The 54536-nt window shown below is 67.3% G+C and carries 61 protein-coding genes and 4 pseudogenes (2 of these 65 cut by a window edge); 11 read left to right on the top strand and 54 right to left on the bottom strand.

From position 1 onward, the window contains the following. Together DEIGR_RS17835 and DEIGR_RS17840 are read right to left on the bottom strand one after the other, a co-directional pair. A protein-coding gene (locus DEIGR_RS17835) for a UvrD-helicase domain-containing protein (RefSeq protein WP_236704963.1) crosses the window boundary here: on the bottom strand, positions 1-710 show its beginning. It extends 2095 nt beyond the left edge of the window; only the first 710 of its 2805 coding nucleotides appear in the window; the start codon lies at positions 708-710; the stop codon falls past the left edge of the window. 135 nt (positions 711-845) lie between these two features. Next, positions 846-1355, bottom strand: coding sequence for a single-stranded DNA-binding protein (locus DEIGR_RS17840; RefSeq protein WP_058979659.1), 510 nt, complete (start codon positions 1353-1355; stop codon positions 846-848). A 162-nt stretch (positions 1356-1517) separates the two neighbouring features. Here DEIGR_RS17840 and DEIGR_RS17845 point away from each other — a divergent pair, with 162 nt between their 5' ends. Continuing rightward, a complete protein-coding gene (locus DEIGR_RS17845) occupies positions 1518-2240 on the top strand; it encodes a hypothetical protein (protein ID WP_058979660.1) in 723 nt (240 codons plus the stop codon). Next, positions 2237-2494: a hypothetical protein gene (locus DEIGR_RS17850; protein ID WP_058979663.1), complete on the top strand. Its 258-nt coding sequence runs from the start codon at positions 2237-2239 to the stop codon at positions 2492-2494. Before DEIGR_RS17845 ends, DEIGR_RS17850 begins: the two co-directional genes overlap by 4 nt. 8 nt (positions 2495-2502) lie before the next feature. Here the strand turns inward: DEIGR_RS17850 and DEIGR_RS17855 are convergent, their stop codons facing one another. The 4 genes from DEIGR_RS17855 to DEIGR_RS19995 form a co-directional block, all read right to left on the bottom strand. Beyond that, the gene (locus tag DEIGR_RS17855; protein ID WP_160329965.1) at positions 2503-3027 is read right to left on the bottom strand and encodes a hypothetical protein; all 525 of its coding nucleotides are present in this window, start codon (positions 3025-3027) and stop codon (positions 2503-2505) included. A gap of 34 nt (positions 3028-3061) precedes the next feature. Next, the gene (locus DEIGR_RS20590; RefSeq protein WP_153013933.1) at positions 3062-3325 is read right to left on the bottom strand and encodes a hypothetical protein; all 264 of its coding nucleotides are present in this window, start codon (positions 3323-3325) and stop codon (positions 3062-3064) included. 61 nt (positions 3326-3386) lie between these two features. After that, on the bottom strand, positions 3387-3875 hold the full coding sequence (locus DEIGR_RS19990; protein ID WP_201785776.1) for a transposase: 489 nt from the start codon (positions 3873-3875) through the stop codon (positions 3387-3389). Between the two features lie 92 nt (positions 3876-3967). Beyond that, positions 3968-4522 (bottom strand): helix-turn-helix domain-containing protein, encoded by a 555-nt coding sequence (locus DEIGR_RS19995; RefSeq protein WP_153013925.1) that lies wholly within the window; start codon positions 4520-4522, stop codon positions 3968-3970. A gap of 102 nt (positions 4523-4624) precedes the next feature. On the opposite strand from DEIGR_RS19995, the gene DEIGR_RS21180 reads away from it, so the two are divergent. Then, positions 4625-5633, top strand: a protein-coding gene (locus DEIGR_RS21180) for an IS630 family transposase (protein WP_201785778.1) whose coding sequence is annotated in 2 segments (ribosomal slippage) — positions 4625-5092 and positions 5094-5633 — 1008 coding nt in all. Because the reading frame shifts where the segments join, the coding sequence is not laid out codon by codon here. A 9-nt stretch (positions 5634-5642) separates the two neighbouring features. On the opposite strand, the gene DEIGR_RS20005 is transcribed toward DEIGR_RS21180, so the two are convergent. After that, positions 5643-6445, bottom strand: a protein-coding gene (locus tag DEIGR_RS20005; protein ID WP_153013934.1) for an IS5 family transposase whose coding sequence is annotated in 2 segments (ribosomal slippage) — positions 5643-6103 and positions 6103-6445 — 804 coding nt in all. Because the reading frame shifts where the segments join, the coding sequence is not laid out codon by codon here. Between the two features lie 182 nt (positions 6446-6627). Further along, positions 6628-7164 (bottom strand): annotated as a pseudogene (locus DEIGR_RS17870) (transposase); the annotation flags it as partial. 74 nt (positions 7165-7238) lie between these two features. Here DEIGR_RS17870 and DEIGR_RS17875 point away from each other — a divergent pair. Continuing rightward, entirely contained in the window at positions 7239-8339 is a 1101-nt protein-coding gene (locus DEIGR_RS17875; protein WP_456151380.1) for an IS4 family transposase, read from the top strand. Positions 8340-8597: 258 nt separating this feature from the next. Further along, entirely contained in the window at positions 8598-10160 is a 1563-nt protein-coding gene (locus DEIGR_RS17880; protein WP_058979671.1) for a bifunctional metallophosphatase/5'-nucleotidase, read from the top strand. 185 nt (positions 10161-10345) lie between these two features. Here DEIGR_RS17880 and DEIGR_RS17885 read toward each other — a convergent pair whose 3' ends face one another. The 12 genes from DEIGR_RS17885 to DEIGR_RS17945 all read right to left on the bottom strand — a co-directional run bounded on the left by DEIGR_RS17885 (position 10346) and on the right by DEIGR_RS17945 (position 18960). Next, a complete protein-coding gene (locus DEIGR_RS17885; protein WP_153013935.1) occupies positions 10346-11146 on the bottom strand; it encodes a CopD family protein in 801 nt (266 codons plus the stop codon). Positions 11147-11155: 9 nt separating this feature from the next. Then, positions 11156-11563 (bottom strand): copper resistance protein CopC, encoded by a 408-nt coding sequence (locus tag DEIGR_RS17890; RefSeq protein WP_236704964.1) that lies wholly within the window; start codon positions 11561-11563, stop codon positions 11156-11158. Next, complete coding sequence (locus DEIGR_RS17895; protein ID WP_322787168.1) at positions 11560-11961, bottom strand: DUF1775 domain-containing protein; 402 nt, start codon at positions 11959-11961, stop codon at positions 11560-11562. Before DEIGR_RS17895 ends, DEIGR_RS17890 begins: the two co-directional genes overlap by 4 nt. A gap of 473 nt (positions 11962-12434) precedes the next feature. Then, the gene (locus DEIGR_RS17905) at positions 12435-12791 is read right to left on the bottom strand and encodes a hypothetical protein (protein WP_083524309.1); all 357 of its coding nucleotides are present in this window, start codon (positions 12789-12791) and stop codon (positions 12435-12437) included. A 73-nt stretch (positions 12792-12864) separates the two neighbouring features. Further along, positions 12865-13227, bottom strand: a complete 363-nt coding sequence (locus DEIGR_RS17910) for an ArsR/SmtB family transcription factor (protein WP_058979678.1) — start codon at positions 13225-13227, stop codon at positions 12865-12867. Positions 13228-13262: 35 nt separating this feature from the next. Continuing rightward, positions 13263-13910 (bottom strand): SCO family protein, encoded by a 648-nt coding sequence (locus DEIGR_RS17915; RefSeq protein WP_058979680.1) that lies wholly within the window; start codon positions 13908-13910, stop codon positions 13263-13265. 24 nt (positions 13911-13934) lie between these two features. Further along, on the bottom strand, positions 13935-14825 hold the full coding sequence (locus tag DEIGR_RS17920) for a cation diffusion facilitator family transporter (protein ID WP_058979682.1): 891 nt from the start codon (positions 14823-14825) through the stop codon (positions 13935-13937). Next, positions 14818-15447, bottom strand: coding sequence for a DUF305 domain-containing protein (locus DEIGR_RS17925; protein WP_083524294.1), 630 nt, complete (start codon positions 15445-15447; stop codon positions 14818-14820). The genes DEIGR_RS17920 and DEIGR_RS17925 overlap by 8 nt, the downstream gene beginning before the upstream one ends. Continuing rightward, on the bottom strand, positions 15417-15917 hold the full coding sequence (locus tag DEIGR_RS17930; RefSeq protein ID WP_058979684.1) for a DUF3105 domain-containing protein: 501 nt from the start codon (positions 15915-15917) through the stop codon (positions 15417-15419). Before DEIGR_RS17930 ends, DEIGR_RS17925 begins: the two co-directional genes overlap by 31 nt. A gap of 48 nt (positions 15918-15965) precedes the next feature. Further along, positions 15966-16472 carry a signal peptidase II gene (locus DEIGR_RS17935; protein WP_058979686.1) on the bottom strand — a complete coding sequence of 169 codons (507 nt, stop codon included), beginning with the start codon at positions 16470-16472 and terminating at the stop codon, positions 15966-15968. Further along, entirely contained in the window at positions 16469-16729 is a 261-nt protein-coding gene (locus tag DEIGR_RS17940; RefSeq protein ID WP_058979688.1) for a glutaredoxin family protein, read from the bottom strand. Before DEIGR_RS17940 ends, DEIGR_RS17935 begins: the two co-directional genes overlap by 4 nt. Next, complete coding sequence (locus DEIGR_RS17945) at positions 16726-18960, bottom strand: heavy metal translocating P-type ATPase (RefSeq protein ID WP_058979690.1); 2235 nt, start codon at positions 18958-18960, stop codon at positions 16726-16728. The genes DEIGR_RS17940 and DEIGR_RS17945 overlap by 4 nt, the downstream gene beginning before the upstream one ends. Positions 18961-19112: 152 nt before the next feature. Here DEIGR_RS17945 and DEIGR_RS20010 point away from each other — a divergent pair, with 152 nt between their 5' ends. After that, a complete protein-coding gene (locus tag DEIGR_RS20010) occupies positions 19113-19325 on the top strand; it encodes a DUF2171 domain-containing protein (RefSeq protein WP_236704973.1) in 213 nt (70 codons plus the stop codon). Here DEIGR_RS20010 and DEIGR_RS21650 read toward each other — a convergent pair. From DEIGR_RS21650 to DEIGR_RS17970, 6 genes and pseudogenes are all read right to left on the bottom strand, one after another. Continuing rightward, positions 19283-19720 (bottom strand): annotated as a pseudogene (locus DEIGR_RS21650) (cytochrome c-type biogenesis protein); the annotation flags it as partial. The gene DEIGR_RS20010 and the pseudogene DEIGR_RS21650 overlap by 43 nt on opposite strands. Positions 19721-19800: 80 nt before the next feature. Next, positions 19801-20351 (bottom strand): annotated as a pseudogene (locus DEIGR_RS20020) (redoxin domain-containing protein). 125 nt (positions 20352-20476) lie between these two features. Beyond that, positions 20477-21952, bottom strand: a complete 1476-nt coding sequence (gene lnt, locus DEIGR_RS17955; RefSeq protein ID WP_083524296.1) for an apolipoprotein N-acyltransferase — start codon at positions 21950-21952, stop codon at positions 20477-20479. 27 nt (positions 21953-21979) lie between these two features. Further along, a complete protein-coding gene (locus tag DEIGR_RS17960) occupies positions 21980-22576 on the bottom strand; it encodes a M23 family metallopeptidase (protein WP_236704965.1) in 597 nt (198 codons plus the stop codon). Between the two features lie 179 nt (positions 22577-22755). Then, a complete protein-coding gene (locus DEIGR_RS17965) occupies positions 22756-23418 on the bottom strand; it encodes a DsbA family protein (protein WP_058979697.1) in 663 nt (220 codons plus the stop codon). After that, complete coding sequence (locus DEIGR_RS17970) at positions 23415-23855, bottom strand: disulfide oxidoreductase (protein ID WP_236704966.1); 441 nt, start codon at positions 23853-23855, stop codon at positions 23415-23417. The genes DEIGR_RS17965 and DEIGR_RS17970 overlap by 4 nt, the downstream gene beginning before the upstream one ends. 116 nt (positions 23856-23971) lie before the next feature. On the opposite strand from DEIGR_RS17970, the pseudogene DEIGR_RS17975 reads away from it, so the two are divergent. Further along, positions 23972-26992 (top strand): annotated as a pseudogene (locus DEIGR_RS17975) (Tn3 family transposase). A 33-nt stretch (positions 26993-27025) separates the two neighbouring features. Here DEIGR_RS17975 and DEIGR_RS17985 read toward each other — a convergent pair. The 12 genes from DEIGR_RS17985 to DEIGR_RS18030 form a co-directional block, all read right to left on the bottom strand. Further along, positions 27026-27265, bottom strand: coding sequence for a hypothetical protein (locus tag DEIGR_RS17985; protein WP_058979702.1), 240 nt, complete (start codon positions 27263-27265; stop codon positions 27026-27028). After that, positions 27262-27624, bottom strand: coding sequence for a hypothetical protein (locus DEIGR_RS17990; protein ID WP_058979704.1), 363 nt, complete (start codon positions 27622-27624; stop codon positions 27262-27264). Before DEIGR_RS17990 ends, DEIGR_RS17985 begins: the two co-directional genes overlap by 4 nt. A gap of 56 nt (positions 27625-27680) precedes the next feature. Continuing rightward, on the bottom strand, positions 27681-28421 hold the full coding sequence (locus DEIGR_RS17995) for a ribonuclease H family protein (protein ID WP_153013936.1): 741 nt from the start codon (positions 28419-28421) through the stop codon (positions 27681-27683). Continuing rightward, a complete protein-coding gene (locus DEIGR_RS20595) occupies positions 28418-28924 on the bottom strand; it encodes a hypothetical protein (protein WP_153013937.1) in 507 nt (168 codons plus the stop codon). Before DEIGR_RS20595 ends, DEIGR_RS17995 begins: the two co-directional genes overlap by 4 nt. 202 nt (positions 28925-29126) lie before the next feature. Further along, complete coding sequence (locus DEIGR_RS20600; protein ID WP_153013938.1) at positions 29127-29666, bottom strand: HEAT repeat domain-containing protein; 540 nt, start codon at positions 29664-29666, stop codon at positions 29127-29129. A gap of 14 nt (positions 29667-29680) precedes the next feature. Then, on the bottom strand, positions 29681-30262 hold the full coding sequence (locus tag DEIGR_RS20605) for a hypothetical protein (protein WP_153013939.1): 582 nt from the start codon (positions 30260-30262) through the stop codon (positions 29681-29683). A 318-nt stretch (positions 30263-30580) separates the two neighbouring features. Next, positions 30581-32638 (bottom strand): DEAD/DEAH box helicase, encoded by a 2058-nt coding sequence (locus tag DEIGR_RS18005; protein ID WP_058979710.1) that lies wholly within the window; start codon positions 32636-32638, stop codon positions 30581-30583. After that, the gene (locus tag DEIGR_RS18010) at positions 32635-33465 is read right to left on the bottom strand and encodes a tRNA-guanine transglycosylase (RefSeq protein ID WP_058979712.1); all 831 of its coding nucleotides are present in this window, start codon (positions 33463-33465) and stop codon (positions 32635-32637) included. Before DEIGR_RS18010 ends, DEIGR_RS18005 begins: the two co-directional genes overlap by 4 nt. 45 nt (positions 33466-33510) lie before the next feature. After that, entirely contained in the window at positions 33511-34032 is a 522-nt protein-coding gene (locus tag DEIGR_RS18015) for a hypothetical protein (RefSeq protein ID WP_153013940.1), read from the bottom strand. 32 nt (positions 34033-34064) lie between these two features. Next, the gene (locus tag DEIGR_RS18020; RefSeq protein ID WP_153013941.1) at positions 34065-34439 is read right to left on the bottom strand and encodes a hypothetical protein; all 375 of its coding nucleotides are present in this window, start codon (positions 34437-34439) and stop codon (positions 34065-34067) included. A gap of 59 nt (positions 34440-34498) precedes the next feature. Beyond that, on the bottom strand, positions 34499-34936 hold the full coding sequence (locus tag DEIGR_RS18025) for a hypothetical protein (protein WP_058979717.1): 438 nt from the start codon (positions 34934-34936) through the stop codon (positions 34499-34501). 35 nt (positions 34937-34971) lie between these two features. Continuing rightward, positions 34972-35709 (bottom strand): PRTRC system protein B, encoded by a 738-nt coding sequence (locus tag DEIGR_RS18030; protein ID WP_058979719.1) that lies wholly within the window; start codon positions 35707-35709, stop codon positions 34972-34974. 113 nt (positions 35710-35822) lie between these two features. Between DEIGR_RS18030 and DEIGR_RS20030 the strand changes: the two genes are divergently transcribed. Together DEIGR_RS20030 and DEIGR_RS18035 are read left to right on the top strand one after the other, a co-directional pair. Further along, entirely contained in the window at positions 35823-36383 is a 561-nt protein-coding gene (locus tag DEIGR_RS20030; RefSeq protein WP_083524299.1) for a helix-turn-helix domain-containing protein, read from the top strand. 66 nt (positions 36384-36449) lie between these two features. After that, positions 36450-37388: a DMT family transporter gene (locus DEIGR_RS18035; RefSeq protein ID WP_058979721.1), complete on the top strand. Its 939-nt coding sequence runs from the start codon at positions 36450-36452 to the stop codon at positions 37386-37388. Here the strand turns inward: DEIGR_RS18035 and DEIGR_RS20610 are convergent. The 8 genes from DEIGR_RS20610 to DEIGR_RS18080 all read right to left on the bottom strand — a co-directional run bounded on the left by DEIGR_RS20610 (position 37376) and on the right by DEIGR_RS18080 (position 43041). Beyond that, positions 37376-37777, bottom strand: a complete 402-nt coding sequence (locus DEIGR_RS20610; RefSeq protein ID WP_058979723.1) for a hypothetical protein — start codon at positions 37775-37777, stop codon at positions 37376-37378. The two genes, DEIGR_RS18035 and DEIGR_RS20610, sit on opposite strands and share 13 nt — an antisense overlap. Positions 37778-37815: 38 nt before the next feature. After that, on the bottom strand, positions 37816-38823 hold the full coding sequence (locus DEIGR_RS18045; RefSeq protein ID WP_058979725.1) for a hypothetical protein: 1008 nt from the start codon (positions 38821-38823) through the stop codon (positions 37816-37818). 232 nt (positions 38824-39055) lie between these two features. Then, positions 39056-39844: a PRTRC system ThiF family protein gene (locus DEIGR_RS18055; protein WP_058979728.1), complete on the bottom strand. Its 789-nt coding sequence runs from the start codon at positions 39842-39844 to the stop codon at positions 39056-39058. A 43-nt stretch (positions 39845-39887) separates the two neighbouring features. Beyond that, on the bottom strand, positions 39888-40616 hold the full coding sequence (locus DEIGR_RS18060) for a PRTRC system protein B (protein WP_058979730.1): 729 nt from the start codon (positions 40614-40616) through the stop codon (positions 39888-39890). A 92-nt stretch (positions 40617-40708) separates the two neighbouring features. Further along, a complete protein-coding gene (locus DEIGR_RS18065) occupies positions 40709-41218 on the bottom strand; it encodes an RES family NAD+ phosphorylase (RefSeq protein ID WP_058979732.1) in 510 nt (169 codons plus the stop codon). Continuing rightward, the gene (parS, locus tag DEIGR_RS18070; RefSeq protein ID WP_058979734.1) at positions 41215-41661 is read right to left on the bottom strand and encodes a type II RES/Xre toxin-antitoxin system antitoxin; all 447 of its coding nucleotides are present in this window, start codon (positions 41659-41661) and stop codon (positions 41215-41217) included. The genes DEIGR_RS18065 and parS overlap by 4 nt, the downstream gene beginning before the upstream one ends. Positions 41662-41878: 217 nt before the next feature. Next, on the bottom strand, positions 41879-42826 hold the full coding sequence (locus DEIGR_RS18075; protein WP_058979736.1) for a hypothetical protein: 948 nt from the start codon (positions 42824-42826) through the stop codon (positions 41879-41881). Positions 42827-42852: 26 nt separating this feature from the next. After that, positions 42853-43041, bottom strand: a complete 189-nt coding sequence (locus DEIGR_RS18080; RefSeq protein ID WP_153013942.1) for a hypothetical protein — start codon at positions 43039-43041, stop codon at positions 42853-42855. Between the two features lie 94 nt (positions 43042-43135). On the opposite strand from DEIGR_RS18080, the gene DEIGR_RS18085 reads away from it, so the two are divergent. Both DEIGR_RS18085 and DEIGR_RS18090 read left to right on the top strand, forming a co-directional pair. Further along, positions 43136-44308 carry a type IV toxin-antitoxin system AbiEi family antitoxin gene (locus DEIGR_RS18085; protein WP_153013943.1) on the top strand — a complete coding sequence of 391 codons (1173 nt, stop codon included), beginning with the start codon at positions 43136-43138 and terminating at the stop codon, positions 44306-44308. Beyond that, the gene (locus DEIGR_RS18090; protein WP_058979741.1) at positions 44305-45201 is read left to right on the top strand and encodes a nucleotidyl transferase AbiEii/AbiGii toxin family protein; all 897 of its coding nucleotides are present in this window, start codon (positions 44305-44307) and stop codon (positions 45199-45201) included. The genes DEIGR_RS18085 and DEIGR_RS18090 overlap by 4 nt, the downstream gene beginning before the upstream one ends. A 6-nt stretch (positions 45202-45207) precedes the next feature. Here the strand turns inward: DEIGR_RS18090 and DEIGR_RS18095 are convergent, their stop codons facing one another. The 8 genes from DEIGR_RS18095 to DEIGR_RS18130 form a co-directional block, all read right to left on the bottom strand. Then, a complete protein-coding gene (locus tag DEIGR_RS18095; RefSeq protein WP_058979832.1) occupies positions 45208-45918 on the bottom strand; it encodes a PRTRC system protein B in 711 nt (236 codons plus the stop codon). Positions 45919-45956: 38 nt separating this feature from the next. Further along, the gene (locus DEIGR_RS18100; protein WP_153013945.1) at positions 45957-46919 is read right to left on the bottom strand and encodes a hypothetical protein; all 963 of its coding nucleotides are present in this window, start codon (positions 46917-46919) and stop codon (positions 45957-45959) included. Between the two features lie 204 nt (positions 46920-47123). After that, positions 47124-47354, bottom strand: coding sequence for a PRTRC system protein C (locus DEIGR_RS18105; protein ID WP_058979746.1), 231 nt, complete (start codon positions 47352-47354; stop codon positions 47124-47126). A gap of 36 nt (positions 47355-47390) precedes the next feature. Further along, positions 47391-47651, bottom strand: coding sequence for a hypothetical protein (locus tag DEIGR_RS18110; protein ID WP_058979748.1), 261 nt, complete (start codon positions 47649-47651; stop codon positions 47391-47393). 35 nt (positions 47652-47686) lie between these two features. Further along, a complete protein-coding gene (locus DEIGR_RS18115; protein ID WP_153013946.1) occupies positions 47687-48901 on the bottom strand; it encodes a hypothetical protein in 1215 nt (404 codons plus the stop codon). A gap of 43 nt (positions 48902-48944) precedes the next feature. After that, positions 48945-49154 (bottom strand): hypothetical protein, encoded by a 210-nt coding sequence (locus tag DEIGR_RS18120; protein ID WP_058979751.1) that lies wholly within the window; start codon positions 49152-49154, stop codon positions 48945-48947. Beyond that, positions 49154-49633, bottom strand: coding sequence for a hypothetical protein (locus tag DEIGR_RS18125; RefSeq protein ID WP_058979753.1), 480 nt, complete (start codon positions 49631-49633; stop codon positions 49154-49156). Before DEIGR_RS18125 ends, DEIGR_RS18120 begins: the two co-directional genes overlap by 1 nt. A 40-nt stretch (positions 49634-49673) precedes the next feature. Beyond that, positions 49674-54536 carry the 3' portion of an N-6 DNA methylase gene (locus DEIGR_RS18130; protein ID WP_083524311.1) on the bottom strand. Its footprint extends 321 nt past the window's final position, so only the last 4863 of its 5184 coding nucleotides appear in the window; the start codon falls outside the window, past its right edge; its stop codon occupies positions 49674-49676.

Below are 54536 nucleotides of genomic sequence, written 5' to 3' on the forward strand. Positions count from 1 at the left end.
ATGAACTGCCGCTGCTCGACCGTGAACTGCGCTGGAATAGACCGGGTCATACGCTCGCCTCCTGCCTTCACGGTATGCGGCGTAGGGGTGACCACGCTACGGCGATCACCCTCACCGTTCACCGGCGCCTCCACCACACTCGCCTCCAGGCGAACATGCCCGCCAGATGGCGGGCAAGCCTGGACCTCCTGCACGTGCACCTGATCCTGAGCATGCACCCGGAATGCGAACGTCGCCCCCACCGGACCGCCCTGCGCCAGGCCCAGCACCACCAGGGCCCGCATCACCCCCAGCGCCCCCGCCGAGTCCATGTCCAGCGCCCGCGCAAACATCCCCAGCAGCCCACTGCGCCCGGAGAGCTGCCGCGCGGCCGCCTCCACCTCCAGCAGACCCGCCGCAGGCACCCACGCCACGGGCGCGATGTACCCTGCCCGGCCCGTGCGCGTCTCCAGGCCCCCCGGCACCGCCACAGCCAGCCACGCCGCCGTGAGTTCCGCCAGCACTTCTCCTGCCCGCGCTTCCCCGACGAGTCTGGTCAGGGCCACCTGCGACAGCCGTCCATCCTGGGAGAGACGGTCGTACGCAAGTTGCGCGTCCGCGCTCAGGGTCGGCACGGCAAACCGGGCGTCCGGCGGCGTCAGTGGAGGGGTGAAGGGGATCGGGTCGGGGATTGAGGGGATCGGGCGGGCGCGTGGGGCAGTCTTGGGCATGATGGGGTCTCCTGAACGCCACGGCTGAGCACGTGGGGTTGCAGCGCGGCCTGGCCCCACCGATGCGGTGGGGCCACCCCTGAAGCGAAGGCATGCGGGAGGGGAAGAGGCACGGTCCTCTCCCCCACTCGCGGGTCAGTCGGCGGCGTTCTCCTGCGCGGGCCCCACCGCGTGCCGCTGCCGCTGCCCGCCCGGCAGGCTGAATTCCGGCATGGCCTTCCCGCCACCCCGAAACATGATCAGCGTCCGGTACTTGAACTCCCCGTTCGATTCCTCCACGAGGTGCTCCGGGTCGGTCTCCCGGGCCCCACGGCTGTACTTCAGGGCCTGAGGTAACTTCATCTTCCTGGAGTCCACGGCTTCGAGCTCCCTGAGCTTGTAGAAGCTGCCGTCGTGAATCACGCCCCGGTCTCCATCCGGGCTCGTCCACGGGGTCGCGCCGATCAGCGACCAGTCGAACGTGTCGTGCTGCGCGTACGGCAACTGGAGGCCGCCGCACGGGATCTCCCCCTCGGGGCGGTACCCTCGCCGTCCGTACTCGCGTTGCAGGGCGCGGAGTTCCTGCGGGGTGTTCGCGTACACGGTGATGCGGGTGCCGATGGCGTCGACCAGCACGAGGCTGCTGCGGTGCGGAATCTCGTTCATGGGGTGCTCCTGGAATGAGGACGAAACGGGCGTGATCGGCGTGCGACACGCGTGAACCCCTCTGCCCTGGCCTGCCCCCCGGGCAGGCCACCCCTGACCACTGGGTCCACTGGGACCGCATGTGTTTGCACTCGTCACCCCTACGCACGGGACGCTCTGGTCATGTCCCTGCCCCCACACCCCCACGATGGCGCGCCCGTTCCCGGCGTGTTCGCCCTCCTGCGCACCCACGACGCCCCCGGCGGCCCCGTCCACACCCCACTGCACGTCCTGCACTGCCCGGAAGCGAACGCCCTGCGGGTCGCGCACCTCCTGAACACCCAGGCCGGCCAGGTCCGCTACCACGTCCAGCCCCTGACGGCCCTGAATGAGCAGGATCTCGTCGAGGAGACCCTGCACGTCACCACCGTCCGCTTCACCCTGGCCACCAGTGGCGTCCGGTACAGCGTGAGCCAGACCCGCTTCCTCAGCGTCCAGGCCTTCCACCCACCCCTGGATACGCCCACCGCGCACGGTGGCGGTTTCGCCCCGCACCTCACAGTGACCACCCGTGACCCCCAGTCGGGTCTCCGCCTCGCCCGTCAAGTGCAGGGCGTCCGCTTGTGCGGCGTTCACCCGGCCCTCGCGGCGTGGGTGCGCCACTGGACGGCGTGTGCCATCACCGGCCGCATGGGGGCGTGGCCGCACGCCCGGGAGCTGGGCGGGCACGTCGTCTGGGCGCACCCCACCGGTATGCTCTTCGTCGTAAACGCGGACGGGCTCAGCGTGCCCGCGGCCTTCCTGCAGGAGCGCGCAGGTGAACTCGTCGGACCGGGCGTGGTCTTGCCCCTGGCGGCCCTGTTTGTGCAGAGTAGACCTATGACCCGTACTGGAGTGGCCTCGTGACGGCCGATCAGGAGACCTTCCTGATCGCGGCTGCACTTCTCGTGAACGTCCTGCTGGCCGTCCTGTTCCCCATCCCGCTCCTGCACTGGGCGGTCCTGCTGGCCTGTGGGTTCGTCGTGGCACTGGCCCTACTGAACGTGTGGACGCTTGGCTTTGTTCGGCCCGGCGAGCGGGTCACAGCGGCCCTCGGACGAATGCCCGTGTACCTCACTGGCGGTGTGGCTGCCGCAGGCCTCGTCACGCTGCTTCTCTGATCTCGACCTCAGTCCACGGGGTGCCAGGGGTTCACCTGGCCAAGCGCGGTCTTTCGTTGAATGCGCGCGTCGATGTCTGCCAGCTGCCGCAGTATCTGGGCGTGCTCTGGCCAGATCTCGTCCAGGATGACCAGGAGTGCGCCTTCGGGGAGCGCGCGGCGCAGCGCCGTGAGCCAGTGATCGCTCGTGTGCATCGCCCGCCGCAGGCTCGGCGCGAGCGCCCGCAGGCGGCGCAACTGACGCAGCGCAGCGGGATAGGTCTCTGGGCAGTGGGACTTCATTGAGCGGCGGAACTGCTCACCGCGCACGGCCGCTGCCGCCTCCAGCGCCCCGAGCCGCTCTCGCAGGTCCTCATTCAGCCGGACTTGATGATCAGGACGGCGGTCGCGCAGGACGCCAGTCCGGATCAGGTCACCCTCCAGCCCGGCGTCCATGAACAGAGGCAGGCGGGCACGCTGGCGGTCATTCCAGCGCTGGGCGTTGCGTTCACTGGCCTGCTCGGGCGTGCGTGGGGTGCGGGGCGTTCTCGGCATCCGTGAGACGTGGCCCCGGGGCGGGGCCAGGGCTTCACGCCACCTGGGCGTCCACGTGCTCGGGCGTCAGGGCGGTCCGCACATCCTGGGCCAGTTGCGCCGCTGGCAGCACCCAGCTCGCCCAGCGGTTGCGGTACTCGTACTCGTGCGCCCAGCGGTCCTGCCCCGCGAGCGGCTCCAGACGCCACATGATGCCCACGCCACTCGGGCTGGCCTGCCGAGGGGCCCACAACCCACAGGCGGACACTTCGATGAACACGCCCGTGTCCGCACCGTCCGGCGAAAGGTGGGCGGTCACCTCACCACTTACGGGGGTCACGCAAGAGTTGGAACGAAAATTCCCGCTAATGGTTCATCCGCTAAATACTGACTGAAACGGGTACAGCGGCATTTCCAAGGTGCGTGGGCTGGCGGTGACGTCTGCGGCGGCCCCAAATGAACGGATGTCGGTGATCATTCCAGTACTCAGTGGCGCGCTCAACAGCGCGTTCCACCTCTGCCCAGAGCTCAAAACGCCTCCCTTTCAACGCCAGTGATTTCAACGTCTTCCACCAGGGTTCAATCAGATTGAGGTAGGCACAGCGTTTTGGCTGGAACACGAATTCCCAGCGAGGGTGTGCCAGATTGAACAGCAACACGTCATACGCTGCGTGGCTGGTCAAGTTGTCCAGAACGACGTAGATCCTCTCAATGTCCTGGGCAATCCAGGCTTCAATCCGATCCAGGAAGTCCACGAACGTCGCAATGTTCCGCCGTTCGTACGTGTGGGTCAGGCATTCGCCCGTATGCGGCTGTAAGGCACCGAAGACGAAGCCCTCGGTGGGCCGCCGCCCGTAATCGAGTTCCATTTTGGCGCGCTCCGCCAGGAGGCCACCTACTGGATGAGGTCGAACGAGTGCTTGACCGTGATGGGTTCTGGCGCTCATGGGTCCCATTTCATCTACGCAGATGACGATGCTGTGGTCTGGCGGACGGGTGTAGAGGCTTTCGATAGCCCCCTTTTTTGGCCGAAGTCAGGATCGACTCGTACCCCCATCCAACCCTCGTGTTGACGCCATCGGAGCCCTTCGTTTCGGAAGATTTCACTGATCCGGCTGCGCCGGATCGGTATCCCTTTGACCTCCGTGAGGTAGGTGACGAGCCGATCCAACGTCCAGGATCCAAAGGGAAGCCCCAGGTCGTCTGGCTTGGTCAACGCGGTTTGAATGACGTCTCCAATGTTGGCTTCTGAGTAGACGTGCGGACGGCCTGGTCGTCCCAGTTCTTCCAGCCCGGGCAGTCCCAGCTCGTTGAAACGACCGACCCAACGACAGGAGGTGTGGTAACTCACGCCGAGCTTTTCAGCGATTTCTTGGTGGGTATACCCCTGATTGGACATCAGGACGATGTGGGCGCGCTTGACGCGCCCAGCGCACAAGGTGCGGCTCCTTGCCATCTTTTGGAGCGTCGTGAGTTCTTCGGCGGTCAGCGAACGGACGCGGACAAATGCACGCATACTCGCACCTCCAGAAATACCTATCCAGTGTGCGCCCTGCTGAAACTTAGCGGATGAACCACTATTGATAACGATGTAAATACGAGCTGGTATGCTGGAGGTGTGGCCGAATGGCATCCATCCAAATACTCCCGGGCGCAGCTGGAGGAACGTCGACTGGCGGCGACCCCCTGGCTTCAAGGGGGCCAGCATTCACAGCAGGCGATTGCCGATCACTTCGGCGTGTCCGTACACACCGTCAGTAACTGGAAGAAACGTCTGAAGCGCACCGGCAGTCTCCAGGCAACGGTGACGACAGGACGCCCCTCGCGACTCACCGCCGCCCAGCTTGAACAGGTCCGCACCCTCCTGCGGGAGGGTGCGCTGCACCATGGCTTCCCTGACCCGACCTGGAGCACCAGACGAGTCGCAGACCTGATCGGGCGGCACTTCGACGTGTGGTACCACCCCGATCACGTCCGGAGAATGCTTCGGCAGCTGGGGTTTACGCCCCAGATGCCGGATGGACGGGCAGCAGAACGCAATGAACTCCGGATCGCGTCCTGGAAAGAACAGGTGGCTCCGGAGTTGGGAAAAAAAGGTCGCGCAGGGCGCCACCCTGGTGTACCTGGATGAGGTTGGCTTCTCGCTGAAAGGCGTGCGAAGACGAACGTGGTCGACCAGGGGCGTGACGCCCCTGGTCATACTCCCGGCCAACTGGGAAAAACTCTCGACGATCGGGGCGATCACTTCGGACGGTCGATTCTTCCAGCACACGAAGCCTGGGGCGATCCGGAGTGGGGACGTCACCCGGTTCTTCCAGCATCTGTTGCGCCATGTGCAGGGGAAGATCGTGGTGGTGCTGGACAACGCGGGCATTCACCGAGCGAAGGCAACCCAGGCGTTCGTGGCGCTCCACGAACGCCTGTCGCTGGTGTTTTTGCCGCCGTACGCTCCGGAATTGAATCCGATCGAGCTGGTGTGGGCGTACGTGAAGCGGAATGTGCTGGGGAACTTCTGTGCCCGCTCAGTGGGCATGCTGAAAGCGAAGCTGACGACGGCTTGGCAACGGGTTCGGTACATCGACCTGCCTCAATATTTAATGGACTCAAACTTATGCCGTTATCAATAAGAGCGCCTATCAAAACCGGCGGTGCTGCTTGAAGGTGATCAGGCAACAGGCCAGCTGCGTGAATGCCAAGTGGATGTCCGCCCGCACCTCATACCTCACCCGCAGCCGACGGAACCGGCTGAACCACGCCAGGGTCCGCTCCACCACCCAGCGGTATCGGCCCAGCCGTTCACTGGACTCCCGACCCCGGCGTGCGATCCGCACCTTGATGCCGCGGTGATGGCACGCCCGCCGGCACCGGGGAATGTCATACGCCTTGTCCGCATGCAGCCGCTCCGGACGGCTGCGGGGCCGGCCCCGCAGCCCGTTATGAATGGGCGGCACCGCGTCCAGCAGGGGTTCGAACAGCATGCTGTCATGCCGATTGGCAGGCGAGATACGGACCGCCAATGGCGTCCCGCGGCCATCGACGATCACATGACGCTTGCTGCCAGGCCGGCCACGATCCGTGGGGTTCGGGCCCGTGTGGGCCCCCCCCGGGCCGCGGGGACGCTCGTACTGTCCACACATGCGCGGGTCCAGTCAAGTTGATGCGCCTGGGCCATCCGGTCAAGAAGCACGTGGTGTAGGCGGGTGAAGACACCCGCCGCGTGCCAGTCACGGAGACGTCGCCAGCAGGTCATGCCGCTGCCATACCCGAGCTGGTGTGGGAGGTGTTCCCAGCCGATGCCGGTCTTGAGGACGTACAAGATGCCTTCCAGTGCGGCTCGATCGGGCACCCGGGGTCGACCTCCTTTGGGCTTTGGGGGTTCAGGTGGGAGTAGCGGATGGATCAACTGCCACAGCTCGTCGCTGACCATAGACGTGGCCATGCTTCACCTTGCCCTCCCAATCTGAGGTTTTGATAGGCGCTCTAAGCATGCCGATCTGTCAAGTTGACGTTCAGACCTGCCCTGACAGGTGTCAGTTTTAGCCGAAACGGACTTCAACTGGACAGGGAAAAGCCGTGTTGATCGTAGGGTTCGTCCGTCCAGCTGGGGTATACCCCAGCCCCTCAGCACCTGACACTTCGGGAAACTGACGTGCTGGCGGTTGGGAACGGCATTCCGAGGAGCCGCAGACAGTCACAGAAGACCTCGCCGCCCCACCGTGCCGCTTGACTCAGAATCTGCCACCCGATCCGCGTCACGCTCACGACCGCTCGCCCACGCTTGTCCTGCCGAGGGGCGCAGGTTTCTGTCCGCTGCGCGCCGATCCGCGTCATCCAGGCCAGCGCGATACAGAGCAGGCCAAAGAGCCGAGAGATGCGCTCTGGAGCCGTCATGTGCGTGGCCTCCAGATTCAGCCCGCGAGCTTTCAACGCGGAGAACGCCGATTCAATCGCCCACCTGAGCCGATAGGTCCGTAATACGTCCAGCACGGGCAAATCTGAGGCCACGATCACCCTGTCCCCCGCAGGGGACAGGGTGATGACCACGTGCATCCAGCCCCCATAGACCCACGTCCGCTCGAACAGGGTGCGCACCTGTCCCGGTTGCAGCGTCGTGAACAGGTCTCGCACCAGTTCATCCTCGATTCTGGTGTTCTCCCGCTCAGCACCTGACACTTCACGAGAAATGGCGTCCTGAACGCAGTGCGACATGAAAAAGGGCGGTATCTGGGTCTGTGACGATCCCCGATACTGCCCGCTTCCATGCTGACACGTTGGCCACCTACCTGCACACTCGTTGGCCACACCGCCGTACGGACGCGCTCCGTCGTCTTGCCGAAGTGCTCCTGGCCGTGCTCCAGGCCGAGTCCACGCTTCACCGCAAGATCGCGCTTCATCTGCCCAGAGCAGCCACGCTGGAATCAAAAACCCGGACGGTGGCCCGCGTGTTTCACGACGCTCAGCTCACGCCGCAGGACGTCACAGACGTCCTGCTTCCCTTGCTGCCCGACGGCAAGCTCACCCTGATCATGGACCGCACCACCTGGCACTACGGCCAGACGCCGCTGAACATCCTCGTCCTGGGCGTCCTGCTCGGGGGCGCGGTGATTCCCCTCGTCTGGTCGATCCTGCCCCATCAAGGCAACAGTTGCACTGCTGCCCGGATCCTCCTGGTCGCCCGACTCCGGGGGGTGATACCAGCCCGCCGCTGGGCCGTGTTGATCGCGGACCGGGAGGTCGTGGGGCGCGAGTGGTGCTCGTTTCTGCGCTGGAAACGCATCCGGCAGTGCATCCGCATCCGGGAGAACACCAGAATCGAGGATGAACTGGTGCGAGACCTGTTCACGACGCTCCAACCGGGACAGGTGCGCACCCTGTTCGAGCGGACGTGGGTCTATGGGGGCTGGATGCACGTGGTCATCACCCTGTCCCCTGCGGGGGACAGGGTGATCGTGGCCTCAGATTTGCCCGTGCTGGACGTATTACGGACCTATCAGCTCAGGTGGGCGATTGAATCGGCGTTTTCCGCGATGAAAGCTCGCGGGCTGAATCTGGAGGCCACGCACATGACGGCTCCAGAGCGCATCTCTCGGCTCTTTGGCCTGTTGTGTATCGCGCTGGCCTGGATGACGCGGATCGGCGCGCAGCGGACAGAGACCTGCACCCCTCGGCAGGACAAGCGTGGGCGAGCGGTCGTGAGCGTGACGCGGATCGGGTGGCAGATCCTGAGTCAAGCGGCACGGTGGGGCGGCGAGGTCTTCTGTGACTGTCTGCGGCTCCTCGGAATGCCGTTCCCAACCGCCAGCACGTCAGTTTCCCGAAGTGTCAGGTGCTGAGCGTCAGAGGGCTAGGCCATTGCGCCAAGCGACAAGGTGCGATGTGCCTTGTCCATCCCACGTCCCTGGACGGAGGACAGGTGCATCAACTGGCCCTCCGCCTGCGCGCTGGATCATGACCAGCCACCCCGGGAGGGCCACCAGGAGTGCTGGACTGGGCCACTGTCAATACGCTGTTCGCCCTTTGAATTGGTATGTGGGCCGCCGAGCAGGTCGCGCTGCGCAGCGCCTGACGCCAGATCCTTATACTGGTGGCCCATGACCCGCTTCTCACTGGCCCTTTTGACCACAGCCCTTCTGAGCAGCGCGCAGGCCGCGCCGCTGACGGTGACCGTGCTGCACACCGACGACCTGCACGGGCGCCTGGAGCCCACCAAGATCGGTGACAACCTGTACGGCGGCTATGCCCGGCAGGCCACACTGGTGAAGCAGTTCAGCGCACAGGATCCAAACCCCCTGGTCCTGTCGGGCGGCGACACCTTCCAGGGCACACTGTTCTACAACGTGTACAAGGGTCTGGCCGACGTTCTGTTCATGAACCTGATGGGCTACGACGCCATGGCGGTGGGCAACCATGAGTTCGACGATGGTCCAGAGGCGCTGGCCAAGTTCGCGGAGCGGGCCACCTTTCCGCTGCTGGCCGCGAACCTGGACGTCACGGCCGAGCCCCTGCTCAAAGACCGGATTAGACCCTATGCCGTGATGACCGTCGGCGGGCAGCAGGTGGGCGTGATCGGCGCCGTGACGCCGGACCTGCCGCAGATCAGTTCGCCTGGCCCGAACGTGAAAATGCTCGAATTGATGGCGAGCCTGCGCAACAGTGTCAGCGCACTGCAGGCCCAGGGCGTCAACAAGATCTTTCTGGTCTCACACCTGGGGTACACCCTGGAGCAGGAGGTGGCGCGGACCGTCTCCGGCATTGACGTGATTGTTGGTGGGCACTCGCACACCCTGCTGGGCACCTTCACCAACAAGGACTTCCCGGCCAGCGAGGGGCCGTACCCAACCATTCTGCCGAACCCGGACGGCAACCGGACCCTGCTGGTGGCAGCGTGGGAGTGGGGCAAAGTGCTGGGGCGCCTGAAAGTGACCTTCAATGACAGCGGTGCGGTCGAAAGCTGGGAGGGGAACCCCGTGCCCGTCACCGCTGACATCGCTGAAGACCCCACCGCCAAGCGCATGGTGGAGACGCTGACCGTGCCGATTGCGAACCTGCGCCAACGGGTGATCGGGCAAACCACGCGCGGCCTGAACGGCAACCGGGAGATCGTGCGCCGGCGCGAGAGCACCATGGCGAACGTGCTGGCCGACGCCGCGCTGGCCGCCGCGCAGAATGCTGGCGCACAACTCGCGTTCGTGAATGGCGGTGGCGTGCGGGCCAGCATCAACGCTGGCCCGATTACCTTTGACGAGGCCATCACGGTGCAGCCATTCGGCAACACCCTGACGGTTCTGACCCTGACGGGGACCCAGATCAAGGCGGCACTGGAACACGGCGTGGCCACCTGGAGTGAGAACAAGGGGCAGTTCCTGCATGTCAGCCGCGGCGTGAGTTACACCTTTGACCTGGGGCGCCCAGCGGGCAGCCGCGTGACGGCCGTGACCCTGAACGGCCAGCCGCTCGTCGACGCCCAAGCCTACAAGGTGGCCATGAACAACTTCACGGCGGGTGGAGGGGACGGGTTCACGATGTTTCAGGGTGCGCCCCGCCTGGACACGGGGACGCTGGACGTGGACATCCTGGTGCGTTACCTGCAGGGGCAGCCTGCGGTGGACGCTGAGCCAGAAGGCCGTATCGTGATTCTCAACGAGCCCAAGTGAACAGGACAAACGGCGCCCCCAATGGGCGCCGCCGCATGAAAGCCTGACCCATGTCAGGCTTCTTCAGTGTACAGGTGAGGTGAACGACGGCCACGCCACCCCCAGTGTGGTCGGCACAACGGGTCGCCTGCAGTCCGCACCGGCAGCAGAGGCCAGGGGAAGACTCCTTTGGCCTCTGCTGCTGTTCAGGTCAACAGGGGGCCGAAGGGGACGCTTCCGTGGGTGGGCGTCGGCGTGACGGACAGACTGGCGGTGACCGCCAGGATGAGGCTCAACAGCGCCACTTCCAGTGACAGCAGGGCGTCCACGCGGCCCTGATACGCCAGGCGTCGCCGGAGCAGGCCCGCCACCCCCAGCGTCACGCCAACGAACACCAGTTTCAGCAGCAGCAGCCGGCCGTAACGGCTGTCCAGCGTGGGCACGCCGCCAGCATGTTCCCAGGTGGCCACCATGCCCGTCACACCCAGCACCAGCACACAGGCCGTGGCCACCGGTGCGAAGCGGGTCAGGGCTGCCAGACGGCCGTCCGGCCAGGCCACCAACGTGAGCACGCCGCCAAGCCAGACGGCCATTGCGCCGCCATGCGCCGCGTGGAGAAGCCGAACGCTGGGACCATGGCCAGCACCGTGCCCCAGTCCGCCCAGCCCCCAGAGCAGCGCGCCGGCGGCCGCCAGGCTGATCCAGGCTGGCCAGCGCACCAACGCGCCGGCCAGGAGTAGCGCCGTTCCGAGCAGGAGCGTGAGCACGGCCCGGCCCGGCACGGTCTGCTGAAGGTAGGCGGGCACATCGGTCGGGGTCAGGTAGCCCAGGGCGGCCAGTGGCAGGGCGACCTGGGCGGCGCTCGCCATCAGGAGCAGGCCAGCACCCAGGGCCAGCGGGCGCACGCCAGGCTGTCCGTCAGGTCGCCACGCCCGCGCGGCGACGCCGCCAAGCAGCAACGCCGTGCCCACATAAATCAGCCATTTGGCCAGAATCAGGAGAGACACCCGTCAGCCCTACCGGACGGTGAAGGTGCGGAAGTCGGTCACCGGATGGCTGTCATCCGACAGAATTTTCCAAGTCACCACGTAAAGTCCACGGGGCAGGGCCGCTTTCAGGGGCAGCCGAATGATGGCCGCGGTGGCGGGCAAGGTCACCGCTTTGCTCGCCAAGGAAGGGGCGTCCGCCCGCAGGGTCAGTGCTTGACCTGCCGCCTTCTGTGGGCTCGTCCCGGCTGGCACTTTCATCACGCGGAAGGTGGAAAATCGGGTGGTTAGGGGCTCACTGAACTGCAGAGTGACGGTCGCAGGCGCCGCCACCGTCGTGCCAGCAGCTGGGGTGATGCGGGTCAGGTCCGCGTGCGCCAGGGCGGCGCCGGACACCAGCAGGGCCAGGGCCAGCAGCCGAGGAAACAGCCCCCTCACTTGACGGTCACCACACTGGCGGGACCCTTCTCCGGATCCTGGCCGTCCCAGGCGGCCACCGAGCCGTCACTGTAGGTCTGATAGATCTTCCAGGTCAGGTCACCCGCGGCGGCTGGATTGCGGGCCTGGAAGAAAAAACGCGCGTACTCCATAGGGGCCACGCGGCCCTTCCAGACCACTTCGGTGACCAGGCCATCGGCATTCCTGGTGACCGTGCGGGTGAAGCCAGGGGTGACCTCAAAGCGGGTGATGCTCAGCCCCGCTGGCACGACCAGGCGAATCTGGGTGGTCCTGATTTCTTTTTCGGTGGGGACATTGACGCGGTACGTCTCGGTGACGCCCACCTTGCTTTCACTCAGGCCGCTCTCGGTGCGGACGGTGGCGTGGGCGGCGGCCACAGACAGCAAGGTGGCGGTGAGCAGGGCTGCAACGGAACGAATCATGGCACTCCTCAATGAACAGTGAGTCGGGCGGCTGAACGGGCGGCAGGGCCCGTCACCGGGCCTGTGCGGCGGGTCAATCCGCAGCCGGGTGGTGCGCGGGCTTGCACGCGCCACCCCGGGCGCAGGGCCAGTTGGCCGGGTGGCCGCACCACCAGACGCGGCTGGAGAAGCGCGCGCCCCCGGCCCGGCTCAGGGTCGGGCACCAGCGCAAACGCCGCCGAGAAACAGAACACGCAGTGGGCGCCGTGCCCCTCGGCCGGCTCGGCCGGCCCGCTGGGTCCAGAATGCCCCGCATGCGCGGCTGCGCCTGGGTGGCCAGGGCCAGAGGCTCGCGGCCCAGGTACACGAAGGCGCCGAGGACACTCAGGACACTCAGCAGCCAGCGCATCTGGGCCTGGGCCATCTGTTGCGCCTTCACCTGGACCAGCTCACCTTGGGCCCCCGCTGATGGTGATCAGGGTGTTGGAACCCTTCTGCACGGCCGTGTAGTGCAACTCGGCCGGCACGGTGCGGCCCATGAAGGCCGAGTAGTGGGTGGCCTCCCGCAGTTCGTCGTCCAGCAGCACAAAGCCTTTGTCTCTCAGAACCTGGGCCGCAATCAGCGGTTGCCAGCCGGACACCAGATACTGCTCGACCCGGCTCTCTCCAGCCTGGACTTCCCGGCGGTAACTCTGGCTGTCCGGACAGGTGGGGCTCAGGCCCGCGGGGAGCGGCGCCAGACCGTTCCACAGCGTCCCCGGCGTCTCAATGCAGTACAGCGGCGAGCGCCAGCGCAGGCTGTCCACTAGCCACCACCCGACCGGCATGCTCACCACTGCGCCGCCCAGCAGGGCAATCGTTAGCGTCCGCCGTTGACCATTACTCGGTCGCATGATCCAGGGCATTGCGGATGGTGGTCGTGACGTGGTGGTCAAGCAGGCGGTAATACGCAATGCGGCCTTCCTTGCGGAAGGTGACGATTCGGCCGGTGCGTAGCAGGCGCAGTTGGTGACTGACGGCACTCTCGCTGATGCCCACCACCGCCGCCAGATCACAGACGCACAGTTCGGTGGTCTTCAGCGCACTTAGAATCCTGAGCCGAGTGGGGTCCGCCATCAGTTTCAAGAAGGCGGCGGCGTCCTCGATGCAGACGTCCTCAGGCTGATGGGTGCGCGCCAGTTGGACGGCCTCCGGATGCAGGCAGGTCACTTCACACACGTCGTCCTGAGAGGTGGTTCTCATTACGTCAGTGTAGACGCTGGTTGCTAAACTCGCCGTCACTGCATCACCGTCCTCACGTCTGCAGCGATCCGGTCCGTGAGGTTCAATTGCGTGTAGTCCCAGACCACCCGCCGGTTGCCCTCACGGTCCACCAGGTACACGCCGGTCGTGTGGTTGACGTCGTAGCGGTCGGGCGCCGTGATATTCGAATACTCAAACCCGACGCCCCAGGCGGCCGCCGCCTGACGCAGCGGCACCTTGGGAATAACGAGGCCGCGGGCGTCCGGGCTGAAATAGCGCACGTACGAGCGCAGCTTCGCCGGCGTGTCCCGCCCAGGATCAACCGTTACCAGCAGACTCACAAAGTCCTTGCGGCGCCGCTCTGGAAGCGTCTGGCGTACCCGTTCCAGGGCCGCCAGGGTGGTGGGACAGATATTGGGGCAATTTAGAAAGCCGAAAAAGACGGCGACAGTTTTGCCCCTGAAATCAGCCAGCGCCAGGGGCCGGCCGTCGTCGCCGGTACCGGCCAGGGGCGGGGCCACCGTGCCAGGCGGGTAGGCTGTGCCGAGCAGGCCCTGCGGGTTGCGCAGGCGGCTGTAGAGCAGGGTGAGGGACAGCAGGGCCGCCACGGCCAGCAGCGCCAAGGTGAGCGAGCGCTGCCAGGACCGGGGGGCCTGTGCGAGGGGCAGGGAGTCAGACGTCATGGTGTGTCCTTCAACAGGGGGGAATTAAGGGTGAAGATGGGTGTTGGCCGTGCGGTGGGCACCGGGCGCCTCAAGCTGCACTGTGACGTGCTCAATCCCGTGCCGGCTGGCCACTTCGCTGATCCGGGCGTGCAGGTCGGCAGGTGGGGCCGGACTGACCAGATGCGCCGTGAGGCTGAGCTGGCGACTGCTGACGCTCCACACATGCAGATCGTGTACATCTGTCACGCCCGGCAGGGCGGCGAGCTCAGACCTCAGCGCGCTGAGGTCCAGAGCGTCCGGCACCCCTTCCATCAGGACATTGACGCTCGCCTTGAGCAGCTGCCAGGTTCTCGGCAACACCCACAGGCCGATCAACGCGCCCAGCACCGGATCAATCCAGGTCTGGCCGGTGAAGCGGATCAGGAGCGCGCCCACAATGACGGCCACTGACCCCAGCAGGTCACCCATGACCTCCAGGTAGGCCGACTTCATGTTCAGGCTGTCCCCGCTGCCCTGCACCAGCAGGCGCGCACTGATGAGGTTCACCACAAGCCCTAAGGTGGCCACGATCAGCATAGGGGCGGTCTGCACCTCGACCGGGGCCCGAAGCCGTCCATACGCCTCGACGAGAATGTACAGCCCGATGGCGAACAGGGCCGCCGCGTTCACCGTGGCCGCCAGAATCTCCGCGCGGCGGTACCCGAAGGTGCGGCGGCGATCAGCGGTCCGCTGGCCGATCTTCAGCGCGAACAGCGACAGAGCCAGGGCCATCACGTCGGTGAGCATGTGGCCTGCATCTGAGAGCAGGGCCAGGCTGCCGGAGAGCAGGCCATAGATGACCTCAACGACCAGGAAACTGCCGGTCAGGAGCAGCGCCAGCGTGAGTTGGCGGGCATTGGCAGCGGCGCCGTGGCTGTGGCCGTGGTCACTCATGGTCCATCGTGTCCATTGAGTGGGACGGGGCGGTTGACGGAACGGTGACCTTGCGGGCCCCAAGCAACGCGTCGATGGCCTGGATTTCCGTGGTCTGAGCGCTTACCACCCGCTGCGCAAACGCCCGCACCTCCGGGCGGCGCACCGCGTTCAGAGCCGACGTGGCCATGGTCACGCCCCCCTGATGGTGCCGGCGCATGAGCAGCAGAAAGCGGGTCTCAGCGGTGGTCACCGGCAAGGTGTTCAGCGCGGCCTCTTCACTTGCTGGCGCCATGCCCATGGCCACACGGTCCATGCCCTTCATGGGCGCCTCCCGCCCGGCCAGCGGACGGCCCCAGGCCATCAGCCAGCCCTGCATCTGCCCGATCTGCGCCTGCTGGGTCAGCAGAATGTCCTGGGCCAGCAGGCGCACTTCGGGGTCGGCCGCGCGCCTCAGGAGGGTGACACTCATGTTCACGGCCTGGGCGTGGTGAGCGGCCATATCGCGGGCGAAGGTCACGTCCGCACTGGGCTCGCGGGGCGGCGCCGGCCAGACGACGGCCAGACCGGCACCCAGGGCGGCGGTGGCCAGCGCCGCGCCTCCCCAGCGAATCAGACCGTGTCGTCGTACGCGCCGCTGCATGAGGCTCCAATCTCGGGTGCTTCACCGCCCTGCTCATAGGTCTGGACGAACGCTTTGATCCGGGGGTCCGAAGCGTCTTGCACCTCCAACTGCTTGTTCCACGCGCTGAGCACGATGGGCGCCTTTTGCGTCTCGTGGGGCGAGAGCAGGGTGTAGGTCCGGCCGTCCAAGACCTCGCGGAGTTGTAACACCTGACTGGTCGCCACATCCGGCCTGTAGGACACCCAGACTGCCCCGTGCTCCAGGCTGTGCACCGCGTACTCGTCGTAGATGGGCCGTTCGTACACGCCGCAGTTTTGCCAGGCAGAGTTGTGTTCCCCGCCCGCCGGTGGGCGCTGCGCGTACTCCAGGCGGCCGGGCTTATGGGCGCCGCCCTCGAACTTGAAACTCTTGACGCCCTCAATCTCACCCCCGGTCTGATTACAGGCAGCGAGAAAGGCGGTGAGGGCCAGCAGCAACAGTCGTTTCATAGGGTCTCCAGACGATGACAGGAAGCGGGAATAGGGGCGTGGGGGCCATCAGGACAGAGGCTGCTTCCGCGCGTGGGCGGAGCGTCGATCCTGACGCCAGGAGAGGATGAGCAAGGCGCCTGTCCCGGCACACACCAGCACGTCGGACAGGTTGAAGACAGGAAATGGCTCTCTGGATACCGCTCTGGACACGGTGTCCAGGAGCGGTGACGTGAGGTAGTCCACCACGGCGCCCCGCATCAGACCGTCCAGTCCATTGCCCAGCGCGCCCGCCGCGATCAGGGCCAGCGGCCAGATCCAGCGGCGGGGCACGCGGCCCAGGCCCAGGGCGCCCACGAGGCCGAGACCGACGAGCACCCGCAGCATGGCCAGAGGCGCGGCAAAGCCGCCCAGCAGGCCCCACGCCATGCCCGGATTCAGGGTGAAGCCCAGGTGAAGGACACCTGGAAACAGTGGGCGATTCACCCCTGACTCAAGGGTGGTAACGGCCCAGGCTTTCAGGAGGCCTTCGGCGACCAGGAGCGCCAGGACCAGGAGCAGGGGGCGCCACTTCATGCGGTGCCCTTGAGCGCGGCGAGCAGGCCCGGGCGCTGCTGGTCCACCGTGCCGAAAAAGACCTGCTCGCCCACCACGGTGACGGGGGCGACCCGCACGTCGGTGACCTGGCGCAGCGCCGCCAGGGCGCCTGGGTCCTGGCGCAGATCTCGTTCGGTGTACGCGGCGCCGCAGCGGCTGAGCAGCCGCGCGACGGCGTGGCAGTCCGGGCAGTTGGGCACGGTGTAGAGGGTGATGGGCGCCTTTGCGGCCGTCACGCGGGCACCGCAGCGTCCGTGTGGGGAGCGGGAGTGGTCGGGGCGTCCTGGCCTTTCCAGCGCAGCAGCCGCAGGGCGTTGGCGGTGACCAGGGCAGTGGCGCCGGTGTCGGCCAGAATGGCCATCCAGAGGTTGGTGTAGCCGAGCAGGGTGGTGACGAGGAAAATGGCCTTGAGGCCCAGGGCGAAGGCAATATTGACCTTGATGTTGCCCATGGTGGCGCGCGACAGGGCCACCAGGTCGGCCACACCCGAGACCCGCTCACGTAAGAGGGCCGCGTCGGCGGTTTCCAGGGCCACGTCGGTGCCGCCCCCCATGGCGATGCCCACATCACTCTGGGCCAGGGCGGGCGCGTCGTTGATGCCGTCCCCGACCATCGCCACGCCGCCCTGCGCTTTGTAACTGGCGATGAGGCGCAGTTTGTCTTCGGGCAGCAACTCGGCCTGCACGTCCAGCCCCAGGTCCCGGCCGATGGCCTGCCCGGTGCGGGTGTTGTCGCCGGTGAGCATCACCGTTTGAATGCCCAGGTCCTTCAGGCGGGCCAGCGCGGCGCGGGCGTCGGGGCGGGGTTCGTCGCGGATGGCCAGAACGCCCAGAGGCGTGGCACCTTCCAGCAGCACGACGGCGGTGCGGCCCTGTTCCTCGAAGGCGGTGATGGTGCTGAGGAGCGCCGGACTCAGGGGGGCGAGTTCTGCCGCGTGACGGGGGGAACTCACGCTCAGGGCGCGCCCCTCCACCGTGGCGCTCGCCCCTTTGCCCGGCAGGGCCTGCGCGCCCTGAGCGGCGGGGATGGTCACGCCCTCCTGCTGCGCGGCTGCGGTGATGGCCTTGGCCAGCGGGTGACTGCTGCCGGACTCCACCGCCGCCGCCAGGCGCAGGACCTCGGCCCGGCCCACCTGGTCGCCCACAATGTCAGTGACCCGGGGCCGGCCGGCGGTCAGGGTGCCCGTTTTGTCAAAGGCGATGGTCCTCACCGAACCGATGGTCTCCAGCGCGCCGCCGCCCTTGATCAGCAGGCCGCGCCGGGTCCCAGCGCTGATGGCGCTGGTGATGGACGCGGGTACGCTCAGCACCAGCGCACAGGGGCAGCCGATCAGCAGCAGGCTGATGCCCTTGTAGAGCCAGTCATGCCAGAGTCCACCGAAGAACAGCGGCGGGACCAGAGCGACCAGGGCAGAGACCAGGACCACCACAGGGGTGTAGTACCGGCTGAAGCGGTCAATGAAGCGCGCGGTGGGGGCTTTACTGCCTTCGGCTTCTTCCACCATGTGGATGATGCGCGCGATGGTGTTGTCGGCCGCCGCCTTGTCCACCCGGAGGTGCAGGGTGCCGTCCGTGTTGATGCTGCCGGCGTAGACGGCGTCGCCGGGGCCTTTGACCACGGGCACACTTTCGCCGGTCACGGGGCTGTCGTCGAGACTGGAGGTGCCGGTCAGGATGGTGCCGTCGGCGGGCACGCGCGCGCCGGGGTTGACCTGCACCGTCTGACCAACCTGCAAGGCGTCGGCTGGGACTTCCCGGGGCTGAGCGCCGTCCAGCAGCAGGGCGGTTTTCGGGGCTAGGGCCGCGAGGGCCTGAATGCCGGCGCGGGCCCGGCCAGCGGCCACGCCTTCAAGCAGTTCACCGACCGCGAAGAAGAAGACCACCACGGCGCCCTCAGCGGCTTCCCCGATGGCCACGGCGCCAATCGCCGCCAGGCTGACCAGCATGTTGATGCTGAACGGGTCCCCGAGGCGGGCGCTAGCAAGCGCTTTCTTCGCCAGCGGCCAGATGCCGAGCAGGGTGGCGGCGATATAGCCCGCGGTCGACAGCGACGGCTGGAGGAAACCCAGCAGCCAGGCCAGCGCCAGCAGCACGCCGGACACCACGACCAGTCGGCCTTGACCGGTGCGGTACCACGGCGTGCCGGCGGGCGCGACCTCGTGGGTGTGGCCGGCATGATCGTCGGGGCGCGGGCCATGGTCCTGGGGCGCTGCCGCGTCCGCAGGGCCCAGCAAGGACGGCACGTACCCCAGCGATTTGAGGTTCTTCTCCAAGGCACCTCTGGGCGTCTGCCCTTCGTCCAGGTGCAGGGTCAGGGTCTGTTTGGTAAAGCTGGTCTTCACTTCACTGGTGCCGGGCAGCGTGGCCACCATGCGCTCGACCGTCTGCACGCAGCTGGCGCAGTCCATGCCCTCAACGAAATAAGTCAGGTGGTCCGGATGGTCCTTCCGGGTGGTGGAGGGGGTCATGGCCTAATGATAACTGAGCTGACGCTCATATGTAAGTCTACTCAGATATGAAGGTGACTTGGCTCAGGGTTCATCGGAGCGCGGTGGCTGGGGCGTACGTTCGGGGCTCAGGAGGCGCCACTATGACTGGACAAGATCAGATCAGAGAACATATGCCCGTTGTCTGCGCCGATGGTCAGCCCCACGGCCAGGTGGACCGTCTGGACGGCGAGCACATCAAGCTGACCACGGATGAGTCCGGCCAGCATCACTGGCTGCCGCTGAGCGCGGTAGATCACGTGGATGAGCATGTCCATCTCAACCTGAGCCACGCCCAGGTGCATCAGCAGTGGCTGAGTGAAGATCCACATCCCGAGCACCGGTAGGAACAGCATGGCCGAGCGGCGACCCCCGATCGGGGGTCGCCGCTCTCTGATGGCTGCGTGGCCTGACGCACCTGGGCGAGATATGGATCGGTCGCCGTGCGTGGCCCCCGCCTCGTCTGCCGGAAACGCAAGGTGCGCCAGAAGTGCACGGCCCCTGCCACCAGGGCCAGGAACGGCATCCCCCACAGCACCAGATTCAGCCCCTGCTTCGGTGGTTTCAGCAGAACGGCGCGGCCGTGCCGCGACACCATCCAGACGTCAGTCTCGCGCTGACTTCGACCCGCTTTGACCTGTTCACGAACCTCCCGCCGCATCTGAACGCTCAGTGCATCGCCGCTCTCGGTGATGGGCAGGCCGGTGCATGTTGGACAGCGCAGCTCTGCCCCAATCTGGCGGACCTGCGCCTCCTATGCGGGGATGAGGGCTGCCGCAGCTGGCAGCGTGCTGCTGAGCAGAAGCCATGAGGCGGTTCGTCTCATGGCCAGTTGATCCCGATGCGGCGCAGGCCTTCACTTAACCGGGCCGTGGTGAGTCCGCCCCGGTCGACACTGCGGACAACGCCCTGCCGGTCGATGAAAAACGTCTCCGGAACACCGCTGACCCCATAATTGATGGCCGTGCGGGCGCCCAGATCAATCAAGCTGGGGTAGGCCAGGGCGTACGCCCGAATGAAGTTCCGGGCATTTTGCAACGCTGGCTCCTGAAACGAGATTCCCAAACGGCGAGACCCTGGTCACTCTGCGTTTCACTCAGCGAACGCAGCAGCGGCGCTTCGTCGCGGCACGGCACACACCAGGAGGCCCAGAAGTTCACCACGACGGGGCGGCCCTTCAGGCTGGTCAACCGGACCTCCACGCCGTCCAGGCTGCGCAGGGTAAAGGCAGGGGCGGGCTTGTCCAGCAGTGGGCTCCCAGCCTTCCCTGAGTGGTCAGGGCGCGTCAGGGCCGCGACCAGCATGATCACCAGCACGGCCGCTATGACCGGCGGCAGCCAGCGGCGCCAATTGGCCTGGGCCCTACGCGACATGTCGCGTCTCCTGGGAAAGCCCACAGCGCCTCCTCAAACGTACGCCTGCAAAGATGTTCATGCATACAGCCTATGACGGGGGTGTGCTGTGGCCAACGACAGCTGCCTCTTCTGAAGGCGCACCGTCAATCGGCGAGTCGCCAGGTCAGCCAGCGCTGGCGACCCCACATCAGGGCGAGGCCGATGCCGGCCAGCAGCGGCACCCAGTCACCCCAGCGAACAAACAGGGTGCGGGTTTCAGCGAGACCGTAGGACGCGGTGAATGCGCCCGCCACCCCACGGAGGAAGCGGGCCACCACCTGGCCCTGGGGGTTGACCGCCGCACTGATGCCGTCATTGCCGGCCCGCACCCACCAGCGCCGGGTTTCGATGGCGCGCACGCGGCCCATCTGGAAGTGCTGCTCCGCGCCAGTGGACGGGCCAAACCAGGCGTCGTTCGACGCCGTGACCAGGAGATTGGCCCCCTGGGTCACGAGGGCGCGGGCCACCGCGGGGAAGGTGGACTCGTAGCAGATCAGTACGCCGGCCCGGAGGGCACCCAGGGTCAGGGGCTGCGTGGTGGTGCCGGGCACTGTGCCGGTCAAGGGTGGGAGGCCCAACCCCGCGAACACCGCGCGGTAGACGCCGTCCAGGGCGGCGCGGGCCGGAAAGAATTCCCCAAAGGGCACGAGTCGCCGTTTGTCCTGGCGGCCCAACGTCTGTCCCGCCTGCACCGCGTACACACTGTTGCGCAGGCCAGCGTCCTGGGTGGGGGCACCCAGGAGCAGGGGCACTGGCACGGCGGTGAGCGCGCGGCGAACAGGCGCCGTGGTGGGGGCCAGCGGGGCGGCCGTTTCCGGCCAGACGACCAGGGAGGCGGGCGCCGCGCGCAGGCCAGCGGCCGTCAGAGTCAGGTAGTGCGTCAGTTCTTCCGTGCGGCGACCTGCTGCTTTGAGCCGGGGGTCGATGTTCCCCTGGACCAGCAGGACCTGCTGTGTGCCGTCAGGCGCGGCTGGGCGGGTCAGGCCGTAGCCCGCGGCCAGCAGCACCGCACCCAGCACCGCGGTTTGTCCCAAACCCCGCCCCGACACCAGGGCAGCCGCACTCAAAGCCACCAGCAGGCCCACCAGGGCAATGCCCCCCAGGTCCGCCACCTGCACCAGGGGTGTCTTCGCCCAGGCGTAGCCCAGGCTGCCCCAGGTGAACCCGAATGGGCCGGCGGCGCGCAGCGCGTCCATGACCGTCCAGGCCAGGGGCAAGCCCCACAGCGTGGCAGAACCCAGGAGCCGGCGGGTCAGGGCAGCGGTCAGCCCCCACAGGCTGGCCAGCAGGGCGATGAGCAGTGCACTCAGGATGACCGCACCCGGGCCCAGAAAGCCCGAAAGGCTGCTGGGCAGCCACAACAGGTGGGCGGCGAAGAACCCGGCGCCGAAGAGCCAGGTGAGTTTGAACGTGTCGGTGGGGGTGCGCCGCGGGATCTCACGGAAGAGCAGGGCCAGGGGCACGGGGGCGAGCCAGCTCCAGCTCGAGACGAGAAACCCCAGACCGAGCACGCCACCCAGCGCCGCCCAAGCCACATCGGAACGCCAGACACAGCGGACTGGGACGGGCCAGGAACGCATCCTCTCTCCTTTCACATCTGTTCAGATTTAAAAGAGACCGTACGGGTTCACGGGAATGCCTGCCTGATACACGCGGAAATCGAGATGGGGCCCGGTGCTGTTGCCCGTGCTGCCCACACGCGCGATGACCTGTCCCGTGACCACCTGCTGGCCCGTACGCACCAGATTGACGCTGTTGTGGCTGTACCGGGTGGTCAGGCCGCCCGCATGCTCCAGCACGATGGTCCAGCCCCACCCGTTGCGCGCATCAAAGACCGCGCTCTTGACGGTGCCGGCCATGGTCGCGCGGATGGGCGTACCGGTGGGGGCGGCCAGGTCCAGCCCCCCATGCTGGGCATTAAAAGGCGTGGTCAGACGGCCCTGAACGGGCGGCACCGCGCTGACGCGCACCGAGGCGGCGCGGACGGTCACCCCAGGAGTTGAGGCCGGCCGGGTGGGCAGCGTCAGCTTCTGACCGACCCGGAGCTGGTTGGCACTCACACCTGGATTGATCTGGAGCAGGGCCGTGACCGTGGTGCCATGGCGCGCCGCAAGGCTGGACAGGGTGTCGCCCGCTTTGACGGTGATGCTGGCGGCCGAGCCGAGAGAGATCAAGGCAGCCGCCATGAGCGCCGCGCCAAACATGTGAATCCGCATAAGACGGCGTGAATGTATCAAGTGGCTCGGACGAATGGATGAGCAGGAATTCACAGATCACACGCAGGGTATGGGCTGCTTCGCCACCAGGGCCGGCGGTCGGCGCATCACCGTTCATGTGACGAGGCCCCAGGTGGGGCCTCCGCCGGTGCCGCTTGAGCGGTCGCCTACGGTGACGTTAACGCCGCCTCTATGGCGGCTTCAAGCGCCTGCACGCTCAATTCCTGAAGCCGCTGCCCGTTGACGAAGAAGGTGGGCGTGCCACTGACCCCGAGGGCCAGCCCGTCCTGCCGGTCACGTTCGACCAGGTCCCGAACCTCGGTTGAATCCAGGCTGCGCTGCACCTGCTCGCGATCAAGCCCCAGATTTGCGGCGTAGTCCAGAAACTTGCTCGTCTGTGGGGTTTGCTGCTCGCCCCACTCGCTTTGCTTGGTAAACAGGTAGTCCCGGGCGCGCCAACGCTTGGCTTCATCTTCCTGGGCGGCGGCCTCAATCAGACCCGCGGCGAGGACGGAATTACTGTGCAGCGGAAAATAGCGCGCGACCAGACGCACCTGACCGTCGTACTTCTCCAGCAGCCTCATCAGATCCGGCTCTATCGCCCGGCAGGCTTCGCATTCGGGGTCGAAGAACTCCACGATGGTGACGTTGGCATTGGCGGGGCCCAGGGCGGGGCTGTCGGCGCGGATGAGGCGTTCACGGGCGTCGGCGGGCAGGGCGGCCTGTGGGGCCGCGCGGTTGGCGAGGCTCAGCACCAGCACCGTGGCCAGGACGGCGAGCGCGCCCAGGACCAGCAGGAGGACGGGGGCCTTTTTGATGGATGGGGTCATGATTGACCTCGGGGTGGGGCGCGCAGCAGGCTGAGGGTGATGACGGTAAAGGCGCTCAGGCTGAGCAGGGGAATGGTGATAAAGCCCAGCCACTCAATCTGCCGGGCGGTGCAGGACACGCCGGCCGCGCACTGCGTGAGGCCTTCGGGGATGACGCCGTAGTACAGCAGGTTGTGGTACGCGGCGATCAGCAGCCCCGTGACGGAAAAGGGCAGGCCGTAGGTGCGCAGCCGGGGGTCATGCGTCAACAGACCGACCAAGAGTACGAACACGAGCGGATACATCATGAGCCGCTGGTACCAGCACAGGGTACAGGGGGGCAGATGCATGACTTCGCTGAAGTACAGGCTGCCGGTGGTGGCGATCACCGCTTGCAGCCAGGCCACGGCGGGCAAGGCCGGCCGCCACCCGGAAGATATCTGCATTTCTGAGACCATATTCAGATATTGTAACGGAAGATGGGGTGCGAGGAGACGATCTTGGGCCGACCGGTTGTGGGCGGCCCATCAGGTCAACAGCATGTCCTCCCAGAGACAAAAGTGCATGGAGCAGGATGTCCCGCGCCATAACTGCATCCGAAGACAGCACGGCTCTGCTGGCAAGGTATGGCCGTTATCCACCGACGCTGACGGCTGAGCAACTGCACCGCTATTTCCGCTTTGACGATCACGACCGCGCTGTCATGGCCCAGAAAAAAGGCAAACACAACCGCCTGGGCTACGCCCTCCAACTCGCCACTGTCCGCTTTCTGGGCACCTTCCTGACTGATCCCCTGGACATGCCTGAGGCAGCCATCCAGTACGTCGCCCAGCAGCTTGACCTCACGGTCAATCCCGTCAAACTTTACCGCTACCGCACGCGCGAGACCCGCTGGGATCACCGCCACGACATCCAGGCCCGGTGGGGCTACCGCGATTTTTCAGAGATTCCGGCCATTTTCGATCTGGCGCGCTTTTTATCTGCCCGCGCCCGGTTGATGGCCGAGCCACCCAGCCGCCTGCTGGATCTCAGCACAGCCCGCCTGGTCGAGCACCGGGTGCTGCTGCCCGGCGTCACCACGCTGACCCGGCTGATTGCCCGCATTCAGCACCGGGCCGATGAGCGCCTCTGGCGTGACCTGGCGGCCCTGCCCAGTGAAGCCCAGGTGACGGCCCTTGAAGCCCTGTTGGACGTCCCCCCTCGCTCATCGGTCTCCCGACTTGATCAACTTCGGAAAGCGCCATTGTCGGTCTCCGCCCCCGGACTCGTTGGTGCACTCAAGCGGGTTGAAGCGGTGCGGCGGATCGGCGTGACCACCCTGGATCTGAGCGGTTTTCCTGAACAACGGCTGAACACCCTTTTCCGCATCGGGATGGGCGTGAAAGCCCAGGCGATGCGCCGCATGACCCGCTCCCGGCGCATCGCCACCCTGCTGGTGACGGTCAGTCGCCTTGAAGGCCAGGCCCTGGACGACGCGCTGACCCTCTTCGAAAGTCTGCTGACTGACCTCTTCAACCGGATCGAACGGCAAGAAGACGGTGCACGGCAAGATCAGCTGCCGTCACTGGAAGAAGCGGCCCGGCGCAGCAATCAGCTCACCCTGGCTTTCCTGGAGAGTTTGGGGCAGCCGCCCCAGAACTTCCCCGCGTTCGCCGCACGGGTGCTGGCCTTGGTGTCTCAGGAACAGCTCCAGGCCGCGGCGGAAACGGTTCAGGCACTGACCCGGCCGAGAAGCGAGACCCGGCTGGAGGGGCTGCTGAGTCGCTATAGCTATGTGCAGCAGTTTCTACCGGCCCTGCTGAGGACAGTGAACTTTGAGGGCAGCGCCGCTGGAGGGCCGTCCCTGGCCGCGCTTCAGGCGCTGCGGCGTCTGGAGCGCCGATCACAGGTGAAAGCCACCGAGGTGCCGCTCACGCTCGTCAAGGGTGACTGGAGCAAGCTCATTCCCGGAAAAGCGCCATTGAACCGGCCAGCCTATACCCTTTGTATCCTCGACCATCTGCATCTGGCCCTAAAGCGCCGCGACGTCTTTGTGTCGGCCAGTCCCAAATTTAGCGACCCTCGCCTGCGCCTGCTGTCGGATCAGGCCTGGACGGCTCTGAAGGCTGAGGTCTGCCGGAGTCTTGACCTTGACCCTGATCCGCAAGTGATGCTGGCGCAGCTCAGTGCCCAGTTGGACGAGCGGTACCGGCTGGTGGAAGCCCGCCTCCCGCAGAACGCCGCGGTCTCTCTGGCTGAAGAAGAGGGCCGCACCGTGCTGGTGCTTCAGGAGGAAGAGGCGCTGCCCGAGCCGCCCAGTCTGCGGCACTTGCGGGAACTGGTGGCGAGGCGGATGCCCCACCTGGATCTGCCGGATCTGCTCCTGGAAGTGCACCGCTGGACGGGGTTTGCCAACGCCTTCACCCATTTGAGTGAAGCACGAACAAGAGTGGGACACCTCGACGTCAGCGTTTGCGCGGTCCTGCTGGCTGAAGCGTGCAATGTCGGACTGGACGCGGTGGTTCAACCGGAGACCGAGGCCCTTGGGCGCGGCCGCCTGTCCTGGGTGGATCAGCACTACCTGCGCGCCGAAACCATTGCCAGTGCCAATGCCCGCTTGGTCGAGTTTCAGGCTACCATTCCGACGGTGAGGGCGTGGGGGGACGGTCAGGTGGCCTCTGTGGACGGGCTGCGCTTCCGGGTGCCGGTGAAAACCATTTACGCTGGTCAGAACCCCAAGTACTTTGGGGTGCGCAGTGGCGTGACCTATGTCAACTTCATCTCCGATCAGTACAGCGGCTTTCACAGCATCGTGGTGCCGGGTACCCTGCGCGATTCCCTGTTCGCCCTGGACGGCATGATTGAGCAGAACACGGTGCTGCGCCCTCAGCAACTCGTGTCAGATACAGCGGCCTCGTCGTACATGGTCTTCGGGTTGTTCCGTCTGTTGGGCTATCAGTTCAGCCCGGAGCTGGCTGATCTGCGCGAGCGGACGTACGCGCGCGTGACCCGAGAAGCAAACTATGGGAAGTTGAATGCGCTGGCGACGTCGTAGGTGAGCACCGCGCTGATTGCCAATCACTGGGACGATTTGTTGCGCCTCGCGGGGTCACTGATGACCCGGACGGTGCGGGCCTCGGATCTGCTCAAAGTGATCGGCGTCAGACCCAAAAGCGCCCTCACTCGGGCGTTGGAGCAGGTGGGGCGGATCGCCAGCACGCTCCACCTGCTCAGTTACCACGATGATCCGCTTTACCGCCGCACCATCGGCACCCAGCGCAACCGCCAGGAGGCCCGGCACCGGCTGGCACGGGCAGTGTTCCAGGGCCGACATGGGGAACTGCGGCAACATTACGTCGCTGGGATGGAAGATCAGTTGGGGGCCCTGGGCCTGGTGGTGAACGCGATCATTCTCTGGAACACCCGCTATCTCGACCTCATCCTAAATCAACTGCGTGTGGACGGCGTGGAGGTGCGGGACGAAGATGTGCAGCGGCTGTCGCCTCTGAAGTTTGGGCACATTCACCTGGGCGGACGGTACCACTTCTCGCTGACCTCACAGATGCCGGCCGATCAATTCAGGCGGTTGCGCGACCCAGACGAGGTGGAAAGCTGAGGCACAGGCATAACCCGACTCTTCGCGCCACTGCTACCGCGATGCCAAGGTGCCAGTCGCTCCGTTGACCAGGCGGGCGGCGCACGTGGCAGCCCAGGTGGGATGGAAGCCGCCGCTGCCCTGCGGCGCCTCGATCACGATGGCTTCCCCGTCGACGTCCTGCCGGTGGGCCACGTGGACGGTCAGGCCGGACGCGAGGGTGAGCGTGACCGTGTGGGTGGCCGCGGCCTGTGGGGCGGCAGTCGCGGCGTGCTGTACGTTGCCGCCGGTCATGCGCGGACCTGGGTGAGGACGAGGCTCTGGGCGCGGGGTTTCTTCACGGCGAGGTTGGCGAGCGTGTCCGCGTCCAGATCCCCGGCCGTGGCGAGACGATCGGCCTTCTTGCGGTCGATGGTGGCGACCTCCAGCGTGGCCGCGTCCCCGAAGCACGCCCGGAAGCGGTCCAGGGGGTACTCAATGGTGGTCGAGGTGCGCAGTTCCGCCCGGTACAGGTCCGTCTGCACGGTCTCGCCGTCGAGCAGGGCGGCTTTGAGTTCCGCGCCGAGCTGGTCGCGTTCGGCTTCCAGGCCGAGGATGGTGTCGCGGAGGGTGGCGTAGCGGTCGAGCAGGTCGGTCAGGTGGGGGGTGGTCATGGTGTCGGACTCCTTGGGGGGTGAGGGGACGTGGTGGGCAGGCCAGCGGGGTGAAGTCACGGGGTCATCAAGTGCAGTCGGCTGCCGCGCAGGGCGAGAGCGCAGCGGGCTGCACTGAGGGAAGCGAGCAGGTCGTCCGGCGCGTGCTCGGGGTGAGTCCAGAGATGCGCGGCGTAGGGCGGCACGCCGCGCACCCGGACGCGGACGCCGGGTGGGGCGCGGCCCGCGAGGTCGATCAGGATGCGCAGGGCCGCCAGGGGCCCGTGGGCGACCGCGCGCAGTCCACCGCCGCGGGCGGATGTGCCGTCCGGGTGGTGGCGCAGGCGGACGACCAGACCGGGGGTCTGGGGGGGGAGTGGGGGCAGATGGACCCGGCGGGCGCGGCGGTGGGTGCGCATGTGACCGGCGGTGTGATGCGCCGGGTGGTGGGCGGCGTTCTCGCCCCTGGGAATCCACTGCACGTGCAGGGCGACGCCCCGTTCCGCGGCGAGCTGAAGGAGCTCCTGCGCGGGTTCGGTCAGGGGCGACTTGGACCGCGCGAGTCCCGTCAGGACGTGCGCGGTGGCCAGGCAATCGACATACAGGTGCAGGGGGCCGGGATTGGCGTGCTGGACCGCGAGGCGTGCGGCCTGCAGTTCAGCCTGCTGGGTGGTGTGCGCCCGCGCGGTGGCTGTGACGGTCACGCCGTTCACGACGGCCGCCAGGGCGTACACGTCCCTCAGGGCGAGGCTGGCGTCGGTGTACGCGATCTGGTGCGGCATAGGGTGCACGGTGCCGGACGTGGGGGTGACTGTCACGCGGCCTGCTCCTGCTGAACGGGGGCATCTTCGGCGATCCACGTGGTGGGGACGCGGAGCGTGTAGACCGCGAGGCGGAACTGCGCGCGGAACTCGTCTCTGGGCAGGAAGCGGGTGCGGCCGTCCCGGCAGAGGATGTCCACGCCGCCCGTGGCGTGCGACAGGCGGTACTCGCAGATGGGCCAGCCGTCCTGATCGTGCACGCTGACCCGCACAGGCCCGCGGGCGAGGCCCACGAGAAGATCGTCGGGGGTGACGGCCGTGAGGACCTCGGGTTGCTTCGCGGCGTAGGCGCGCAGGGCCGTGATGGTCGCCTGGACGCGGCAGGGGTCGCCGGTGAGTTTCAGGGCGCGGCCGGCCGCGAGCAGGCGAGCGAGGCGTTTCAGGCGCAGCTGCAGGGCGGGGCGGTGACGGGCCACCTTGCGGAGATCCGCGAGGGCCTGCTGAGGAGTGGGAGCGGGCTTGTGGGCGCCGGGGACGCTGATCGTCAGAGGGGTAAGCATGCGCCCGTCCTGGCCCACACCCCTGGTGTGGGCCAGATCTGCGAGGATGCCACCTCAGTCAACTGACATCTTGCACTTTACGGATGACGGCTCGTTGGCCTAAATTGTGATGGAGACGGTATGTCTAAATACCGTCTCCATCTTTTGTCCTCTATGAGCCATTGAACAGGTCATGGCGCGAGACCTAAACGGGCTGCGTGAGTTAATCCGTATGAGTAGGGAGATTTCTGGCCGACGAGATTATTGCTTCTATTACTTTAGAGGCTTCATGGCCTACTGTAATTTCATAAGCAACACTATATGAATCATCAGCGATGAATTTTTTGATTTCCTCAATCGATGCCGGATCATTCAGATGGGCTAAAGTGTGTAAAATCATAATTTTGTTATCTACATTTCCTTCTTCAATTAAGCCTTTTATGAGATATGGTACTGAGGATCGATCGCAACAATGTTGCAAAAGCCATATAATTCGCTTTCTGACTTCTTCATCCTTTTCTTCTCCCAAATATTTATTTATCATAGATGGGAAGGCAGAGGTATCCAAGTGAATCATTAGATCTAATAATCTAATCCTACCCTGACTGTCGATATTCTTATTTTTAAATTCCTCCATAGCTATAGACATATAATCATTTTTATTGTTGGATTTATCTATGATTCTATAGAAATTTCCAACGGAATTACTTTTAGAAAGAGCTATTTTTCTAATAACTTCAATAGGATTTTCTGTGTTATTCATGATTTGCCTTCGCCTTACCAGTAATATCCAGGATACCAACTAATTGGTGTTTGCTGTGTCTCAACAACGTTTTGAATGCAACTTGGGCATGGACCATTCGGATTACTAATCCCAATAGATACAGCATAGGGTTGAACATCTTTTAGGCGCTGCTCAGCATGTACATATCCACTTGGAGTTACCCATTGATAACCAGCAGCTCTAACTTGCTTTTCAATTTGAGTCTTTGCATTAGCGGTCGAACCTCCATATACAGTTATATAATAGTTTCCAAAAATATATGTGGCTCCAACGGTTGTGCTATAGTCACTTGAATTAGTAAAATATACTTTTGCTCTCTTGTACATTAGCCCAGCAATTTCAACATCTGTTCTGGCACTTGCATTGCATTCATAAGTGCGATTTCCCCAATATCTACTGGTGCAATAAGTATCTGCCGCCTGTGGGGTTAGCGTAGTCTCAGAGGATGATGCCGGCGCGTCTGCTTCCGTCTGCCCTCTGGATGCAGAAGTATTTGCTGGCATGTTCGGGGCAGAGTTACAACTAGCGAAAGCAAGCATCATGGGCAGTAATAAACTAGCTACTAATCTTTTCATTTCGATCTCCTAAAGCCTGCCGTAGCAGAATGATGGGCTTAATGATTGGCCGACGCATGGACTGTAGCAATGACGCATCGCCAACCAATGCAAAAATGCGTTCTCTCATAAAAACATCCGATTGCTACGGAGATTCCCAGGCTTAATAATTTCTTCATTAGAGTTTTTGATAATGAATTATTGATAACGGTTTAAATTGGAGTTGCCGCCATGAGCCGCTGCGGCAACTTGATGTAGTCACATCTTGCAGTCCAAGTGATAGGGGAAGAAAGTGCGTCCTGAAAAGCGAAAATCCCATCTTAAATTGCAAGATATGAGTCAAATCAGATGCAGCCCCACGGCAAGGATGTGCTTGCACAGGTGCACGCTATCCGGGCAGTCGCAGGTGAGCGTGTCGCCGTGCCGAGTGACGATGCGGCCCTCGCTGCCGCCAGTGACCGTCCAGCCGTGCGCTGTGGGGGTGACGGTCAAGAGGCGGGCGCGGGCGAGCCGGGCCGGGTCGGCGAGGACCCTCCGGGCGCATGGTGCGGGAGTCGGCTCGGTCAGCGGTATGGGACCGTAAGCCTGGGCGGCCCCGATGAGCCGTTCCGCGGTGCGGGGCGTGAACCCGGCGGCGGTGAGCTGCGCGGGGAACGTGCGGGCGAGCGTGGGGAGGTCCGGGACGCCGGCATCGCTGAGCGTGCGGGCCGTGACCTGCCCAACCCCACTGAGGAGCGCGAGAGTGGCGGTGCGTGGGGGAAGCTGCGCGGCGAGGCTCACGCGGGTGAGGTTCACGCTGACGCTCGGGGCGAGGGCATGCCAGGCACTCACGATCCGCAGCGCCTCCTCGCGCAGGGCCGTCAGGGTTGGCTCGTGCAGGCCACTCAGCTCCGCGGCCCCGTCGTCCCCGTGGTGGGTGGTGGCGTGCAGGAGGGCCGCGCCGATCACCGCGTCCGGCGGGGCGGTGCCCGCGTCCAGCGTGCGGGACGGAACGCTCATCAGGGCATCGACGAGGGTGGCGCGCGACTCGTCCCCGAGGCTGGGCAGGCGGACATGCGCGGCGGCGGCCAGCAGCACGTCCAGCACCGTCGGGTCCTGCGGCAGGGCGCGAACGGCCGCGACGACGGGCACAGGGAGCAGCGCCTGACTGGCCACGCGGCCCAGTGGCGTGACGCTGAGCACGCCCCCATGATCGGCGAGGGCACCCTGCTGGAGGAGCGTCGCCACGGCGCGGGGGGCGTTCAGGGTTCCGGTGTGTGCCGCGAAGGTCTGCTGGGCCATGCGGGTCGCCTGTGCGCGGGTGCGGGTGTACCCGCCATCCACGCAGCCGAGCAGGAAACCCAGCAGGTGCTCGCCGCGGCTCAGGGGACTGCCGAGCGGTTCGAAGCGGCCGCGTTCGTACTGGCCGGGCTGCTCCGCGCGGGTGCCGAGCACCGTGACCTGGGCGCGCGTGGCGCCGGGCCGTCCGGCGCGTCCGGCGCGCTGCCACGCGGCGTTCACGGTCAGTTCCTGCCGACCGTCGGGGCCGAACGTGGTGAGGTCGTACAGAACGACGTGCTCGGCGGGAAGGTTCACGCCGACTTCCAGGGTGGGCGTGGCGATCAGGACGCGGGTGTGGCCCGCCCGGAAGTTCGCCTCGACCTTGGCCCGGGTGTCGGGGGTGAGGCCCGCATGGTGCGCGGCGCTGGCGTGCCCGGCCGTCTGGAGCTGCGCGGCGAGATCAGCGGCCCGCTGGCGGCCGTGCACGAACACCAGCGTGGACTCCCCGGGCGTGAGCACCCGCTGGAGGGCGGCGGGTTTGTCGGCGACTGCGCGGACGGTCCTGGCGGTCCAGGTGAGTGGCATCGGTCGGATGCCACCCCCAATGTGGAGGGCGCCCAGCCAGTCGGCGAGCACGCGGGGGTTCCCGCAGGTGGCCGTCAGGGCCAGGACGCGCAGGAGGGGCAGCGCGGCCCGCAGGCGCGTGAGGGCGGCGTCCAGGGCAGCGCCGCGTGCGGGGTCACTGATGGTGTGGATCTCGTCGGTGATCAGGAGGCCCACCCGCGCGAGCCAGGGGTGGTGGCGGCGCCAGCGGCGCGTCACGAGGTCCAGGCGTTCGGGCGTCATGATCAGGACCTGCGCGGCGCGGTACGGGGGGCTGGGCTGGCCGCGGGTGAAGGCCTGCACGCGGCCGGGCAAGTCCGCCCAGGTGCGGGCGATCTCGTGCGCGAGGGCTTTGGTGGGCACGGTCACGATGACGCGTTCGCCGCACGTGAGGGCGTGCCGGGCGGCTTCGCGGGCGAGGTGTGTCTTGCCGCTCCCGGTGGGGCTCGTGATCAGGGCGCTGACGGGGAGCGTGGTCACGCCGCACGCCAGGGCGAGATCCGGGCCGGAGAGGCGTGGCGCGGTGCCGGTCACGCGCTCCTCCCGGGCGTGAGGGGTCGCCAGGCGGGGTGCAGGGCGAGGGGCACGTCCGCGTGCAGCGCGGTCAGGAGGTTCGTGACGGCGAGCCGCAGGCGTTCGTGCGGGGCGGCGTCCGGGATGACCTCGCCCGTCCAGGCGCGGCCATTGGCGGCCATGCGCTGGGGGCTGCTGGAGTCCACGGTGTTCGCGCCGGCCGTGAGGGCCGCGTGGATGGAGTCGGGGTGCCCGAGGCCGAACACGTGCAGGGGCAGCCCGGCGGGGAGCTGGGCACGGACGGTGCGGATTTCGTGCCGGAGGCGGTCCCGGTCAGCGCTGTGCGGGGCGAGGCCGCCGAGGGCGATGCCGTCCGGTCTCGCGGCGAGGATTCTGGTGAGGTCCTGGCCGGGCTGGACGCTGGCGTACAGGGTGCCGGGGCGGATCTGGGACAGGGCCCACAGGGCATTGCGTTCCCCGAGGTGCAGGCGGCGCGCGCGTTCGTCGCTGCTGGCGGTGCTGGGCGCGGGGAAGTCGAGGGTGAAGCACACGGCAGCCCGCGCGCTGCGCTGCAGGTCGTACACGTCCAGCGGCGTGAGTGGGGCCGCGCCGGGCACGTGCAGCGCCGCGAACGGTCCGGTGTCCACGACGGTCGCGTGGGCGTCCAGGGCCTGGTACCCGCCGCTGTCGATCATCAGGGGCAGGGTGGGCAGGGGTGCGCCGGGCGCGGCGCGGAGTTCGGCGGCGCTGATCAGCGCGGCAGGCGCGTAACGTTCCACGTACGGGGTGAGGAGCGCGTCGAGTGGGAAGCGGTGGGTGAGGACCGGAATGAAGCCGTGGAGAGTCATCAAGAGCAGGTGGGCCGGGGGGGGTTGCCCCCCGGCCAGCCCTGGTCAGTCCTGGGGTGTAGCCCGTTCCAGCTTCCAGCCTTCGCCGATGTGCCAGACCTCCGTCACGCGGGACCACCAGGGGGCACTGGCCCGGTAGGCGGCCAGGGCGCGGGTGGGCGTCAGGGTGGACGCGAACTTCACGCTGCGGTACTGATCGGGTCCGTCGCCCGCCTCGCGGTAGACGATGGCCTTCTGGGCTCGCCGGTCGAAGGCCCGCGCCTCGCGGCGCGCGTCGTCGATCTGGAGCAGGCACTCGATGGCGGTCTCCTCGTCGAACGGCACGGTGAGTTCGGGTCTGCCATTCTGGGCGGGGTAGGTGTGCGTGCCGAGGGTGGCGACCCACGCGCGGAAGGCGGTCCCGCCTTCACGCGTATCGAAGTGTGCGCAGTTGGGGCCGCCGGTACCGCCGTTCTCGACGCTGCCGATCCGCTTGCCGTCCTTGTACAGCGTGCCAGTGAAGGCGACGCCGTCGTGGGTGGGGAGGTACTTCACGCCTTTGATGTCGTATCCATTGGGGTTGAACATGGTCACTCCTGTTGGGGTGGAATGGGGGCGGGTCAGAACGTCAGCGTCCAAGTCCCGTCGGGGTTGTGGGCGTACAGCTGCTCGCCGGTGAGCTGGGACGCGTGGCCGAGCACGTCAGCGGTGAGCTGCTCGTCCCGGATGATTTCGGCCTGCTCCCGGTCGAAGTTGTGCCCGGCGAGGCGACGCATCAGCCGTCGCCCGACGCGTTCCGTGGGCAGCAGGGCGCGGATGGCGAGCCCGGAGCGTTCGTGCGTGAGGGCCCACCCGGCGTGATCGAGCATGCGGTGCAGCGCGGCGCCGGGCAGGTCAGCGAGGCGGACGCAGGGCACGGTCTGGGTCTGATCGCCCTGTACGGCGCGGACTTCCCCAGGAATGAACCGGGATGGACGTTGTGTGGTCTGGGCCATGCGTGCCCGTGGCCCCCGGGCGTGCCGGGGGCCATCACTTCTGGGCGGGGCGGGCAGCGCTACTTCCGGGTGGGACCGGGCGTCCGAGTGCCGCCCAGGCGTGGCTGGGCTGGTTGGATCGTCGTGGGGTCAGGGTGAGCGGCCAGCAGGTCCGCGATGGCCTGCGGGGCGGTCGCCGCGAGGACGGGTCGGTGGAGCGCTCGGCCCTGTGGGGTGGTCCACCAGGCCGCGAACACGAAGGTGAAGTCTGGCTGCTGCACGCGCAGTTCAACGGTGAGGTGATGGCCGGGCGTCAGGGGGACATCGAGGCCTGGGGCGGGCGGCAGCAGGACAGGCTGTTGGGCCGTCAGGTGTATCAGGGCAGCCTGGATGGTGGTGCCTTGGCCGATCACGGAGCTGTCCTTCCCGGTCTGAAGCCGGGCGCAGCACGTGTCGTTGTCGGCGAGGAGGACGAGGCGCGCGGGGAAATGGGGTTCGGTCACTGGCGGCGTGTCCATGACCCGCAGGGTGACGTGCCTGGGGGTGACGGCGATCAGGTCAGGATCTGCCCGAGGGTTTGCCCGGCATTCACGAGCACGTCAGCCGGGAACGTGCCCTGCGCCTGCGCCGTGTCCAGCAGTTCCTCGTAGCTCTTCCCCCAGTTCATGTACCGGTCCGTGCGGCTCGGCCCGGTGAACTCCGACTGGAAGAACACCTCCTCCCAGTCAGGTTGCGTGTCCGGCATGCAGGCCTGTGGGTACGCGGTGGACCCCCGGCACACCTGTCCGCTGGGGAAGATGTTCCAGAACGGCGCGTGGCACACGGGGGTGTCCAGGGTGGGGCGCGTGTTCTCCCGGAGGGCGTACACGCTCAGGCTGCCCGGCCCGGCAATGAAGACCAGCGGTGGGTGGGGCACGGATTGCCCGGAGAAGCGGGCCACGCTGCCGGCCTGGGCGTACTTGGGGTTGAACAGGAGGGCTCGTTCCCCGGTGGGGATCCACCAGGCGCACGCGGTGGGTGAGGTGGCCAGCGTGTTCTCTCGGGTGGGCGTGAGGGCCCGGCCGCCCAGGGTCATCAGGAGGTCACGGGCGTCCTCACGGGTGAGGGCCTGCGCGGCGCCGAGCATGGCCCGGCCACGGCCGTCGTGCCGGATGCGGTGCTTGCGGGTGTACGCGCTGCTCAGGCCGTCCTGGCCGCCGGGCGCGTACAGGACCAGGGCGAGGATCGGTTCGTGCAGGGCGGGTGCAGTGCGCTGAGTGCGCTCGGTGGAGATGGTAATGGTGGCGCTCATGCGTGCGGGGTGGCCCCCAGCTGGGGGCCAGCGCTTCACGGGATGGGTGGGAATGTGTCGTGATTGGGAGGATTCGCCTTGCCGACCAAGGGAGTGTGCAGTATATTGCACGAATGGCGGATGTCCTTGATCATGCCTTGCGCACACTGGCCGACAATCTTCGGCATCACCGAACCCAGCGCGCATGGACCCAAGATGATCTCGCGCAGGCTTCCGGGATCAGTCGCCGGATGATCGCCGCCCTCGAAGCCGCACAGAACAACGTCAGTCTCTCGACCCTCGATCACTTGGCCCAGGCGCTCAACCTGACTTTCGTCGAACTTGTTTCCCCCCGCCTGTCTGCCGGTACGGGCGAGGTGCAGCGCGGCGCCACCCTTTGGACTACACCGCATGCTGCCAGCCAGGCGGTCCTCATCAATACAGTTCCCGCGCGTCACGGTACAGAACTCTGGCATTGGCACCTCAGCCCCGGCGAACATTACGCCGCGTCTCCCGACCCACAGGGCATGATGGAACTTCTGTATGTCCTGCACGGACAACTGACCATTGAGTTTCAGGAACGTACCACGCACCTGCACGCTGGTGATTCCCTCACATATCCGTCCGATCAGCCCTACACGTACCGCAACACCGGTCCCACACTGACCGAATTCATTCGTAACGTCACCCACTAAGTGAGGTAAGCCCTTCACCCCCATGCACCACATGGGGGAAAGCCGGGCTGTACCCGAAGGAGCCCTATGCGCCTCACCCGTCAAGAACTGCTGCTGGTCTTCATTACCATGATCTGGGGTGGCACTTTTCTCGCCATTCACCACGCCCTGGCCTACACCGGACCCCTCTTCTTCGTCGGGGCTCGCTTTCTGGTCGCAGCCCTTCTCCTGACCACACTGACCTTTCGCACGCTCGGCCGTCCCACCAGAAACGAACTGGTCGCAGGCAGCCTGATCGGGACGGCGATCGGCGCAGGCTACGCCCTGCAAACGATTGGTCTGCAGACCATCCCCAGTAGTACGTCCGCGTTCATCACCGCGCTGTATGTCCCGCTGGTGCCCCTCTTGCAGTGGCTCTTCTTGCGCCGGCCCCCTTCGCTGATGGCGTGTATCGGCATCGCCCTGGCATTTGTTGGGCTCATCTTGGTGGCGAATCCGGACGGCGCCAGCCTCAGTTTTGGTGCAGGAGAATACTGGACACTTGCCAGTGCAGTCGCCATCGCCATCGAAATCATCTTGATCAGCGCCTTTTCCAGTCGCGTGGAAGCCAAGCGCGTGACTATCATCCAACTGCTGGTGGCTGCCCTGTTGGCCTTCATGGTGATGTGGCCTGCTGGGGAGAAGGTCCCTTCATTTTCTTGGACACTGGCCATCACAGTGGTCGCGCTGGGGGCAGCCAGCGCCCTCATTCAGTTCGGGATGAACTGGGCGCAGAAGACGGTGTCACCGACGCGCGCCACAGTCATTTACACGGGTGAACCCGTCTGGGCGGGCTTGATTGGTCGTATAGCAGGGGAACGTTTACCACTGCTGGCGCTGTTTGGAGGCTTGCTGATCGTTCTGGGTGTCCTCGTCAGTGAATTACCTGTGCCAGCGCGGCTCCGCACCCTACTGGATCGTCGACGCCCCCAGGCGGACGAGCCACCTGCTGCGCCAGTCGCTCACCGACAGGATCACCAATCGTGATTCGTCTGCCCTTGAACAGCGCGCCGTATGGATGTTGGCCAGGGGTACAGGTGTTTCTGGATGACGCGCACCCGGCCGCTCGCCCTGAAGTCGGCGAGCACGTCGGTGATGTTGCCCGGGTGGGCGTGCGGGAAGGCCTGCTGCACGTCCACAGCGGTGACTCCTGGGTGGGTGTGCACGTAGTCCTCGATCAGGGCCCCAAGCGTGCCCTGTTCGAGTGCGGGGGCGTCCGGCGCGTTCGGTGCCTGGTGCCGCTGGACGCGGAGGGTGCGCAGCGTCTCGTGATCCAGGTCATCCAGCAGGTGGATGAGGGCCCGGCGGGCCTGCCACGCCGGTTCAGCGGGGAAGTGAGTGCGGGCCATGTGGTCCAGAAGGCTGAGTTCGCTCATGCGCGTCCGTGGCCCCCGGACAGGGGGCCAGGGCTGCGTCACGAGGTGGCGCCGCGGGTGAGGGCGTCCCACATGGCGCGCGAGCGGGCCTGCACGTCCGCGACCGCGCGCAGGTACCTCAGTGCGGCCTCGTGTGAAGCCCAGTCGCGGACTTCGAGCATGGCCAGGGATTCGACGGGGCTCTCCGTGTGCGGCATGCCGAGCAGGTCGGTCGCGTCCCGGTGGAATTCCAGCACGGGGTCCCGCTCCGGGGTGTCCTGGCAGATCACCACGTCGATCACCCCCGGGTGCAGGCTGTCCTCGGCCCAGGCGCGCGTGGTGCGCCACTCGAATGGCAGCGTGGCGAGGTGCGCGAGCAGGTCCGCGGCCTCCGTCAGCCCTGGGACCGCGCGGTGCGCGTGCAGGCGGGTCTGGAGGGAGCGGGCCACGTCGTCTGGCGCAGTCCACGTGTCCATGGGGTACGTGCGGCCCAGGTCGTACGGTGTGGGTGCGCCCTGGCGCTGCAGCCAGCGGCACAGGTCCCGCGCGCGGGGTTCGCGGGTGCGTTCCTCGTGCTCGGCTTCGCTGAGGGCTTCAAGGTGGTCATCCCACCACGTCTCCCCGAACCGTAGGGCCTCCTCGCCCTGGACGGCGTCCTGACCGGTGAAGACGGGCTGATACGGGGCGAGAGCTGCGCGCAGGGCGAACATCAGGGCGCCAAACAGGTACCGGTCCCGGGCGCGCAGATCCGCGCGCAGGGCCCGGAGATCCAGCACCCGGCCGGACTGGGGCAGGACCTCCACGCCGATAGTGGCCGTGTTGTGCTGCGAGTACCCGCACAGGAGGGTGATATCGAGGCGCACGTCCGGCGCGCTGAGCTCTGCCCGCCAAGTGTCCACGTACGAGTTCAAGATGTACGACTCCGGCGTCTCGCCCGGACGGGGGACGCGGCGGGGGATGAGGCCCGCCTGCGTGAGGTGTAGGGCGAGGGTGCACGCGGCGTCCATGACGCCCTCCTCCACGGGGCGGGTGACGTACCCGGTGGGGAGGTGGTGCGCGCGGGGCACATTCAGGGGGGCCAGCCCGGGCGTGCGGGGGGTGGTCAGGGCAGCAGGGGTGGCGGGGGCAAGCGCGGATCGGGTGGCGTCCGCTCCTGCGTCCGTGTGAATTTGACCAGGGCGCGGGTGAGCGCCTCGGGGGCGCGCGTACGCGGGGCGAGCGTGCGGAGCGGGAGCTGCCGGGTGCGGTGCGAGTCGAGCCATGTGGCGAACTCCTCCTCGGAGATGGTCGGGATGGGCGTCATGCGGCGGGACGGCGGGGACGGCGTTCCCGGCGGGCTTTGAGCAGCGGCTTGGGGCGGCGGGCACGCGGCACCTCGGGTTGCCCCTCGGGCACGGGGAGCGCCACGACGCGCAGCGGCTCAGCGAGGTTGATGAACGCCCCGCACGTGGGCGTCTTCGCGTTCAGGAGGAGTTCACCGAGGAGCTGCGCCGCCTGGAGGGCGACGGCCGGATTGATGAACAGGTGCTGACGGGTCAGGGCCTCCGCGGCTGAGCAGCTGGGGCGGTCATCATCCACGCCCGTGTGCATGGTGGGGTCGCGGTCCAGGACGTGCGGGAGGCGCGCCGGGCTCTGCCGGACCTGCCCGAGGATGACCTGCCCGGTGGCCGCGTCGTTCCCGCAGTCCAGCCAGTACTGCGGGGCCTGTGAGCGGAAGGCGGCGTGGATGGCCCGGCGGCTCTGGGCGCTGTCCACGCAACTGATGACGACGTGTGCGCCCTTCACATCCCCGTCCTGGAGGGTACGGGGGTACGCGTCCCAGCACAGGCCCGCGTACAGGTTGCAGCGCTCGACGAGCACGACGGCCTTATGGCGGCCGATGTCGGCGGGGGCGAAGTTCTGCCGGGTGAGGTTCGTTTCACTGACCACGTCCGGATCGAAGGCCGTGACGTGCAGGCCGGCGCCGCCGAGGGCGCGGATGGCCTGGTCGAGTCGGACGAGGTGCGTGAGCATGAGGCTGCCGGTGCCGCCGACGCCCACGAGGATGAGGCGGAGGGGTTCCTTGGGGTCGAAGGTCAGGGTGTGCATGATGGCCGCGTGGCCCCCGTCAGGGGGCCAGGACTCTCGGGGTTCAGCTCAGGGCCTGGGCGAGGGTCAGTCCGGCGGGCAGGAGCACCTGTTCGGGGAACGTCCCGGCGGCGAGGGCCGCGTCGAGCAGTTCTTCGTAGCTCTGCCCCCAGTTCATGTACCGGTCGGTGCGGCTGGGCCCGGTAAACACGGACTGGAAAAACGCGGTCTCCCAGTCGTCCTGTGAGGCGGGCGTGCAGGCCTCCGGGTAGCGGGTGGTGCCGCGGCACAGCTGCCCGCCGGGGAACATGTTCCAGTACGGGGCGTGCAGCAGGGGCGTGTCATCCGTGGGGAGCCCGTCCCCGGTGACGGCGTACACCTTGAGCGTACCGGGCGTGGCGACGAAGACCAGACCTGGGTGAGGGACCGGAATGCCGGACAGGCGCGCGACGCTCCTGGACTGGGCGTACTTCGCGTCGAAGAGCATGGGGCGCAGGCCGGGCGGCCGCCACCAGGCGACGCACTGGAGGCCGACCGCGAGGGTCGTGGGGCGGGTGCGCTGCAGGCCCTGACCAGCGAGGAGGCGCGTGAGGTCGGTGACGTCGGCCCGGGTGAGCGCCTGGGCGGGTCCGAGCGTGCACGCGCCCTCGCCTTGCCGCACGGCGTGCTTGCGCAGGAGGACCTGGCTGCCGTGTTGAGTGGCGCGCTCGTAGATCAGCAGAGCGAGGGTGGGCAGGAGGGGCTGGGGCATGAGCTCGGCGGGGCTGGGCGGGTACGTGACCTGGAAGGACATGGGCGTGCACTGGCCCACCGCCAGGGTGGGCCAGGACTGGGTGCGTGATGGCCAGTGTCCGGACTGTGCGACCCGGACCATGCCCGATGCTCTCAGAGACGCGGATCGAACGGCAGGGGCTCGAAGCCCAGCAGGGTGACGGCCCGGGTGATCTGCGGGTGCCGGGCGTTGATCAGGTAGTTGCTCTGCCCGGGCCCGTACACGCTCAGAGGGAGGATGACCGAGGGGACGCGCAGGACTGGGGAGATCTGCTCGTCGAACCACTGGTCGCCGATCACCTGGGTGGCGGGCGTGCCCGGGTGGGCGTTCCAGGTGGGCGGGAGCTGGGTGACGTCGAGGTCACTGATGGAGGCCTCGTCGACCTGGAAGCGCACGAAGGCGTGCGGGACGCTTCTCAGGACGGGGCTGTCCACGTGCACGATCACTTCGAGCATGGCCTGCGCGAGCGTGTCGCTGGCATAGATCAGGCGGCGGTTGGCGACCATGCCGGGGTCGGGGCTGTTCCAGCGGCCGCCGTACAGGGCTGCGCCGTACCCGTGTTCAGCGAGGTCAGGGTGCTGGGCGTACTGGAGGCGGCTGATGCGGTGCAGGGTCAGGGTCACGTGTAGACGCCGTGTTCCAGGCGGCTGAGGACGGTCGTGACGTACTCGGCGCCACCGGGCAGCAGGGCGAACTGCAGGGGCGTGTGGTCGCCGAAGGTGGCGCGGGGGGTCATGAGCCAGCGGTGGGCTTCGGTGACGCTCTGGAAGTAGGCTTCGGCAGCTTCGGTGACGCGGGCGAGGTGGTAGAGCTGGGTGCTGTCGTCGCTGCTGAGGGGTTTGCCCTTGCGGCGGTAGCTGTGGTACGTGCTCTCGCTGAGGCGGATGAGGTCGAGGGTGTCGGCGAGGGTGAGGCCGAGGTGGCGGGCGAAGCGTTCGAGCGCGGCGGTCTGGAAGCCCTGGCGGGCGGCGTCGCCGAGTTCGAGGAGGGTGGTGGCCTTGAGGCCGAGCAGGGTCGTGCCGGGGAGCGGGGGGACGGTGCGGGTGGGGGTGAACGTGTGGGTCATGGGGGGACCTCCGGGGGTGGGCACAGGCAATGCCCATCTTGCCTGCTTCATTTTAGCAGTTTCAAACTACGGATTGAAGGTCAGCCGCTCAGCGGTCAGACCTTCCCCGTCCAGCCTGACCCTGGTCCACGGGTGGCATCGTGGGGATGCCACCTGGCCACGGTGGAAGGTGGCATCCCCACGGTGCCACGTGCCCGCGTCGGGCGCTCCCCTGTCATCACGCGCCGCACGATTCTTCCGCCGTGACGAGCGCGTCGTGAATGCGGTTCAGGGCGTTTTCCACGCGCGGGGCGTGCGTGAGCAGGTCCGCGAGCCGCGCGCGGTCCGCGTCGCAGTCGTGCAGGATCAGGTGCAGGGCCGCGCCGGTCTCCCCGCCCTGCCAGTGCAGCTCCATCACCTCGTCGAGCACGTCCACCATCGCGCTTGCCCCTTCCTTCAGAGGGCTGTATGCCCGACTGGGCAGGTGGTCGAGCAGACCGCTGCCGCGCTCCGCTTCCGTCATGGCCGGCAGGGCGCCATGCGCCTCGCGCAGCTCCGGGAGGGCACGCAGGAGAGGCCGCAGGGCCGGGAAGTCCGGGATGAGGAGCCGCAAGCGCGCCACAGTCTCGTCGAGGCCCGGCACGTCCCGCAGGTACGGCCAGGGCATCTCGTCACGCACCACCCAGGGGTGGGGGATGCCGCTGCGCCGCGCGAGGCGGATCACGTCCCGCTTCGTCAGGGCTTCCCAGTCCGGGTGCTCCTGGAGGAGGTCCTCGATGACGCGGTCCTCGTGGTGCCACTGCTCGGCCAACCCATGCGCTTCACGCGGGCCGAACTGCGGGGTGAGGCGCGCGGAGTGCGTTTCGAGCGCAGCAAGGATCCCTGGCAGAACGTGTGGGTCACGCCGGGCGAGGGCCGCATGCAGGGCGGGCAGGTGCGTGAACCCGTTCGCGCTGGCTTCGACGGTAAGCGTGACCTGGTCCGTGCAGGCGTGCAGGGTTACCTCGGCATCCTCCAGGGGAGCCAGCAGGTCGAGTTCTGCCTGAAGGGCCCAGGCGCTGCCCGGTTCATCCGGGAGGAGATCCTGGAACAGGGCGCGGAGCACGTCTGCCGGGTCCTGATGCAGGGCGAGCTGCACGCGGGCGTCCAGGCCACGCAGGTCCGCGTCGAGGATCAGGGGCGTCACGCCGTCCAGGCGGGGAACGGCTGGGATCAGGGCAGCAGGGGCGCGAGTGGGCTGCTGTGCGCGGGACTGGCGCCGCTCTGCCTCAGGGTGACGGTCAGGCGTTTCAGGTCGAGGGATTGCAGGTCGGCCGCTTTGGGCGCGGGAATGACGCGCGTGCCGCTCGGCAGCAGGGCGCGCAGGGTCGGGGTGAAGTCGGGGCATGTGGGCTCCTCCATGCGCGCGCGGTGGCCCACCCTGGGTGGGCCAGTCCTGACTGTCCGTCACAGCTGTCTCACTGGATCTGCACGGTATCAGTTCACTAAAAATGATATGTTCACCGTTGTGGTGAACAACAGCTTTAGAGTGAACATCGCGGCCGATCTCGACGAGCGTCGTGACGCGTTCAACCGTCTGGGGGGAGTCCTAGAGCGCATCCCTGGTTTCAACCCTATCCGTGCCGACCGGCACACGCCTCACGCCGGGCGACCAGACGGCCACTTCACCTTCAAGGTGGGCCGCAAGGAACATCACGTGCAGTTCATCCTGTTGACCCACGGCTACCCGAAGCAGGTCCGGTCGGTCATCCACGAGCTCGAGACGACGCCCCGGCAGGGTCAGACGCCCAGCACCTACACCGTCCTGGTGGCACCCTGGTTTTCCCCTGAAACGGTCGAGCTCGCCGCCGCGCACGGGTACGGCACGCTCGACCTGAGTGGGAACTACCGCCTGCACTTCGGGCCCGTCTTCCTGGAACGGGTCGGTGAGGCCGCCAGCCCGGGTGTCCGGCGCCAGGCCGCGTCCCTGTTCGCTCCCAAATCAGCCCGGATTCTCCGGGCCCTCCTGGCCGTGCCTGAGACGGACTGGAAGGTCAGTGAGCTGGTCGCTCTCACCGGCGTCAGCCAGGGGCTGGTCAGCCGCGTCCGCACAGAGCTGGTGCAGCGCGGCTGGGCCGAGGCGAGTGGTAGCGGTGTCCGCATCTCTGCCGCCGAAGAGCTCATCCGGTCCTGGGCGGCCGTTCATCAGGACACCCCGGACTACACCTGGTCCGGGTACACCCTCCTGCACGGCTCACGACTGAACGAGGCCGTCCTGAACATCATGAGCACCCCGGTCACGGGACAGCATACGCTCCTGTCCGGCCCGTCCGCCGCGCAGTGGCTGGCCCCCTACCTCCGGGACGAGCGGCAGTATTTTCAGGTCACCCCGCAGGGATTCGACCGGCTGTACGGCGCCCTGGATCTGGAATCGGAACCCAGCGGCAACGTGGTGATTCGGCGCACCGACGATGAGGGTCTGTTCCTGGACCGCATCCAGGTGGCGCCGGGCTACTGGCTGACCAGTCCCGTGCAGACCTACGTCGACCTTCACCGGGAGGGGGAGCGGGGACAGGAAGCCGCCGAGCATCTCCTGCGGACGTACCTCCAGCCCGTATGGTCGGGGAACGTGGCAGCAGCCGACGTGCCCCTGCGGGCTCAACTCTCTCGCTACCGGAGTGCCCTGTGACCGGGCCGGGCGACGCCCTGACCTACACCGAACGCGGCGGCGAAGCGACCCGCCGGGTCCTGATCGAGCTGGCTCATGTTCTGGGGGCCTACCGGGACCGCCTGGTGGTGATCGGCGGCATCGTCCCGACCCTGCTGATCGACGCGCCGGACACGCCGCACGTGGGTACCCTCGACATCGACCTCACCCTGGACGCACACGGTCTGCGCGAAGACCAGGAGTACGCCCGGATCATCACCCTGCTGGAAGCGCAGCACTATGTCCGCAGTGGCCAGGACGGCGGCGCGGACCTCAGGGCGTTTCAACTGCAGCGCACCGTGGATCTCGCCGACGGGGGCCCGGTCATTCCCGTGGTGATCGATCTGCTGATGCCCAGGGGCCTCAAATTGAAGAAGAACCGACCGCCTGTCACCCCCGGCCTGCGCGTGCAGGAGATCGACGGTGGGGCCCTGGCCCTGCGCCACACGGTCACTCACGTCCTGAGCGGCCGGACGCCGGATAACTGGGAAAATTCAGCGCAGCTGAGGGTGGTGTCGCTCCCGGCCTTCCTCGCGCTGAAAGGAGACGCCCTGAAGAACAGGGTTAAACAGAAGGACGCGTACGACGTGTACTACGTGATCCGGAACTCCGCGCACGGTCCGGCTGCCCTGGCTGAAGAATGCCGACCTCTGCTGAGTGACCCGTTCGCGGCGGCGGCCTATCAGGAGATTGCCGAGAAGTTCAGGAGTGCCGCCGCGTACGGACCTGGCACGGTGGGCACCTTCCTGCAAGGTCGACTGCCGCCTGGGTTGACCGTGGAGCAGCTCCGGACGGACGCCTTCCGGCAGGTGGCAGCCTGGGCCAAAGCGCTGGGCCTGCCACCGCAATTATGGTCCGGCCCAGACGACCGCTGAACCCTGTCATGCCAGCCCCGCCAGGGTCTTCCCGGCGTCCAGCAGCACACGGTCCGGGAAGGCTCCCCGGGCCCTGGCCTCGTCGAGCAGTTCCTCGTAGCTCTTGCCCCAATTCATGTACCGGTCGGTGCGGCTGGGTCCGGTGAAGACCGACTGGAAGAACGCCGTTTCCCACGCGTCCTGCGTGTCTGGCGTGCAGGCCTCCGGGTAGCGGGTGGTGCCACGGCACACCTGGGCGGAACTGAACATGTTCCAGTACGGCGCGTGGCACAGGGCCGTGGACGGGGTGGGGCGCTGATCGCCACGTACGGCGTACACGGTCAGCGTGCCGGGCGAGGCGATGAACACCAGGCCGGGGTGCGGGACGGGCTGGCCGCTGAGGCGCGCGACGGAGCGGGCCGCGTCGTACTTCGCGTCGAACAGCAGGGGCCGCGTGTGGGGCGGCACCCACCAGCACACGCAGTGCACGCCGGTCGCCAGGGTCGTCGGCACCGTGAACGTCAACCCCGTCCCGGCGGTGAAGTCCACGAGGCGCTGCTGATCCTCTCTACTGAGGAGCTGGCCCGGCCCGAGCACGTAGCCCTGCGGGGTGTCGTGCACGGGGTGCTTGAGGATCGCGGCGCGTTGGTGGCCGCCGTACAGCAGCAGGGCCATCTCCGGGGCGAGGGGGGTGGGGGTGCGCCGCTCCGGGGCTGGGGTGAGGAACACGTTGACCATGCCCTTCCGTTGGCCCACCCCGGGGTGGGCCACGCCTGTCAGGTCCGCTTCGGGGCGGGGAGGCTGCGGTTGGCAAGATCGAGCACGCCGACGCACTTCGCGGACAGCTCGGCGATCCTGGGCGCGTGCTGGAGGTACGCCGCGAGCCGGTCGTGCCCCTCACCGTCCCGGCCAACCTGCACGCACCACTGGGGGCTGACGTTCCCGCACTCCCAGTGGTTCTGAAGGAACTCGTTCACCGTGTCCAGGCTCAGGTCGTCGTCCCCACCCGTGATGGTCAGGAACGTGTGCGGGATGGGGTCGTGGAAGAGATCGCTCCACTCGTCATCAGTGGGGGGCAGGAACGCGTCGTCTGCGGCGTGCAACTCCGGGAGAAGTGTCAGGAGCGGGCCGAGGGCGGGGACACGGGGCAGGACCTGCTCCAGGCGTGCCAGGGTGTCCTCCAGGTTCAGCAGATCCCGGAAGTAAGGCCAGGGCAGCGCGTCCTGCACCTGCTGCCCGTGTGGAATGCCAAGTCGCCGCGCGGCCCGAACGGCGTCCCGTTCCGTGAGGACCAGATCCGGCCGTTCAAAGCGCTCTAGCAGCGTGTACTCCGCCAGGGCGTCCGTGTTGAAGTGCTGCTGGCAGACGAGCGACGCTCCATGCGGGCCCACGATGGGCGTGACCCGACTTGACCCGACTTCCAGTGCAAAGAGAAGGCCTGGGAGCAGATGTCGGTCCACGGGCCACAGGGCGGCGTGCAGGCGGTGCAGGTCAATCGTGCACGACACATCTGTCTCCCCCCGGAAGTGCAGGTGGCCGCGTTCGTTCTGCACACTCAGCGTCCAGCCGTCCGTGCGCAGGGTCGTGTTCAGCGCGCGCTGGAGGCGCTGGTCGAGCGTCCCGTCCGGCCCGGGGTCCGGGAGGACCGTGCCCAGGAGGGGCGTCACAAGCGGGACGGGATCGTTGCGCTTGCCTTCTTCGTACATCCGCTCGGCGGCGTCCAGGTCCGCTTGAAGCACAAGGGGCCGCACGCCGGCCAGGGAGGGCACGGCGCGCGGCAGGACTGGACTCGGCTGGTCGGCTACGGCAGCAGGGGCACCTGGGCGGGTCTCGGCTCGGGCGCGCCCCGCGTGGTTTTCAGGGCGCGGCGCAGGGCGTCCAGCGCCCCGGACGCCCCCTGCCTGGGCACGTCCAGCACGAGCGGCGTACGGGGCGGGCACGGGTCAGCCTTTCCGGCCATAGTTCTTGATGAACGTGATGGTGATCGTCCCGGCCTTCAGGTCCGTGACGGGGCTCCCGATCCCAGCGGTGGTGAGTTCCGGGTGCGTGGGGGCGTAGAACTGCTTGACCTGCTCGGGCGTCATCTTCGGGTTGGGGTCCGCGAGGGTGTGCCCGTCGAACTCGAACGTGCGGGTGAGATCCTGGGGTTGACCGCTGGCTGTGGGATTCGTCATGTGCTTCGCGTGGCCCCCGACAGGGGGCCAGCACTGTCATTCGGTGGTCGTGAGGAACACGACGGGGAACCCGTCCTGCTGCGCGGCGTCCATCAGCGCATCCATCCAGTGCAGGATGCCGTCGAGCGACTCCGCCTGATCGAGGGCGAGGTCGGCGGCCGAGTCGCACTCGTGCGCGGCCAGGAGCGCCCTCGCGGAGCGGATGCTGGCGACCTCGTTCGCCAGGACCTCTTTCTGTTCGGCAAGGGCGGCCCAATCGGTACGGTTCAGGGCGGCGTGCAGGTGAGACAGGCTCATGCAGACGACATGGCCCCCAGAGGGGGCCAGCGCTGTCAGAAGAGGCGCTGCTCCTCCTTGAGGGTCATCTCGATGACCTGGGGTTTCCCGGCCTTCACGCTGATCGTCTGATTCGCGGTGGCGTGCTCGGCCGCCTGCGCGTTCACGACCCATGTGCCGGGCGCGAGCAGGACCTCGATGCCGTGATGCAGGGCGATGACCGTGTCGCCTTTGGTGACTTCGAGCGCGGCACTCTGCGGGGTGACGTTCACGGTGACGCGCGCGCCCTGCTGCTCGGTGAAGTCGTGCTCCTTGTTCGCGTGCGTGGCGACCGTCTTCTTCACCTCCCCGAACGCGGGGTGCGTGGCGACGATCTCCAGGGTGCCCTGCGGCACGTCGTTCTTCCCGACCACCAGGGGGACGTCCTTGCCGCCGAGGGTGCCTTTCAGGGTGGTGCCCTCAGCGGCCTTGAGGGTCAGGACGCTCGTTTTCGCCTTCGCGGGGGTGGGGGCGGGCTTGTCGGCCGCCTTCTTGTTCGCGGCCTGCTGACGCTGCGCGGCCTCTTGCGCGACGCTAAAGGCATCCCGGCGCGCCCCGGCGTAGCCCTGCATGGCGGTCACGAGGTTCGCGTCCATCCAGTCGGGCGTCTCGGTCAGCATGAACGGCACGGGGACCGCCTCGCCGGGGTGCGGTTTGGGGAAGATCCCAATGGTGACGTCTCCCCCGACCCGCAGCAGCTGGAATGTGAGTTCCCCGCCGTCGGCGAGCAGCCCGGCGAGCTGCGCGATCAGCCCGCTGTGCACCGGGGCGGCCAGTGTGGCGATGGGTGCGGGGGCGTCCTGCGCGTCGCGGCCAGGTTCGGGTTCGGCGGCGCCTTCCTCGGGGGTGGAGGCCTCGGGCGCGGGGGTCGCGTCGGGGTGCACCTCGGGGTCCGGGGCGGGTTCCGCGGCGGGCGTGGGCTGCGCCTCGGGCTCTGGGGTGGGCTCGGGCTGCGGGGCGCTCAGGACAGGCTGGGTGACCGGGGCGGGCTGGGACGCCTCCCACGGGTCCGCTTCAGGCGCGGCGAACAGGCCCTCGATGTCCGCCAGGAAGGCCAGGTAGTGCATGCGGCTGGCGTCCTTGTCCGGGTGCTCGCGGCTGACGCGGCGGAAGTCGTCCTCCAGGGCCGTGCCCTTGACGGATTCCCAGAGTTCGGCGGCGCGGGCCTTGTCGTCGGGGAGGATCGGGGCGTGCTGGGCGGTGGGGGCCGGACGGGGCTGGGTATAGGTCATGACGGCGACCTGGCCCACCCGGCTCCCGGGTGGGCCACTGCTGTCAGGCGGGATCGAAGTCCACTCGCGTGAGCGGCCGCGAGATGCCGTCCACGGACACGATGAACTCCGCCGGGGTGCCGAATTCGGGTTGCGCGGCGTACATGTACTGCAGGTGACCGGATCGTCCGCGACACTCCGGGATGCGGCACTGCTGACCCACGGTCACGGTGTCGCCCGCGTTCAGGCCATCCAGGGTGGTGAGTCGCTGCATCAGTTCAGCCCCAGGATGGCCCAGTCACGGGCCTCGGCGAGCGCTTCACTCGTGAGGTCCCCCTCCAGTTGGGCGCGTGCCCCGCCACTCAGGTCACTGGAGATCCCGCCGATCGTGCGGCAGGCGAGGTCCTCCCCGGCGGCGTTCGTGACGCGGCAGGTGATCCGCTGGACGTGCCACGTGACGCCGCACAGGGCCCGGCGGCGCGCGGCGCGCATCACGTCCGTGCGGGCTTCCCGCAGGGCCTGTTCGGGGGTGAAGCCCAGGAACGTGATCCGCACGCGGGCCTCGTCGGCTTCACTCCAGGCGGGCGTGAAGTGCAGGCCGTCCCGGATGGGGACGCTGGTGGGCGTGGGTTCCGGGGTGAGCGTCCCCAGGTTGTGGTTGGCAACGTGGTCCTGCTGTGGGTCGGGCGTGCAGGTCAGGGTGGTGCTCAGAGGCGGCTGGGGCTGGTGGAAGGAGATCGTGGTGGTGTGCATGATGCCCGCGTGGCCCCCTACTGGGGGCCAGAGCTCCTGATCAGATGGCTGCGAGGAGGAGCTGATCCATCCGGGCGCGGACTCGGGGGTCTTGCTGGCGGAGGAGCGTGCGGGTCTGTGCCGCGCGGGTGGAATCCGGGAACACCAGGGTGACCATCCGCACGTCCCGCTCGGCACGGTACTCGACGATCACGAGTGGGCAACCGTCCACCGCGCCGGGGATAAGGGTGTCGCCCTGGATGGCGTACACCTGCGCGGGGCGGGTGGGGAGCTGCTCGGTGACGGTCAGGCCGTACCGCAGGCGCAGCGGGGGGCGCTGGACAGTCCGGACAGCGGGTGCGGGGCGCGGGGTGGGCATGGTCTCCCCCACCGGGTCTGCTGCCGCGAGGGCCGGAACAGGCTGGATCTCCGGCACCGGGGCGAGCTGGATGGGGACCGCAGGCTGAACCGGTGCCTGGGGTGCGACGTCGGCGTTCAGGATGCGCTCCTGGAGCTCGGCGCGCAGGCGGGTGAGGCCTTCCGCGCCGTACGCGCCTTCCACGCGGGTGGGCTGCACGTGCCGGGCTCTGGCAAGGTCCACGTGCGCGATGACGTCCACGTTCCCGCCGACGTCCGTGACCCGGACGCCCGTGTCTGCGCCGCGCAGGTCCCGCACGGTCACGGGGTTGCCCTGGTGCTCGAACGTCAGCCCGGCGTGGATGGGCAGGCCCTCCACCCACAGGATCGGCTGCTGAAGGCGGGTGAGCGCGGCCATGGGGTTCGCCGCAGCGCGCAGGGCCTGCACCTGACCGTGCAGGCCGCGCAGGGCGGTCACCAGGCGGTTGATCCCGGCGACGTCCTGCGTGCTCGGGCCGTGCTCGCGGCTGCGGGCGGTCCGGTCGCGCTTCTCCAGCAGGCTGAGCGCTTCGAGGTACTCGCGGATGACCGTGAGGTCGGCCAGCAGGCTCGCGGCGTGACTCTCCGCCTGCCGGGCCTCCCGCTTGGCGCGGATGGCGTGGCGGGTGGCGTCCGGGTTGCGGCTGAGCATGACGGCCAGTTCCTCGCCGTCGAAGCCCACATCGGTGTTCTCGCAGCTGGTGAGGGTGGGGTCGAACACCTGCTGCGCCCAGCCTTTCTTGCCCATCATGTTCTGGAAGCGGATGACGTCGAAGCTGCCCCGGGCGAAGTACACGTGGTTGCGGATTTCCTTCACCCAGGTGCCCTGACGGCGGCCGCGTCCGATGCGCTGCACGAACGCCATGTGGTGGTGCGGGTAATCGAGGTGGTGGAGGTCGGTGGCACCCTGGTAATTGCCGCCCTGTTCGATCACGCTGCTGCCGATGACGCAGGTCAGGACGCCACGGCGGAACCGGCGTTCGACCGTCAGGCGTTCCCCACCCTGGTGCGTGCTCGCGGTGATGATCTCGATTTCACCGGCGGGGTACCCGGCCGCGATGAGCTGGTCGCGCAGGGCCGTGTACGTCATGCCGCCTTCGCCACCGGTGTACATGAACACGACATTCCGGCCACCCTGGGCACGGGCTGCCAGGCAGGCCTCGACACACGCCGCGAAACGGGCATTCGGGGCCTGGACGTTCATCAGCGGGGGGTGCAGGGTGAGCTTGCTCAGGCGGGAGAAGATCGAGAACAGGTGCTTCTCCCCGTCACTCTCAGCCTCGCTGATGGTGGCCTGCTCCGCGTCGTATTCGTCCTGCACGACCGGGTGCAGGTCGAACAGGTGCTCGACAGTGGTCAGGGGCGGCAGGGGCATCCCCACGCGGTCGTGCATCTGGCAGGTGTCCTCCGTCTCCCGGATGACGTGCTGGCCGATGATGGCGCGCAGCTCGTCCAGGTTCCGGAAGCCCACGACGCACGAGCGGAACTCCACATCCCCTTCCGGGAGGGTGATCAGGCGGGGTTCGATCACGCAGAAGCGGGCGGTGAAGGCCTGCACGTTCGTGATGCCGTACGCGGGCAGCGCGTCGGTCACGAGGGAGAGCATGTTCCAGATCTCCAGGGGGCTGTTCGTGAACCACGTGGCGCTCAGGGCAACCGTGCAGCCGCCACGCTCGCGGATGAAGCGGGCCTTATGGTTGCCGTCCAGCGCGCGGTTACTCTCCCCTCCCCCACCTAGGAATTTCGGGCTGGAGTCCCCGTACACGGCGGGCGCGGCGTACGTGTTCTTCAGCGCGTGCGCCTCGTCCCACAGGACCGCGTCGATGCCGAGCGCTTCGAAGGGCACGTCGGTGCTCGTGGCGACCTTGACGCGCCCCAGGTGCCGCTGCGTGAACTTCTCCCCGGCCGCGAGCGCGCGGTGCCCACCCATCTTCCGGTGCCGCTCGTCGAACGTGGTCGTGGTGGCCAGCGCGCTCATGAGGGTCTCGTCGCTCTGCACGTACTTCTTGCGGGTCTCTTCGAGCATGGGGATCATCTCGAACGCCTCGTACGTGAAGATCACGAGGTCCGGGGGACTGGTGAGCAGCGCGGCGATCTTCGCGCGGCGACGGTCTCCGGTGTCCGTCAGGACCCTGGGTTCGCCGTCCTCGTCCAGCGCGACGCTGCCGTCCGGCGCACGGACGGGTTCCCCGCCGATCACGCTGATCCGCAACCCCGGGAGGGCCGTGGCGGCGTTCATGACCCAGTCCCCCAGGCGGGAGAGCGGCACGACCACCGCGGGCAGGCGGGCGCGGCCAGACTGGAGAAGCAGTTCAGCCAGCATCAGCGCGGTCAAAGTCTTCCCAAGCCCAACTGAAAAGTCCAGGATGACGCCGTCCATACGCGCGGCGGCGCGGACGTGTCCGGCCTGGAAGGGATGCGCGAGCGGCCCCTGGTACCGGGGGAGCGTCAGGGGGCGCAGGTCGGGCGTGGCGGTCAGCAGGCCGTACCGGTGCTCGTTCAGGGTGAGTTCCACCGCGCCCACGTGCTCACTGCCGAGCAGCCACGTGCGGAAGTGCGCGGCGAGCTGCCGTTCGAACTGCACCGCGCGGGCCTGATGCGCGTGGCGTTCGGCCGTGATCTGCTCGGGCGTCTTCACGTCCTGGTTCACGACCGGTTCAACCGGCGTGCGGAAGTTCAGGTACGCCTCCAGTTCCCGCACGCGCCCAGGACTGATGGCCTGCCGCTCCTTCAGGGCGAGCTCGTCGTCCAGGGCGTTGCGCAGGCGCAGGGTGACACCGTGTTCACCGCGCGTCGCCTGGATGAGGTTCACGGGCGCACCGTCGGCGTCCCACGAGTTGCGCTTGACGGCCACGCAGGTCCCGAGGTTGGCGTTCACCCAGTCGGCCAGGACGTGCTCGGGGATCAGGGGGTCCCGCGCCTCGAGCGTCATGTCCGTGATGTCCATCCAGAGGGCGCGTTCCCGGCAGGTCTGCGCCTGCTGCAGGAGGGCCTGGCGCTCGGTGCCGGTGTGATCGGCGGCCAGGGTCTCGGCGAGGCGGGCCTTCTCGTGGGCGCGGCCCCGGTAGTACGTGCTGGCCGCCTCCCAGGTGTGCCCGGTGAAGGCGTACTGGGCGAGCAGGTGCGCGGCGGCGTCCCCATCCGTGACCTGAGCGTACCGGGCGAGGCTCGTGATGGTGAGCAGGCCGTACGCTTCGAGCTGCTGGGCGACCTCGCCGATCGTGCCGGGCGTGATGGGGGGCTCCCGGTCGGTGAGTTCGGTCAGGAGGGCCGGGACGTCCCCGTTCGCTTCGACGAGCGCGTGCAGGGCGGGCGCGGATTTCGCGGCGCGGCGCAGCAGGGTCAGGTCGTACGCGCCGTGCGTGCTCAGGTGGGTGTCGTGCAGGCGTAGGGCGGTGTCGCGCGCGGCGTGCTGCTGGCCACTGCGGGCCGCCGTGATGGCCTGGGCGACGGTTAGGGCGCTGAGTACGGCGGGGTTGCTCAGGTGCGAGCCGTACTGCCAGTGGCCGCCCTGGAAGCGGTACGTGCCGCAGCTGCTGGTGGTGCCGTCGGCAATGGGGTGAGGCATGGGACGCGCGCGGCGGGCACGGGCTTCGACGTCTGTGCCGAGCAGGGTCTGGATGGCCGCGAGCGCGCCGGGCAGCGTGAGGATGTCGTTCACGCGCGCACTGGCCTGCTTGGTGAGGGTCTCCAGGTCCACGCGCAGCCCACCGGGGTACACGGGGTCGCCGAAGCGGCCGTCCCCGATCTTGGCCTGGTGGCGGGGCGTGCCGAGGGGTTCCCCGGCGTACTGGAGCTTCCACTCGGTCCCGCTGCGGTAGAAGACGCCTTCCCCGTTCACGATCTGGCGGAGGTACCCGCTGTGCGTCAGGCGCTGCTCGCGCAGCTGGGCCTGCTCCTCGTGGGTGAGGGCGTTCAGCGCTTCGGTCACGCCGGCATCGTGGCGGCGCAGGACCAGCAGGACGGTGGTGACGCCCGCCCCGGCCGCCCGGAAGGCCCCTTCGGGCACGGCGGACAGCATCAGGGGGTGCGCGAGGTCGAGCAGCGCCTCGCGGTGCGGGCGGTCGCTGTCCACGCGGAGCATGCTCTCGGGCACGACGACGGTCATCAGGCCGCCGGGGGTGACGCGGCGCAGGCCTTCGAGGACGAAGTACCAGTGCGCCTGCCGGAGGTCGGGGCGGTGCAATCTCGCCTGGGCGCCGCGTGTGCCGAAGGGCGGGTTGCCGATCACGAGATCGAACGGGGCGTCCTCGCTCTGCGTGGTGTACGTCTCAAAGGAGGCGTTCCAGACGGTCACGTGAGGGTGCAGAGCCTGCGCGACGGCGGCGCTGGTCTCGTCGAGTTCCACGCCGACCACGTCACTGAACTTGGGTGCGCGCGCGAGGAAGGCGCCGCCACCGCAGCTGAATTCGAGGATGCGGCGGGTGCTGCCGAGCGCCTGGCTGAGGTCGTACGCGACCTGCACGAGTTCGCCGGGGGTGTAGAAGGCGCTGGTGCTGGCGCTGTGCTCGCCGAGGCCGCCTTCACC

The sequence above is a fragment of the Deinococcus grandis genome (assembly GCF_001485435.1).
GTDB classification, from domain to species: domain Bacteria; phylum Deinococcota; class Deinococci; order Deinococcales; family Deinococcaceae; genus Deinococcus; species Deinococcus grandis.

Coding starts and splice junctions, on each gene's coding strand:
- DEIGR_RS17840 (WP_058979659.1), bottom strand. CDS start 1,355: ATGAACGAGATTCCGCACCGCAGCAGCCTCGTGCTGGTCGACGCCATC.
- DEIGR_RS17845 (WP_058979660.1), top strand. CDS start 1,518: ATGTCCCTGCCCCCACACCCCCACGATGGCGCGCCCGTTCCCGGCGTG.
- DEIGR_RS17855 (WP_160329965.1), bottom strand. CDS start 3,027: ATGCCGAGAACGCCCCGCACCCCACGCACGCCCGAGCAGGCCAGTGAA.
- DEIGR_RS19990 (WP_201785776.1), bottom strand. CDS start 3,875: ATGGAACTCGATTACGGGCGGCGGCCCACCGAGGGCTTCGTCTTCGGT.
- DEIGR_RS19995 (WP_153013925.1), bottom strand. CDS start 4,522: ATGCGTGCATTTGTCCGCGTCCGTTCGCTGACCGCCGAAGAACTCACG.
- DEIGR_RS17880 (WP_058979671.1), top strand. CDS start 8,598: ATGACCCGCTTCTCACTGGCCCTTTTGACCACAGCCCTTCTGAGCAGC.
- DEIGR_RS17910 (WP_058979678.1), bottom strand. CDS start 13,227: ATGAGAACCACCTCTCAGGACGACGTGTGTGAAGTGACCTGCCTGCAT.
- DEIGR_RS17915 (WP_058979680.1), bottom strand. CDS start 13,910: ATGACGTCTGACTCCCTGCCCCTCGCACAGGCCCCCCGGTCCTGGCAG.
- DEIGR_RS17920 (WP_058979682.1), bottom strand. CDS start 14,825: ATGAGTGACCACGGCCACAGCCACGGCGCCGCTGCCAATGCCCGCCAA.
- DEIGR_RS17925 (WP_083524294.1), bottom strand. CDS start 15,447: ATGCAGCGGCGCGTACGACGACACGGTCTGATTCGCTGGGGAGGCGCG.
- DEIGR_RS17930 (WP_058979684.1), bottom strand. CDS start 15,917: ATGAAACGACTGTTGCTGCTGGCCCTCACCGCCTTTCTCGCTGCCTGT.
- DEIGR_RS17935 (WP_058979686.1), bottom strand. CDS start 16,472: ATGAAGTGGCGCCCCCTGCTCCTGGTCCTGGCGCTCCTGGTCGCCGAA.
- DEIGR_RS17945 (WP_058979690.1), bottom strand. CDS start 18,960: ATGACCCCCTCCACCACCCGGAAGGACCATCCGGACCACCTGACTTAT.
- DEIGR_RS20010 (WP_236704973.1), top strand. CDS start 19,113: ATGCCCGTTGTCTGCGCCGATGGTCAGCCCCACGGCCAGGTGGACCGT.
- lnt (WP_083524296.1), bottom strand. CDS start 21,952: ATGCGTTCCTGGCCCGTCCCAGTCCGCTGTGTCTGGCGTTCCGATGTG.
- DEIGR_RS17960 (WP_236704965.1), bottom strand. CDS start 22,576: ATGTTTGGCGCGGCGCTCATGGCGGCTGCCTTGATCTCTCTCGGCTCG.
- DEIGR_RS17965 (WP_058979697.1), bottom strand. CDS start 23,418: ATGACCCCATCCATCAAAAAGGCCCCCGTCCTCCTGCTGGTCCTGGGC.
- DEIGR_RS17970 (WP_236704966.1), bottom strand. CDS start 23,855: ATGGTCTCAGAAATGCAGATATCTTCCGGGTGGCGGCCGGCCTTGCCC.
- DEIGR_RS17985 (WP_058979702.1), bottom strand. CDS start 27,265: ATGACCGGCGGCAACGTACAGCACGCCGCGACTGCCGCCCCACAGGCC.
- DEIGR_RS17990 (WP_058979704.1), bottom strand. CDS start 27,624: ATGACCACCCCCCACCTGACCGACCTGCTCGACCGCTACGCCACCCTC.
- DEIGR_RS20595 (WP_153013937.1), bottom strand. CDS start 28,924: ATGCTTACCCCTCTGACGATCAGCGTCCCCGGCGCCCACAAGCCCGCT.
- DEIGR_RS20600 (WP_153013938.1), bottom strand. CDS start 29,666: ATGAATAACACAGAAAATCCTATTGAAGTTATTAGAAAAATAGCTCTT.
- DEIGR_RS20605 (WP_153013939.1), bottom strand. CDS start 30,262: ATGAAAAGATTAGTAGCTAGTTTATTACTGCCCATGATGCTTGCTTTC.
- DEIGR_RS18010 (WP_058979712.1), bottom strand. CDS start 33,465: ATGACTCTCCACGGCTTCATTCCGGTCCTCACCCACCGCTTCCCACTC.
- DEIGR_RS18015 (WP_153013940.1), bottom strand. CDS start 34,032: ATGTTCAACCCCAATGGATACGACATCAAAGGCGTGAAGTACCTCCCC.
- DEIGR_RS18020 (WP_153013941.1), bottom strand. CDS start 34,439: ATGGCCCAGACCACACAACGTCCATCCCGGTTCATTCCTGGGGAAGTC.
- DEIGR_RS18025 (WP_058979717.1), bottom strand. CDS start 34,936: ATGGACACGCCGCCAGTGACCGAACCCCATTTCCCCGCGCGCCTCGTC.
- DEIGR_RS18030 (WP_058979719.1), bottom strand. CDS start 35,709: ATGAGCGCCACCATTACCATCTCCACCGAGCGCACTCAGCGCACTGCA.
- DEIGR_RS20030 (WP_083524299.1), top strand. CDS start 35,823: ATGGCGGATGTCCTTGATCATGCCTTGCGCACACTGGCCGACAATCTT.
- DEIGR_RS18035 (WP_058979721.1), top strand. CDS start 36,450: ATGCGCCTCACCCGTCAAGAACTGCTGCTGGTCTTCATTACCATGATC.
- DEIGR_RS20610 (WP_058979723.1), bottom strand. CDS start 37,777: ATGAGCGAACTCAGCCTTCTGGACCACATGGCCCGCACTCACTTCCCC.
- DEIGR_RS18055 (WP_058979728.1), bottom strand. CDS start 39,844: ATGCACACCCTGACCTTCGACCCCAAGGAACCCCTCCGCCTCATCCTC.
- DEIGR_RS18060 (WP_058979730.1), bottom strand. CDS start 40,616: ATGTCCTTCCAGGTCACGTACCCGCCCAGCCCCGCCGAGCTCATGCCC.
- parS (WP_058979734.1), bottom strand. CDS start 41,661: ATGACCCACACGTTCACCCCCACCCGCACCGTCCCCCCGCTCCCCGGC.
- DEIGR_RS18080 (WP_153013942.1), bottom strand. CDS start 43,041: ATGGAGGAGCCCACATGCCCCGACTTCACCCCGACCCTGCGCGCCCTG.
- DEIGR_RS18085 (WP_153013943.1), top strand. CDS start 43,136: ATGTTCACCGTTGTGGTGAACAACAGCTTTAGAGTGAACATCGCGGCC.
- DEIGR_RS18095 (WP_058979832.1), bottom strand. CDS start 45,918: ATGGTCAACGTGTTCCTCACCCCAGCCCCGGAGCGGCGCACCCCCACC.
- DEIGR_RS18105 (WP_058979746.1), bottom strand. CDS start 47,354: ATGACGAATCCCACAGCCAGCGGTCAACCCCAGGATCTCACCCGCACG.
- DEIGR_RS18110 (WP_058979748.1), bottom strand. CDS start 47,651: ATGAGCCTGTCTCACCTGCACGCCGCCCTGAACCGTACCGATTGGGCC.
- DEIGR_RS18115 (WP_153013946.1), bottom strand. CDS start 48,901: ATGACCTATACCCAGCCCCGTCCGGCCCCCACCGCCCAGCACGCCCCG.
- DEIGR_RS18120 (WP_058979751.1), bottom strand. CDS start 49,154: ATGCAGCGACTCACCACCCTGGATGGCCTGAACGCGGGCGACACCGTG.
- DEIGR_RS18125 (WP_058979753.1), bottom strand. CDS start 49,633: ATGCACACCACCACGATCTCCTTCCACCAGCCCCAGCCGCCTCTGAGC.